General features: G+C 63.9%; 41 protein-coding genes and 1 tRNA gene (2 of these 42 only partly in view). 21 read left to right on the top strand and 21 right to left on the bottom strand.

What is annotated here, in order from left to right; all coding sequences use genetic code 11:
- The 12 genes from mraY to ACZM22_RS03640 all read right to left on the bottom strand — a co-directional run.
- A protein-coding gene (gene mraY / locus ACZM22_RS03695; protein WP_489543162.1) for a phospho-N-acetylmuramoyl-pentapeptide-transferase crosses the window boundary here: on the bottom strand, positions 1-520 show its 5' portion. It extends 479 nt beyond the left edge of the window; only the first 520 of its 999 coding nucleotides appear in the window; its start codon is at positions 518-520; the stop codon falls past the left edge of the window.
- A gap of 48 nt (positions 521-568) precedes the next feature.
- Positions 569-2,020 carry a UDP-N-acetylmuramoyl-L-alanyl-D-glutamate--2,6-diaminopimelate ligase gene (locus ACZM22_RS03690; RefSeq protein WP_489543161.1) on the bottom strand — a complete coding sequence of 484 codons (1,452 nt, stop codon included), beginning with the start codon at positions 2,018-2,020 and terminating at the stop codon, positions 569-571.
- A 106-nt stretch (positions 2,021-2,126) separates the two neighbouring features.
- Entirely contained in the window at positions 2,127-4,388 is a 2,262-nt protein-coding gene (locus tag ACZM22_RS03685; RefSeq protein ID WP_489543160.1) for a penicillin-binding transpeptidase domain-containing protein, read from the bottom strand.
- A gap of 116 nt (positions 4,389-4,504) precedes the next feature.
- Positions 4,505-5,038, bottom strand: coding sequence for a hypothetical protein (locus tag ACZM22_RS03680; protein ID WP_489543159.1), 534 nt, complete (start codon positions 5,036-5,038; stop codon positions 4,505-4,507).
- Between the two features lie 40 nt (positions 5,039-5,078).
- Complete coding sequence (gene rsmH, locus ACZM22_RS03675) at positions 5,079-6,035, bottom strand: 16S rRNA (cytosine(1402)-N(4))-methyltransferase RsmH (RefSeq protein WP_489543158.1); 957 nt, start codon at positions 6,033-6,035, stop codon at positions 5,079-5,081.
- Between the two features lie 3 nt (positions 6,036-6,038).
- On the bottom strand, positions 6,039-6,455 hold the full coding sequence (mraZ, locus tag ACZM22_RS03670; RefSeq protein ID WP_489543157.1) for a division/cell wall cluster transcriptional repressor MraZ: 417 nt from the start codon (positions 6,453-6,455) through the stop codon (positions 6,039-6,041).
- A 360-nt stretch (positions 6,456-6,815) separates the two neighbouring features.
- Positions 6,816-7,358, bottom strand: a complete 543-nt coding sequence (locus tag ACZM22_RS03665) for a hypothetical protein (protein WP_489543156.1) — start codon at positions 7,356-7,358, stop codon at positions 6,816-6,818.
- A 34-nt stretch (positions 7,359-7,392) separates the two neighbouring features.
- Positions 7,393-7,872: a pantetheine-phosphate adenylyltransferase gene (coaD, locus tag ACZM22_RS03660; RefSeq protein WP_483268461.1), complete on the bottom strand. Its 480-nt coding sequence runs from the start codon at positions 7,870-7,872 to the stop codon at positions 7,393-7,395.
- A gap of 3 nt (positions 7,873-7,875) precedes the next feature.
- Entirely contained in the window at positions 7,876-8,427 is a 552-nt protein-coding gene (rsmD, locus tag ACZM22_RS03655; protein WP_489543155.1) for a 16S rRNA (guanine(966)-N(2))-methyltransferase RsmD, read from the bottom strand.
- Positions 8,428-8,431: 4 nt separating this feature from the next.
- Positions 8,432-9,259, bottom strand: a complete 828-nt coding sequence (locus tag ACZM22_RS03650; protein ID WP_489543154.1) for a glycerophosphodiester phosphodiesterase family protein — start codon at positions 9,257-9,259, stop codon at positions 8,432-8,434.
- 1 nt (position 9,260) lies between these two features.
- Complete coding sequence (locus tag ACZM22_RS03645) at positions 9,261-10,820, bottom strand: MFS transporter (RefSeq protein ID WP_489543153.1); 1,560 nt, start codon at positions 10,818-10,820, stop codon at positions 9,261-9,263.
- Complete coding sequence (locus ACZM22_RS03640) at positions 10,817-11,614, bottom strand: HAD-IIA family hydrolase (RefSeq protein WP_489543152.1); 798 nt, start codon at positions 11,612-11,614, stop codon at positions 10,817-10,819. The genes ACZM22_RS03645 and ACZM22_RS03640 overlap by 4 nt, the downstream gene beginning before the upstream one ends.
- Positions 11,615-11,954: 340 nt before the next feature.
- Between ACZM22_RS03640 and spo0A the strand changes: the two genes are divergently transcribed.
- Positions 11,955-12,707 carry a sporulation transcription factor Spo0A gene (gene spo0A, locus ACZM22_RS03635; protein WP_483268467.1) on the top strand — a complete coding sequence of 251 codons (753 nt, stop codon included), beginning with the start codon at positions 11,955-11,957 and terminating at the stop codon, positions 12,705-12,707.
- A gap of 67 nt (positions 12,708-12,774) precedes the next feature.
- Here the strand turns inward: spo0A and ACZM22_RS03630 are convergent, their stop codons facing one another.
- The 6 genes from ACZM22_RS03630 to ACZM22_RS03605 all read right to left on the bottom strand — a co-directional run bounded on the left by ACZM22_RS03630 (position 12,775) and on the right by ACZM22_RS03605 (position 18,162).
- Entirely contained in the window at positions 12,775-15,285 is a 2,511-nt protein-coding gene (locus ACZM22_RS03630) for a heavy metal translocating P-type ATPase (RefSeq protein ID WP_489543151.1), read from the bottom strand.
- A gap of 14 nt (positions 15,286-15,299) precedes the next feature.
- Complete coding sequence (locus tag ACZM22_RS03625) at positions 15,300-15,596, bottom strand: metal-sensing transcriptional repressor (protein ID WP_483268469.1); 297 nt, start codon at positions 15,594-15,596, stop codon at positions 15,300-15,302.
- 61 nt (positions 15,597-15,657) lie between these two features.
- The gene (gene spoVAE / locus ACZM22_RS03620) at positions 15,658-16,014 is read right to left on the bottom strand and encodes a stage V sporulation protein AE (protein WP_489543150.1); all 357 of its coding nucleotides are present in this window, start codon (positions 16,012-16,014) and stop codon (positions 15,658-15,660) included.
- Positions 16,015-17,040 carry a stage V sporulation protein AD gene (locus ACZM22_RS03615; protein WP_489543149.1) on the bottom strand — a complete coding sequence of 342 codons (1,026 nt, stop codon included), beginning with the start codon at positions 17,038-17,040 and terminating at the stop codon, positions 16,015-16,017.
- 103 nt (positions 17,041-17,143) lie between these two features.
- Positions 17,144-17,479 (bottom strand): branched-chain amino acid transporter permease, encoded by a 336-nt coding sequence (locus ACZM22_RS03610; protein WP_484437594.1) that lies wholly within the window; start codon positions 17,477-17,479, stop codon positions 17,144-17,146.
- Positions 17,470-18,162 carry an AzlC family ABC transporter permease gene (locus ACZM22_RS03605; protein WP_489543148.1) on the bottom strand — a complete coding sequence of 231 codons (693 nt, stop codon included), beginning with the start codon at positions 18,160-18,162 and terminating at the stop codon, positions 17,470-17,472. Before ACZM22_RS03605 ends, ACZM22_RS03610 begins: the two co-directional genes overlap by 10 nt.
- Before the next feature lie 132 nt (positions 18,163-18,294).
- On the opposite strand from ACZM22_RS03605, the gene ACZM22_RS03600 reads away from it, so the two are divergent.
- The 3 genes from ACZM22_RS03600 to ACZM22_RS03590 are packed head-to-tail and all read left to right on the top strand — an operon-like array spanning position 18,295 to position 21,390.
- Positions 18,295-18,894, top strand: coding sequence for a hypothetical protein (locus ACZM22_RS03600; RefSeq protein ID WP_489543147.1), 600 nt, complete (start codon positions 18,295-18,297; stop codon positions 18,892-18,894).
- Between the two features lie 4 nt (positions 18,895-18,898).
- On the top strand, positions 18,899-20,224 hold the full coding sequence (locus tag ACZM22_RS03595; RefSeq protein WP_489543146.1) for a Na+/H+ antiporter NhaC family protein: 1,326 nt from the start codon (positions 18,899-18,901) through the stop codon (positions 20,222-20,224).
- Positions 20,221-21,390, top strand: coding sequence for a cation diffusion facilitator family transporter (locus ACZM22_RS03590; RefSeq protein ID WP_489543145.1), 1,170 nt, complete (start codon positions 20,221-20,223; stop codon positions 21,388-21,390). The genes ACZM22_RS03595 and ACZM22_RS03590 overlap by 4 nt, the downstream gene beginning before the upstream one ends.
- Before the next feature lie 33 nt (positions 21,391-21,423).
- Here ACZM22_RS03590 and ACZM22_RS03585 read toward each other — a convergent pair whose 3' ends face one another.
- Positions 21,424-21,762 carry an arsenate reductase family protein gene (locus ACZM22_RS03585; protein ID WP_483268477.1) on the bottom strand — a complete coding sequence of 113 codons (339 nt, stop codon included), beginning with the start codon at positions 21,760-21,762 and terminating at the stop codon, positions 21,424-21,426.
- A 35-nt stretch (positions 21,763-21,797) separates the two neighbouring features.
- Between ACZM22_RS03585 and ACZM22_RS03580 the strand changes: the two genes are divergently transcribed.
- The 17 genes from ACZM22_RS03580 (at position 21,798) to ACZM22_RS03500 (ending at position 56,182) form a co-directional block, all read left to right on the top strand.
- Complete coding sequence (locus ACZM22_RS03580) at positions 21,798-22,511, top strand: NAD-dependent protein deacylase (protein WP_483268478.1); 714 nt, start codon at positions 21,798-21,800, stop codon at positions 22,509-22,511.
- Positions 22,512-22,602: 91 nt separating this feature from the next.
- Positions 22,603-22,689 (top strand) — tRNA-Leu (locus tag ACZM22_RS03575).
- Positions 22,690-23,175: 486 nt separating this feature from the next.
- Positions 23,176-24,060 carry a LysR family transcriptional regulator gene (locus ACZM22_RS03570; RefSeq protein ID WP_489543144.1) on the top strand — a complete coding sequence of 295 codons (885 nt, stop codon included), beginning with the start codon at positions 23,176-23,178 and terminating at the stop codon, positions 24,058-24,060.
- A gap of 768 nt (positions 24,061-24,828) precedes the next feature.
- A complete protein-coding gene (locus ACZM22_RS03565) occupies positions 24,829-29,409 on the top strand; it encodes an outer membrane protein assembly factor BamB family protein (protein WP_489543143.1) in 4,581 nt (1,526 codons plus the stop codon).
- A gap of 24 nt (positions 29,410-29,433) precedes the next feature.
- Positions 29,434-31,554, top strand: coding sequence for a hypothetical protein (locus ACZM22_RS03560; RefSeq protein WP_484424078.1), 2,121 nt, complete (start codon positions 29,434-29,436; stop codon positions 31,552-31,554).
- Positions 31,555-31,716: 162 nt separating this feature from the next.
- Positions 31,717-32,766 carry an InlB B-repeat-containing protein gene (locus ACZM22_RS03555; RefSeq protein WP_484424079.1) on the top strand — a complete coding sequence of 350 codons (1,050 nt, stop codon included), beginning with the start codon at positions 31,717-31,719 and terminating at the stop codon, positions 32,764-32,766.
- A gap of 25 nt (positions 32,767-32,791) precedes the next feature.
- Positions 32,792-39,469, top strand: a complete 6,678-nt coding sequence (locus ACZM22_RS03550; RefSeq protein ID WP_489543142.1) for an autotransporter outer membrane beta-barrel domain-containing protein — start codon at positions 32,792-32,794, stop codon at positions 39,467-39,469.
- Positions 39,470-39,535: 66 nt separating this feature from the next.
- On the top strand, positions 39,536-41,665 hold the full coding sequence (locus ACZM22_RS03545; RefSeq protein ID WP_489543141.1) for a hypothetical protein: 2,130 nt from the start codon (positions 39,536-39,538) through the stop codon (positions 41,663-41,665).
- 14 nt (positions 41,666-41,679) lie between these two features.
- Positions 41,680-42,612, top strand: a complete 933-nt coding sequence (locus ACZM22_RS03540) for an AAA family ATPase (RefSeq protein ID WP_489543140.1) — start codon at positions 41,680-41,682, stop codon at positions 42,610-42,612.
- 3 nt (positions 42,613-42,615) lie between these two features.
- Positions 42,616-43,722, top strand: coding sequence for a DUF58 domain-containing protein (locus ACZM22_RS03535; protein WP_489543139.1), 1,107 nt, complete (start codon positions 42,616-42,618; stop codon positions 43,720-43,722).
- Positions 43,712-45,976: a transglutaminase-like domain-containing protein gene (locus ACZM22_RS03530; protein ID WP_489543138.1), complete on the top strand. Its 2,265-nt coding sequence runs from the start codon at positions 43,712-43,714 to the stop codon at positions 45,974-45,976. Before ACZM22_RS03535 ends, ACZM22_RS03530 begins: the two co-directional genes overlap by 11 nt.
- A 12-nt stretch (positions 45,977-45,988) precedes the next feature.
- Complete coding sequence (locus ACZM22_RS03525; protein ID WP_489543137.1) at positions 45,989-46,960, top strand: prenyltransferase/squalene oxidase repeat-containing protein; 972 nt, start codon at positions 45,989-45,991, stop codon at positions 46,958-46,960.
- A 144-nt stretch (positions 46,961-47,104) separates the two neighbouring features.
- A complete protein-coding gene (locus tag ACZM22_RS03520) occupies positions 47,105-48,376 on the top strand; it encodes an SPFH domain-containing protein (RefSeq protein ID WP_483268436.1) in 1,272 nt (423 codons plus the stop codon).
- A 29-nt stretch (positions 48,377-48,405) separates the two neighbouring features.
- The gene (locus ACZM22_RS03515; protein WP_489543136.1) at positions 48,406-48,948 is read left to right on the top strand and encodes a DUF5684 domain-containing protein; all 543 of its coding nucleotides are present in this window, start codon (positions 48,406-48,408) and stop codon (positions 48,946-48,948) included.
- Between the two features lie 36 nt (positions 48,949-48,984).
- Positions 48,985-50,124 (top strand): hypothetical protein, encoded by a 1,140-nt coding sequence (locus tag ACZM22_RS03510; protein WP_489543135.1) that lies wholly within the window; start codon positions 48,985-48,987, stop codon positions 50,122-50,124.
- A 13-nt stretch (positions 50,125-50,137) separates the two neighbouring features.
- Positions 50,138-50,908 carry a TPM domain-containing protein gene (locus ACZM22_RS03505; RefSeq protein ID WP_489543134.1) on the top strand — a complete coding sequence of 257 codons (771 nt, stop codon included), beginning with the start codon at positions 50,138-50,140 and terminating at the stop codon, positions 50,906-50,908.
- 180 nt (positions 50,909-51,088) lie between these two features.
- Positions 51,089-56,182, top strand: a complete 5,094-nt coding sequence (locus tag ACZM22_RS03500; protein WP_489543133.1) for a leucine-rich repeat protein — start codon at positions 51,089-51,091, stop codon at positions 56,180-56,182.
- 59 nt (positions 56,183-56,241) lie between these two features.
- Here the strand turns inward: ACZM22_RS03500 and ACZM22_RS03495 are convergent, their stop codons facing one another.
- Both ACZM22_RS03495 and ACZM22_RS03490 read right to left on the bottom strand, forming a co-directional pair.
- Complete coding sequence (locus ACZM22_RS03495; RefSeq protein WP_489543132.1) at positions 56,242-56,940, bottom strand: zinc-ribbon domain-containing protein; 699 nt, start codon at positions 56,938-56,940, stop codon at positions 56,242-56,244.
- Positions 56,941-56,961: 21 nt separating this feature from the next.
- Positions 56,962-57,671 carry the 3' end of an alpha/beta hydrolase fold domain-containing protein gene (locus tag ACZM22_RS03490; protein WP_489543131.1) on the bottom strand. The gene runs 1,453 nt beyond the window's last position, so 710 of the gene's 2,163 nt are visible here — the last part of the coding sequence; its start codon lies off the right edge, out of view — the gene reads right to left on this strand; the stop codon is at positions 56,962-56,964.

The raw sequence follows: 57,671 nt of genomic DNA, 5'->3' as shown, positions 1-57,671 counted from the left end.
TGACGGCGTTGACGGTGCCCACGATGACGAAGGCGGCGAAGACAAGGTACACCGACCACGGCAGCACCACATGGGTGTTCCAGAAGGGGATATACAGATTGGGACTCAGCATCCCCTCGTACCGCATGAGGCACAGGAACGCCACCGCCGCCGCCAGCTGCAGCACAAACTTCTGCAGCGCCGTCAGACCGGTGTTGTGGTGGTGCTTCACCTTCTGATAGTCGTCAATGTAGCCGATGAGGCCGAACACCAGCGCAAAGAGATAGACGTACAGGTGGGCGAAGTCGCCGCCCGCCATATGCTTCCAGCCCAGAGCCACGATGGTGATGCCGATACCGATAATGAACATCAGGCCGCCCATGGTGGGGGTGCCCTGCTTGGTCATGTGCCAGGTGGGGCCGATCTCCTTGATGGACTGGCCGGCCTTCAGCCGCACCAGCGCCGGTATCAGCAGCTTGCCGGCGATGACGGTGATGACAAAGCTGACCGCCACCGGCAGCACGATCTCCAGAATTCCCATAATGATTCGCTCCTTCCCGCCGCGAAAGGGCGCGGCGGCTCTTGTGATTTAGCCCTGCTTTTTCAGGTAGTCCGCCACGATGACCCGCTCATCCATGGGGTAGTGGACGTGGTTGATCTCCTGATAGTCCTCGTGACCCTTGCCGGCCAGGATGATGACGTCGCCGCTCTGGGCGTGATCCATGGCGTAGTGGATGGCCTCCACACGGTCGGGGATGGCCACGTAGGGCGTGTCGGTGTCCCGCATGCCCGCCAGAATGTCGTCGATGATGGCCTGCGGCTCCTCGGTGCGGGGGTTGTCGCTGGTGACAATGACGAAGTCTGCCAGCCGCGCGGCGATGCCGCCCATGACGGGGCGCTTCGTCTTATCCCGGTCGCCGCCGCAGCCAAACAGTACCACGGTACGGCCCTTGGCAAAGCCGTTCACCGACTCCAGCACATTCTCCAGCGCATCGGGCTTGTGGGAGTAGTCGTTGAGAATGGTGTAGTCACGGCCGGGGGTGGGGATGATCTCCATGCGGCCCTTGACGCCGTGGTTACGGGCCAGCGCGTCGGCGCACTCCGCCAGCGGGACCCCCAGATTCCAGCAGCAGGCCATGGCATCCAGCGTATTATATACCGTGAACTGGGCAGGGATGCCCACCTGCACGTGGGCCCAGTCGGTGTCGGCCTCAGCGTCGAACTCCACGCTGCCGGCGTGGAGCCGGACGGACTTGGCCTTCAGATCCGCATCGGCGTGAATGGCGTAGGAGAACAGGCGGGGGCACTGGGCGTGGGCCAGAAGGCGCTGATGCCACGGGTCGTCGGCGTTGTAGACGCCCACGTCGCAGCGGTCGAACAGGATGGCCTTGGCGTCGCAGTACGCCTCCATGGTGTGGTGGAAGTCCAGATGGTCCTGACTGAGGTTGGTGAAGATACCCACGGCGAAGCGCACGCCATAGACGCGATCCAGCGTCAGGGCGTGGGAGGAGACCTCCATCACCACATGGGTGCAGCCGGCATCGGACATCCGGCGGAACAGCTTTTGCAGCTCGAAGGACTCCGGCGTGGTGCGCTCCGTGTGGAGGACTTCGCTGCCGATCATGTTCTGAATGGTGCCGATCAGGCCCACTTTGGCACCGGCCTTCTGCTCCAGAATACTCTTGATGAGGTAGGTGGAGGTGGTCTTGCCGCTGGTGCCGGTGACGCCGATCATGGTCATCTCGCGGGAGGGGTGGTCGAACCAGTTGCAGGCGATCACCGCCAGAGCGCGGCGGGAGTCCTCCACAACTACGTAGGGAATGTCACCGTCGGGTGCATGCTGGCAGACAACACAGGCCGCGCCTTTTTCGCGGGCCATGGGGATGAAGCGGTGGCCATCGGTCTCGGCGCCGGCAATAGCCACGAACAGCCCGCCCTCCGCCGTCTGGCGGGAGTCGTAGCAGACGTCGGTGATGTCGGTGTCCATATCGGCGGTGGCGGCCAGAACAGTGAGGCCCTTTAGCAGTTCGTTCAGTTTCATGGGAAAGCTCTCCTTTACGGCAAAGTACAGTACCTTCCATTATAACAGGCAGGAATTGCGCAGAAAAGGGAAATCTGTGCGGTCTGCTGGGAAGTTCGTGCGGAGTTTAATCCGTGACGGAGGTGTCGCCCAGCTGGACAGTGATGACCGTACCGGCCTCCACCTCGGCGCCCGCCTCAATGGACTGGGACAGCACGCGGACGGCGGAGGACTCGCTGCCGGTGGTACCGGAGAAGCGGATGAACAGCCCCGCGCCGGTGGCGGCGGTGTTGGCCTCGGAGGGCGTCTTGCCGATGAGGTGGGGCACCGTACACTTGGCGGTGGACTTATCCGTGCCGGCGTACAGGATGACGGCGGACTTGCCGGGGATGATGGCGCCGCCGGCGGGGGTCTGGTCGGTGACGGTGTCGCCGTCGCCGTTGATCTTATAGCTGAGGCCCCGTTCGCCCAGCCTGGTCTTGGCCTCCTCCACGGACATGCCGATGACATTGGGCACGGTGGTGTCCATGCCCAGCAGCTCCTCGGCGGAGTAGCTGGGCTCCACGCCCAGATAGGGCAGGACCTCGGACATGATGGAGCTGGCGGTGGGGGCCACCATGTTGCCGCCGGACACATAGGTGCCGGTGGAGCGGCTGGGGGTATCCAGCGTCAGGAGCATGATGACCTGGGGATCGTCGGCAGGGGCGAAGCACAGGAAGGACACCACCACGTCGCCGGTCTGGCCCTTATCGGCCGTACCGGTCTTGCCGCCCACGCGGTAGCCTGCCACCTGACCGTTTTTGCCGGTGCCGCTGGCCACCACGTATTCCAGACACTCCCGCACGGTGGCGGAGGTCTCCTCGCTGACCACCTGACGGATGGGGGTGCTGTCGTGCTGGTAGGTGACGCTGCCGTTGGAGTCGGTGATGCGCTCCACCAGATAAGGGGTGCGCAGATAGCCGCCGTTGACGCAGGCGGCCTGAGCCGTGATGAGGGCGATGGGAGTGACGTTGAAGTTCTGGCCGAAAGCGTAGCAGGCCAGATCCAGCTGAGTGAAGCTGGCGGGATCGGCGAAGATGCTGTCCGCCTCACCGCCCAGGTCGATGCCGGTGCCTTCCATGAGGCCGAAGGATCTCATGTACTCGTAGAACGCGGTGTTGCCCAGCTTCAGGCCGTAGGAGATAAAGGCAGGGTTGCAGGAGTTCCCCACGGTCTGGACCAGGGTCTGCAGGCCGTGACCGGCCTTGTTGGAGCAGTGGATGGTCTGTCCGGAGATGGTGACGAAGCCGCTGCAGTTGACGGTGGTGTTCTTGTTGATGACACCCTCCTCCAGCGCGGCGGCCAGCGTCAGGATCTTGAAGGTGGAGCCGGGCTCGTAGGTGTCGTTCAGTGCCTTGTTGCGCCACTGGAGCAGCTGCATCTCCGCCAGCGTGTTCTCGCCGCGGGCGATGCGCTCCTGTAGGGTCTGGTCCTGCACGGCGGAGAAGTCATTCAGGTCATAGTTGGGGTAGGAGGCCATGGCCAGGATGCCGCCGGTGTTGACGTCCATGATGATGCCTGCGGCGCCGTTGGCGGCAGCGAACTTATCGGCCATATTCTCCAGACCCTTTTCCAGATAGTACTGGATGGTGGCGTCCAGCGTCAGCGTCAGGTCGCTGCCGTTCTGGGCGGCGAAGTACTGTTCATAGGCGTACATCATGTCGTTGCCGGCGTTGTCCTTGGCGGATACCACCAGACCGCTCTGACCCTCCAGCTCCTGCTCATAGCGGGCCTCCAGCCCGTACAGGCCGGTGTTGTCGTCGCCCACGAAGCCAATGACATGGGAGGCCAGGGAGCCGTAGGGATAGTAGCGCTTGGCGTCGGCCACCAGGTGGACGCCCACGATCTTGTTCTCGTTGATATAGGCGCGGACGGCGTCGGCAACCTCCTCGTCGGCGCGGAGCTTGATCAGCTCGTACTGGGACTCGGTGTTGTCCATGCGGCGGCGGATGGCGGAGGCGTCGCCGTCCAGTATCTCGGCCAGACCCGCAGCCAGGGAGTCCTTGGTCCAGGTCACGGGATCGTCCTTGTCATTGACGGCGCGGTCGATCTCCAGCGGGGAGAGGATGACGGTCTCGGCGCTGGCGGAGATGGCCATGATGTTGCCGCTGCGGTCGTAGATGGTGCCGCGGGAGGCGGTGACCACCGTGCGGCGGGTCTGCTGGTTCACGGCCTTGCTCTGCAGCTCCTCATGGCGGACGATCTGAAGGTCGAACAGCTGGAAAAACAGCAGCACGAACATGCCGATGCCCATGACGAGCATCAGCACGAAGGAGCGGGTCTGGATGACCCGATTGGCGCGGCGGATATTTTCATCCTTACGGTTGGGGTTTGGTCTGCGTTCTGTCACGTTCTCTGCCTCCGAATGTGGGGCCCCGCGGCTCTGCGCCGGACGGATCCTCGAATGCCAAGCAAGGAGCAAGAAGTCGCCTTCTTACTCCTTACTGCCTCATGATATGGCCGCTGTCAGCGGAAATATTCCAGCACATAGGCCCAGCCATCCTTTGCCTTATCCAGCAGGCCGCCGGCGCTGCCCTCCGCCTTGTAGAGGGTGACGCTGTCGCTGCCGGACAGGTCGATGTACTGGATCTGGCCGCTGGTGGGCTTGGACATGCCGGCGGCTTCGGCGGCCGCCTTGATGGTGGCCAGATCGAAGGTTTTTTCATACTCCGTCAGCAGCGCGATGTGCTGCTCGTCCAGATCGGAGATCTGGCGTTTGATGGAGGACACGCTGCCGGACACATCGGTGAGGGTGACGTAGCCCAGCATCAGCACCACCACCATGGCCAGCAGCACTACCACGCCGCCCGCCACCAGCGGGGAGGGACGTGCGGCGGCGCGGGCCTGGGGCCTGCGGCGGGGCAGGGGCTTTTCCTGTACGGCGGGCTGCTGCTTCGAGGGCAGCTTGCCGGCCTCCTCCAGCTGGCGCTCCCGCACCAGGGCGTCCAGGTCGTAGGCCAGACTGCCGTATACGGCGTTTTTGCGATAAGGCTGGGCCAAGGTGCGGTCACTCCTTTCCGAAAGATGCAGCGGCTCTGCGTTAGAGCTTTTCCGCCACACGCAGCTTGGCACTGCGGGCGCGGGGGTTTTCGGCCAGCTCCGCGTCGCCGGATACGATGGGCTTGCGGCTGACCAGTCGTATCTTCGGCGTTTTGCCGCAGACACAGACGGGGAAATTAGGCGGGCAGGTGCAGCCTGTGGCCAGCTCCTGCATGGTTTTCTTGATGATGCGATCCTCCAGCGAGTGGAAGGAAATGACAGCCAGCCGTCCACCCGCGTTCAGGCGGGATACGGCGGCCTCCAGCATGGGAGGCAGGGCGTCCAGCTCACCGTTGACGGCGATGCGGATGGCCTGAAAGCTGCGCTTGGCGGGGTGCTGCTTCTCCCGCAGGGCGGCGGGGGGCATGGCGGATTTGATGATGTCCACCAGCTGCAGCGTGGTCTCAATGGGAGCCTGCTGGCGGGCCTGCACGATGCGGCGGGCGATGGCGGGGGCGCAGCGCTCCTCGCCGAAGTCGTAGAGGATGCGGCGCAGCTCCTCATAGGGCCAGTCGTTCACCACATCGCGGGCGGTGAGGGGCGCCGTGCGGTCCATGCGCATGTCCAGCGGGGCGTCGTGCATGTAGGAAAAGCCCCGGGCGGCGTCGTCCAGCTGGGGGGAGGAGACGCCCAGATCAAAGAGCATCCCATCGACACCGGAGATATGGAGATCGGCGAGGATATCGCCGACGCGGTCGAAGTTGCTGTGGACCAGCGTGACGCGGTCCAGATAAGGGGCCAAACGCTCCTGCGCGGCGTCGATGGCCGTCTGGTCGCGGTCAATGCCGATGAGGCGTCCACCCTCCGTCAGGCGGCGGACGATCTCCAGCGAGTGGCCGGCGCGGCCCAGCGTGCCGTCCACATAGACGCCGTCAGGCCGGATGGCCAGTGCGTCCAGACATTCCTGAAGCAGGACGGGCTTGTGGCCGTAGTCCTTTTCGATAGCGTGGTCAGCCATAGCTTACAGCCCCATTTCCACCATGGCCTGCTCCAGCGCGCCGGAGGAGAAAGCCTCGTTCTCGATGGCGGCCCAGCGCTCGGCGCTCCAGATCTCGGCGCGGTCGAAGCTGCCCACCACCACGACCTCCTTGGTCAGGCCCGCGTATTCCCGCAGCTTGGCGGGGATCAGGATGCGGCCCTGAGAGTCCGGCTCGCAGTCCGCCGCGTAGGCGAACAGGGCGCGGAGCTTCTTCACCTCGTTGTAGGACAGCTCCTTCAGCCTGGCCATGAAGGCGGCCCAGCTCTCGTCGGAGTAGACGGACAGGCAGTGGTCCTGGCCCACGGTGACGTGGAAGGTCTGGCCCAGCTCCTTGCGGAGAGAGGCGGGAATGAACAGGCGGCCCTTGGCATCGATGTTATGGCTGAACTGACCGGTCATAGAGCCGCCTCCTCTCGTGCAAAATAGGGTGAATGGGGAAAAGCGTGGGATTGTTCCCCACAAATGGGGGCACTTCCCCCACAGTTCACCACTCATGATGCCAGTATACATAATCCGTTATGGAAATGCAAGCAGAAGTTTCCACAGAAAGGGCATGTGAGAGCGGTAATTTCTTCCAGAAAACCCGCTAAAACGGGAGATTTTTGAAACGAACGTTCGAGGATGTGGAGCGCAAAAAACCGGCGGGCACAAAATATAGTGCCTGCCGGTTTCGCGCTCTACAAGATATTATTCTTTTGTCAGAAACGTAGAAATACAGTGAAATAATTTGTCAGATTTCCACAAATGAGGAAGGGGGCGTTACTGGGCGCTCTCCTCCGTCTTGGTAGCTTCCTTTTCCTCAGCGCTGCGGTTCAGCTCCGCACGCTGGGCCTGCATTTGCTCCTGACTGGCGGCGCGGAAGCGCACGCGGGACTCCTGAACCTCGCTGAGGGCCATCTGAATGGCCTCCTCGGTGCGGCGCAGGGCGTCCTCGGTGTAGGTGTTGGCCACGTGGTACAGCTCACGGGTGCGCTCCTCGGCGCGGCGGACGATCTCACTGCTCTTCTGACGAGCCAGCTGGATGGTCTCACTCTCGGAGACGATGACCTTGGCATCCAGCTCCGCCTGACGCAGCATCTTTTCCACTTCTTTCTTGGCGCCGGCCACATACTCGCTGCGGGCGGCGATGAGTTCCCGTGCCTTTTTCAGCTCCAGCGGGAGCTTGGCGCGGATCTCGTCCAGCAGATCCAGCGCCTCGTCGCGGCTGATGACGCATTTGTCGGAGCTGAAGGCGGCACTCTTGGCCCCGTCGATCATGCCGTAGAGCATATCCAGCAGTCGCTGCACGTCCTTTTCTTCCATAGGTCCTTCGTTCCTTTCTCTGTATTGCAGGACGTCAGCCCCGCGTTCTTTCCAATTCCTCGGCGATGGGCGCCGGCAGATACTTCTCCAGAGGCTGGCCGTAGTGGATCATCTCGCGGGCCATGGTGGAGCTGAAATGCTCGTACTCGGCACTGGCGGGCATCAGCAGCGTTTCCAGCTGGGGCAGGATGCCCTGATTGATGCGGGCCATTTGCAGCTCCATGTCCCAGTCGGTGGGGTTACGCACGCCCTTGAGCAGGATGTGGGCGCCCTTTTCCCGGGCGTAGTCCGCCAGCAGGCCGCGCCAGTTCTCCACCTCCACGTTGGGGATGTGGGCTACGCTGCGGCGGATCAGCTCCAGCCGGCGCTCCGGCGTGAACATGGGCAGCTTCTTCTCGCAGTTCACCATGACGCAGACATACAGCTTGTCGAAGCAGGCGGCGCCGCGCTGGATGATGTCCAGATGGCCCAGGGTGATGGGGTCAAAGCTGCCGGGATAGATGGCGATCTTCATGGGTCAGTCCTCATTTCCGCCGCGATGGAACACCGTCAGCTTGATCTTGCCGTACCGGTATTCCCGATACAGGCGATAGGGGAGCGGAAGTGCGGGCAGAACCGTATCTGCGGCACTTTCCGCTACGATTATACCATGCTGACGGCAAATGTCAAACGCTGCGATGTCCGTCAGCGCCTGCTCCAGCAGGCCGGAGGCATAGGGCGGGTCCAGAAAGATCAGGTCGAACTTCTCGCCGCTGCGGAGATAGGGCAGAGCGTCCCCCTGCCGGACCCGGGCGCGGTCCGCCAGCCTGCACAGGGCCAGATTCTCATGAATGAGCCTGACGGCGTCGGGGCGGCGGTCGATAAACACGCACTCCGCCGCGCCGCGGCTCAGAGCCTCGATGCCCAGCTGGCCGGTGCCGGCGAAGAGGTCCAGCACGCGGCGGCCCTCAATGTCGAACTGAATGATGGAGAACAGGCTCTCCTTCACCTTGCCGGTGGTGGGGCGGGTCTCCATACCCTGTAATTCCTTCAAAACTCTGCCTCGGGCAGAGCCGGTGATGACTCTCATGGCGTTACCCCCTGGGATCGAAGCATTCGAAGATGACCAGCGCGCCGTCACGCTCGGCGGCGTCCATGGTCTCCTTGGAGCGGATGGTCCAGCTGAACTCCTGCGCACCGTACAGTCCGCGGCACAGCCGCAGGGACAGGGACTTCCGGTCCTCAAAGCGGTAGGCGATGAAGTCGGGCCGGGTGCGGGCGTTGAGCAGCAGGTTGCTCAGTACCCAGCGCACCACGCCGGGGAGATTTTCCGCATCGCCGTGACGCCGGAAATTCTCGGACAGCTGGCCCCGCACGACGTCGGGGCGGTTGGCCCACAGCCACATGAGGCAGCGGGGGTCGAAGGACTCGATGCAGTAGGTGACGCGGTACTTGTCCAGCAGCCTGCACGCGGCGGCGGCCAGCGCATCGGCGTTGCCCCGCTCAGCCTTCAGCTCCACCACCAGCGGGGCCTTGCCGGCGAAGATGGGCAGCACCTCCTCCAGCAGGGGGATGTGGTGCTCCGTGCCCTCCAGCCTGTAGTTTTTCAGGTCCTCCGCCGTCAGGTCCTCGATCTGCACGTCCACACCGGCGGTGCGCAGCAGGGAGGCGTCGTGGATCACGGCCAGATGGCCGTCCTTCATCAGGTGAACATCCAGCTCCGCGCCGAAGCCGCACTGGACGGCGCGGCGGAAGGCGGGAATGGAATTTTCGGGGATGCGGGGCTTATCGTGGAAGCCGCGGTGGGCGAAGCGCCACTTGCGGAACCGCTCCCAGTCCTTACGGCGGCGGCAGCGCAGGCACAGCGCATACAGCAGACAGACAAGGACCAGCAGGCCCAGCAGAATATATACGATCGTCATATCAATCCGCCTCCAGATCTTCCAGAACTTCGATGCCGGACTTGGGCTCCGGCTTGCTGTCGCCGTGCTTCACCATGAGCATGGTGAAGAAGGCCAGAGTCGTGAACACCGCGGCGTAGGGGAACAGGACGTGCATGCCGAACTGATCCATCAGCAGACCGGACAACATGGGGGTGGCCACCTGCGCCGCCATGGAGGCGGTGTAGTAGAAGCCGGTGTATTTGCCCACATCGCCGCCGGAGGCCAGCTCCACCACCATGGGGAAGGAGTTGACATTGATGGTGGCCCAGCCGATGCCGGCCAGCGCGAACATGGCGTTCATCAGCATGGTGGGGCTGTCGGCATTCAGGAAGGCGGCCACGGTGAAGGCGCCGGTAAGCATCACCACGCCGGCCAGGATGGTCTTTTTGCGGCCCACCTTGCTGGCGATGAAGCCCACGGGCAGATAGGCCACAATGGCGGCGGCCTGGGCGATGATGAGGGTCAGGTTATAGTCCTTGTGCAGGATGTTGCTGGCATAGACGGAGTATTTGCTGGTGACGGCGTTGTAGCCGAAGAACCACAGCACGATGCTCAGCAGGATGAAGATCAGGCTCTTGACCTCGTCGGCAGACAGCTTGCGGCTGGCGGTGGGGTCATCGGCCTCGGACTGCTCCTCCAGCCCTGCGGCCACGGCCTGCTGCTGCATCTCCGCAGACCACTCCTGCTCACGGACGGTGAGCAGGAAGATCACCAGCGCCGCCAGCATCAGCGCTGCGATGACGCCGAAGTAGCCGATGTAGCTCATCAGACTGTTGCGGACGGCGGAGGTGGCGAACACCATGCCCAGCGCCAGCACCAGGATGCCGCCGGCGGAGCCCATGAGGTTGATGACGGCATTGGCCTTGGAGCGCAGGGGCTTCAGCGTTACGTCGGGCATCAGGGCCACGGCGGGGGAGCGGAACGTGGCCATGGCCACCAGAATAATAAGCAGCAGCACCACGAAGAAGATCAGGGTGGCGGGGTGCTCCGCCGTCATCTGCCAGGCGCAGGCCTGCCGGGCGGGCACCACGTAGTTGGTGTAGTCGGGGTTGGTGACCGCGCTGCCACCGTCGGTGATCTGGCTGCGGATGGCGGTGAACTCCTCCTCCGTGAACTTCTGGCCCAGAATGAACTTCTCACCGGAGGGGGTCAGCAGCGTGGCGGCCTTCTCCTCCTCGTAGATGACGGAGAGGGCGGCGGGGTCGTCGATGGCGGACACGTCCTGCAGGTTCTTCAGCTGGGCGTTGTCCACGAAGGACAGGCAGACCAGCGCCACCGCGGCGATGAGGGTGCCGATGACGATGAAGGGCGTCCGGCGGCCGTGGCGGCTGGTACACTTGTCGGAGATGTGGCCGAACAGGGGCAGCAGGAACAGCGCCAGCACGTTGTCCAGCGCCATGATGACGCCGGACCAGGTCTGGCTCATGCCGAATTTGTTGGTCAGGATCAGGGGAATGGTGTTGTCATAGGCCTGCCAGAAGGAGCAGATGAGGAAGAAGGCGAAGCCTACCATGACGGTGCGCTTGTAGTTGAGTTTCATAGCGTTTCCTCCAGTTGGCGGTACAGTGCCGCGATGTCAGAAAAGATCCACGTGGGATGGATGCCGTATTGGGCGATGTCCGCCTCCGTGCCCTCGCCGGACAGGACGAAGATGCTGTCGATGCCGGCGTTGATGCCGCAGGCCACATCGGTGTAGAGCCGGTCGCCGATCATGACGGCCTGCTCCGGCGAAAAGCCGGTGCGGCGCAGGGCCAGCTCTGCCATGGCGGGCTGGGGCTTCCCCAGAAACAGGGGCTTGCGGCCGGTGGCGGTGGTCAGCATGCGGCAGACGCTGCCGCAGTCGGGGACGGAGCCGTACCACGTGGGGCAGACCCAGTCGGGGTTGGTGGCCAGCCACGTGACGCCGCGGTTCAGCAGGATGCAGGCGTCCTCCAGCTTCCGGAACGTCAGTTCCCGATCGAAGCCGCACAGCAGGATGTCCACATCGTCCTCCGGCCGGTCGGTAACGGGGATGCCGGCGGTTTGAAGCTGCCCGTAAAACGCGCGGGTGCCGAACACGTAGCACTTTTCTCCCGCGTGGAAGCGGCGGAGATGGTCGATGGCGGCGTCCACGGAGGTGAGGTAGTCCTCCGGCGCGGTGGGGATGCCCATGCGGGAGAGCTTTTCCATGTAGCCCTCCACGCCGCGGGAGGAGTTGTTGGTCAGGAACAGATAACGGCCGCCGATGCGCCGGACGTGGGACAGGAACTCCGGAACCTTGTCGAAAAGGCGGTCGTCCAGATACAGCGTGCCGTCCATATCCAGCAGGAAAAGCCGCTTGTCCGCCAGCGCCATGCGCGGCACCTCCCTTCGTATGACGGTTCATGCGTACCTTATAGAATATCACAAAGTATGGCCGCTGACAAGCGCGGGGCGCAAAGATGCGCAAATTTTCGCGCAGGGAAAATGGCGGCGCCGGCAGAACGGTGCCGAAAAGCGGCGGATGTCGTTAAAGTTGTATAAATTTTACAAATTTGTCGGAGGAGGTCGTGTAAAAGATTGGGCTTATCGACAGAAAAACCTTGCATACGATGTCTTTTTGTGCTAATTTTTATAGCGGGTCACCGATAAATGTTGTATTAACGTGAAACGGGGGCCTGTACGCGAAAGCGAGGAAAGGAGCAGGGGGAAGAAAATGGAGGCAAAAATAAGCGTATTGCTGGCGGATGCCAGCGGGGACCTGCGGCTATTGCTGCGGGAGACCCTTGAGAGCACGGGAGAATTTCAGGTCGTAGGGGAGACCGGCGACGGCGGCCAGGTACTGGCTCTGGTGGAGGAGACGCATCCGCAGCTCCTTCTGCTGGACGCCATGCTGCCGGTGCTGGACGGCATGGGTGTCCTGCGGCAGCTCCGAGAGAGGGAGGAGCAGCCGCGGACCATTGTGACGTCCGCCTTCTACAACGACCGGATGGTGGCGGAGGCGGTGAGCCTGGGCGCCTACATCTTCCTGCCCAAGCCGGTGAGCGAGAGCTCACTGATGGAACACATGCGGCGGGCCGTGAAGCCGCCGCAGGAGCGGGAGCCGTCACCCCAGCTGGAGGCCATGGTCACGGCCATTATCCACGAGATCGGCGTGCCCGCCCATATCAAGGGCTACCAGTACCTGCGGGAGGCGATCATCATCACCGTGGGGGACATGGAGGTCATCAACGCCGTCACCAAGGTGCTGTACCCCGAGGTGGCCAAGCGGTTCAGTACCACGCCCAGCCGCGTGGAGCGGGCCATCCGCCACGCCATCGAGGTGGCTTGGGACCGGGGCGATCTGGAGACGCTGCAGAAGTACTTCGGGTACACGGTGAACTCCGCCAAGGGAAAGCCCACCAACAGCGAGTTCATCGCCATGATCGCCGACCGCCTTCAGCTGAAGCTGAAGAAGCGGCAGGCATGAGAACGGCAGACAACAAAACAGGGACGGCGCACCGGAGGGGGTGTGCCGTCCCTGTTTCCGCATAGGGTCAATGGATGTCCGTCACCGTGTAGCCGGCGACGGCCACGGCCTTCTTCAGGGCCTCGTCGCTGACATCACCGGTGACAACGGCGCTGCTGCCGGCCAGGTCCACGGCGGCGGTGACGCCGGGCAGGGCGTTCAGGGCCTTTTCCACGTGGGCCGCGCAGTGGGCGCACATCATGCCTTCAATGCTGAGAGTCTTTTTCATCGTTGGTTCCTCCTCGTTATGTTGTGCCGCAGGAGCGGCGGGTTCACTTTGGGTATTGGCAGGGGTCTCGCCGCGCCTGACGGGGGCGGAGCCTTTCCAGCCCCGGAGACGCAGGGCGTTGGACACCACGCACACGGAGCTGAGGCTCATGGCCGCAGCGGCGATCATGGGGTTCAGGGTGATGCCAAGGGCGGGGTACAGCACACCGGCGGCCACGGGGATGCCGATGGAGTTGTAGAAGAACGCCCAGAACAGGTTCTGCCGGATGTTCCGCAGGGTGGCGCGGGACAGGGCCGCCGCGTCCACGATGTCCATCAGGCTGCTGCGCATCAGCACCACGTCCGCCGACTCGATGGCCACGTCAGTGCCGGCACCGATGGCAAGGCCCACGTCTGCCGTTACCAGCGCGGGAGCGTCGTTGACGCCGTCGCCCACCATGGCCACCAGCCGGCCCGCCTTCTGGAGATCCTCGATACAGCGGGCCTTGTCCTGGGGCAGGACCTGAGCGATGACGCGGTCCACGCCCACCTGATGGGCAATGGCCTCGGCGGTGCGCTGGTTGTCGCCGGTGAGGAGCACTACCTCACAGCCGCTGCGGCGCAGGGCGGCGATGGCGGCGGCGCTGTCGGGCTTCACCACGTCGGCCACGGCGATGACGCCCAGCAGCTGCCGGTCCTCGGCGAAGTACAGGGGCGTTTTGCCCGCGGCGGCCAGCATCTCCGCCGCGGCGCGGAGGGCGGCGGTGTCGGCGCCGATAGATTCCATGTAGCGGTCGTTGCCGGCGTAAAGGGTCTTACCGTCCTGCACGGCCTGTACGCCGCCGCCGGCCACGGCGGCGAAATCGGACACGGCGCACAGAGGGATGCTCCGGCGCTCCGCCTCCTGCACGATGGCGTCAGCCAGCGGGTGGCCGGAGGGCTTTTCCAGACTGGCGGCGGCGCACAGCAGCTCCTCCTCGGTGACATTGGCGGCGCACAGCACGTCGGTGACACGGGGCTTGCCCTCGGTGACGGTGCCGGTCTTGTCCAGCACCACGGTGTTGACGCGGCCCATCAGCTCCAGACTGGCGGCGGATTTGATGAGGATGCCCTTTTCGGCGGCCTTGCCGGTGGCCACGGTGATGGCCACCGGGGTGGCCAGACCCAGAGCGCAGGGGCAGGAGATCACCAGCACGGCGATGCCGATGGACAGGCAGAAGCGGACGCCCATGCCGCCCGCAGCGGCCCACAGCAGGGCGGCGGCGACGGCGATGGAGATCACCGCCGGTACAAACACGGCGCTGATCTTGTCGGCCAGACGGCTGATGGGCGCCTTGGTGGAGGCGGCCTGCTCCATGAGCTGAATGATCTGGGACAGGGTGGTGTCCGCGCCCACGCGATCGGCGGTCATCTCCAGATAGCCGCTGGTGAGGACGGTGGCGGACACGGCCTTGCTGCCGGCGGTCTTTTCTACCGGCATGCTCTCACCGGTGAGGGCAGACTCGTCCACGGAGCCGCTGCCCTTGACCACGGTGCCGTCCACGGGGATGCGGCCGCCCTGCCGGACGATCACCGTCTCACCGGCCTTGATCTGGTCGGTGGCCACGGTGACCTCCGTGCCGCTGCGGCGCACCACCGCCACGTCCGGCGCCAGCGCCAGCAGCGCCGTGATGGCTCCGGTGGTCTTGCCCTTGGAGCGCTCCTCCAGATACTTACCCACGGTGACGAGCGTCAGGATCATGCCGGCGGACTCGAAGTACAGATCCGGCATGCCGGTGACCTGTCCCGCAGCCAGCAGGCCCATTTCAATGAGACTGTACACAAGGCCCGCGGCCGCACCCAGCGCCACCAGCGAGTCCATGTTGGGCGCGCCCTTGAACAGGCGGGAGAAGCCCACGGTGAAGTAGGCGCGGTTGAGGATGAGGATGGGCACGCACAGGACCAGCTGCACCAGCGCCGCCGCCAGGGGCTGGCGGTGCATGAAGGCGGGCACCGGCAGGCCCATCATGTGACCCATGCTGAGATAGAACAGGGGCACCAGACACACCACGGACCACAGAAGCCGGCGGCCCATGGCTCTGGCGGACGCCTCCTGCTCTCTGCGGATGTCGCGTTTGGCCTCGTCCGCCGGAGCCGCGCCGTAGCCCGACGCCTCCACTGCGGAAATGATGGCCTGCGGCGTGACCTTGTCCGCATCGTAGGAGCACACCAGTGTGCCCAGCATCAGGTTCACGGCGGCGCTGTCCACACCGTCCAGCGAGTTCGCCGCCTTTTCCACGTGGGCGGCGCAGGCGGCGCAGGTCATGCCGGTCACCACAAATTTTTCGGTCATTACGCTCTCCTCCTTCATTTCATCATCTTCTGCAGCGTGGTCACCAGCTCGTCGATGACTTCGTCATCGCCCTGCCGTATCCCGTCGGCCACGCAGGTACGGATGTGGGTGGCCAGCAGCTCCTTGCTGAAGCTGTTCAGCGCGGCGCTGACGGCGGACACCTGCACCAGAATGTCGGGACAGTAGGCATCGGCTTGCAGCATGTCCCGCAGACCGCGGACCTGTCCTTCAATGCGGCTGAGACGGTTGGTCAGCTGCTTCTGCTCCTGAGGAGAGCGGTGTTTCGTTTTATGGCAGCAGCATTCGTTCATATCGGATACCTCCCGGGGGTATTTTTTAACGGCTGCATTATATACCCCTCGGGGGTATTTGTCAACGCTTTTCTTTGGGCCGGCACAAAATTGCCATCAGGAGGCCGAACACCACGGCTGCGGCGATGCCGCCGGAGGTAGCGGTGAGTCCGCCGGTGATGACGCCCAGCAAGCCCTTTTCCGCCACGGCCCTGGCGACGCCTTTGGCCAGCGAATAGCCGAAGCCGGTGAGGGGCACGGTGGCCCCCGCGCCGCCCCAGTCCACCACGTACTGGTACACGCCCATGGCCTGTAAAAACACGCCGGCCACCACATAGCCCGTCAGGATACGGGCGGGGGTGAGGTTCGTGCGGTCGAGGATGATCTGCCCCACGGCGCACAGCAGGCCGCCGCAGAGGAATGCGTTCAGGTATTCCATTTATACCGCCTCCTTTGTGTGGGAAAGTACCACCGCGTGGCAGATGCCGGGCACGCTCTCACCCTGAAAGGAGCTGGTGGGGCTGAGCAGCGCGCCGGTGGGCGCAAAGACAAGACGCTGCCACCGGCCGGTGCGCAGGCCGTGGAGCAGATAGCCGTTGAGGACGGCGGCGGAGCAGCCGCAGCCGGAGCCGCCGGCGTGCATGTCCTGCTTCACGCGGTCGTACAGCAGGAGGCCGCAGTCGGTGCAGTTGTCCCCCAGCTCTACGCCGTCGCGGCGGAACAGCTCCGTCAGCAGGGCGTGGCCCAGATAGCCCAGATCGCCGGTGACGATGAGATCGTAGTCCCGAGGCGTTGTGGCGGTGTCGCGGAACAGGGCGGTCAAAGTATCGTGGGCGGCGGGGGCCATGGCCGCGCCCATGTTGGCCGCATCCGTGACGCCCAGATCCACGATGCGGCCGCGGGTGGTGTGGGTGATATAGGGTCCCGCGGATTGGGCGCCCACCACGCAGCAGCCCGCAGCGGTGGCCGTCCACTGGGCGGTGGGGGCACGCTGGCTGCCGTAGGGCACGGGGGCGCGGTACTGCCGCTCAGCGGTGCAGAAGTGGGAGGAGGTCTGGGCCGCGGCGATGCGGGCGAAGCCGCCGGCCACCGCCATGGCTGCCAGCGACAGGCTCTCACCCATGGTGGAGCAGGCGCCGTACACCCCGTAGAAGGGGATGTCGAAGTCCCGCAGGGAGAAGGTGGCGCCGATGTTCTGGTTCAGGAGATCGCCGGCAAAGACGCAGTCCACGTCCTGCGGCGTCAGACCGCCCTTTCGCAGGGCGCGGCGCAGGGCCAGGGCCTGCATCTCCGCCTCCCCCTGCTCCCATGTCTTTTTGCCGAAGAAGGAGTCGTCATCCGTGATGTCAATGGAGCCGCCCAGAGGGCCCTGACGCTCCAGCCGTCCGGCTACACTGGCCCAGCTCACCACGCCCGGAGGGTCCGTGAGCCGGCAGGTCTGGCGGCTCAGTCGTTTGATGTCCATAGTGTTCCACCTCGCACATGATTTGCCCTTAGTCTGCGCGGGGATGCGGAAAAATATGAAAAAGGACGCCCCGAGGGACGTCCTTTTCGCTGTACGGTACGGCTTACACGAACACCAGCTGCACCAGCAGCATGTATACGGCGGTGCCCGCTAAAATGGACAGCAGGGTGCTGCGCCTCCACAGGTGGAGACCGGCGGTGACGGTCACGGCGATGGCCTCCGGCAGACCGTGACTGCCGGAGAGGATGTCGGTATTCCGCAGACTGTATACCACCAGCAGGCCCATCATGGCCGGCGGCAGCAGGCGGCCCAGATCCTCCACCACTCTGGGGAGCTTCCGGCTGCCGGAGAACACCAGAAACGGTGTCCAGCGGGTGATCTGGGTGGCCAGCGCCACCATGGCTACGATGATGAGAGACTGGATGAAATTCAGGCGCATAGCTTTTTCCTCCCCAGCAGAAGTGCGATCAGCGTCAGGACCATGGCGGGAATGACCATGCTGTCCGCGCCGAAGACGGCCAGACCGGCCACGGAGCAGGCAAGACCCATGAAGCCGGCGGGGCGGTTCTCCCGATGGACCGCCTGCTCGATGAACAGCACCACGAACAGTGCCGTCAGGGCGAAGTCAATGCCGGTGAGGTCAAAGGTGATGAGCTCGCCGATGAGTCCGCCCAGCATGGAGAATACGATCCAATAGAGCCACGTCAGCAGGCTCATGGCGAAGTAGAACAGGGTGGGCTCCATGTCCTCCGGCGGCTCCACGGTAGAGCTGAGGGAGAAGTTCTCGTCGCTGAGGGTATAGATCAGGAAGTACCGCAGTTTGCCCAGCCCCCGGTATTTGGGCAGCAGGGCCAGCGCGAAGAACAGGTGACGGGCGTTCACCATCAGACTCAGGAAAAAGGCGCTGAGGGGGTCGAAGGCGGTGGTCAGCAGCGTGATGGCCACGTACTGCATGCTGCCGCAGAAGGCGAAGGCGCTGACAAAGCCGGACCACAGGAAATTGTAGCCCTTGGAGGCCATCAGCAGGCCGTAGGCCAGACCCACCGCCAGATAGCCGGTGAGGATGGGTACGGTGTGGGGGAAGGCCGCTTTCAGCGCGGCGGGGAAGGATTTGCGGGGCAAACAGACCACCTCCGGGAAAATGTGTCGGTATTATACCCGAAAACTCTTTTTGGCGCAATACTGGAAAAGCGCATAAAATGTGTGTATAATAGGCCCACTGAGTTTCACGAAAGAAAAGGAGCGTGTGTTTCAATGGAGGAGATGCGCAGCTTTGGCTATATCTGCCCCCACTGCGGCAAGGCGGTGCTGCACCAGCGCAGTGTGTTCGCCCTGTCCGCCGCTGCGGCCCGCATGGAGTGCGAGTGCGGGCAGGAGGCGCTGGAGGCGGAGACGGACGGTGTGAAGTTCCGGCTCTGGGTGCCCTGCGGCGTGTGCGGCGGACACCATCAGGCGGAGTGCAGCGCCGACGCAGTGCTGCACGGGCGGGGCATCGGCCTGGCCTGCCCCGAAAAGCAGGAGATATGCTGCTACATCGGCAGGGAGCAGCAGGTGCGCCGCGCCATGGAGGAGCTGGCCCTGCGGGTGGAGAAGGAGAAGGCCGGCGGTGAGGAGGCCTTCACCGACAACGTCATCATGTACGAGGTGCTGTCGGAGCTGAAGGACATCGCCGCCCGGGACGGCATCTCCTGCACCTGCGGCAGCCACAAATACAACATTGCCGTGCGGCGGGGCGCGGTGGACCTCATCTGCGCCCGGTGCGGCGGGAGGCTGCGGCTCAATGCCGCCACGGACCGCGATCTGGACGACCTGTGCTGCCAGATGAAGCTGACCATCCGCAGCACGGAGCAGTAACGCGGTGGGCAGCATCGTATGCTTCGCCCTGTTTTTAGGGGCGGTGGGCGTCTGTCTGGCGGAGGGGTGGCAGCTGATGTGGGCCATCTGGGCGGGCATCGCGGTGTTCGCCGTGCTGGGTCTTGCGCGGCATGTGCCGGTGCGGGTCATGGCCGCGGGCGCATGGCGGCAGGGACGGAAAATGTGCTCCGTCATCGACATCTACCTGCTGATCGGGGCCATCACGGCCCTGTGGCGCAGCGCGGGCACCATCGGATTTTTCATCTATCACGGCCTGCAGATCATCACGCCCCAGATGTTCCTGCTGGTGGCGTTTCTGCTGACCAGCTTCATCTCCTACGCTCTGGGCACGTCCTTCGGCGTGGTGGGCACCGTGGGGGTCATTCTGATGGCGCTGGCACGCTCCGGCGGCGTGGACGCCGCCGTGACGGCGGGTACCATCATCGCAGGGGCCTATTTCGGCGACCGGTGCTCTCCGGCGTCCTCCAGCGCGGCGCTGGTGGCGGCGGCCACGGGCACGGTGCTGGAGCGGAACCTGCGGCGGATGCACCGCACCGGCTGGCTGCCGTATGTGGTGAGTCTGGCGGTGTACGCGGCGCTGTCCGTGACCCACCCGCTGGCGGCGGTGGACGGGCAGGTGCTGACGACACTGGCGGAGACATACCGGCTGGGCTGGTGGACGGCGCTGCCGGCGGCGGCCATCATCGTGCTGCCGCTTTGCAGGGTGTCCATCCGGAGGTCTATGGCCGTCAGTGTGCTGGCGGCGCTGGCCGTGACCCTGTGGGGTCAGGGAGGGCAGCTGTGGGACGTGCTGCGGGACACGGTGCTGGGCTACCGTCCGGCGGGCGGGGCTTTGCAGCAGGTACTGGCAGGCGGAGGCGTGGTGTCCATGCTGACGGCCACGCTGATGGCCATCAGCGCCGGCATGTACGCGGGGCTGCTGGACAGCGCAGGCGTACTGGACGGCGTGCGGCGCCACGCAGCGGCGCTGGCTCGCAGGGCGGGACGGTTTCCCGCCTGCGCGGCGGTGTGCGCCCTGGCGGGCATGATCTTCTGCAACCAGTCTGCTGGCCCTGTGGTGGCCGACCAGCTGCTGGAGGAGACGTACCGCGCCCGGGGGCAGGGCGGCGAGGAGCTGGCGCTGGACATCGAAAACTCCGGCATCGTGATGGCGCCGCTGATCCCGTGGAACATCTCGGTATCCATTCCGCTGGTGATGCTGGGGGCGGATGCCTCCGCCATCCCCTATGAGGTGCTGCTGTACGCCATTCCCCTGTGCTATCTGCTGACGAAGCGGCGGGTGTTTGCCGCGAAAGGAGAGAGAATATGATCGAACTGCTGGCCCGCTGGTGCATACCGAATCGGGACAATGTAACATCGCCGTCGGTGCGGCGGGCCTACGGCACGCTGTGCGGCATCGTGGGCATCGCCCTGAATATCCTGCTGTTTGCGGGGAAGTTCTTCGCGGGACAGCTGTCCGGCTCCATCGCCGTGACGGCGGACGCCTTCAATAACCTGTCGGACGCGGGCTCCTCGGCAGTGACGCTGCTGGGTTTCCGGCTGGCGGGACGGAAGCCGGACACGGACCACCCCTTCGGCCACGGGCGCATCGAGTACATCTCGGGTCTTGCGGTGGCGGGCCTGATCCTGCTGATGGGCGTGGAGCTGGCCAAGTCCTCCATCGATAAGGTCCTCCATCCGGAGGAGGTGACGTTCTCGCTGCTGGCGCTGGGTATCCTGGCGGCGTCGGTGTGCGTGAAGCTGTATATGTGGCTCTACAACCGGCGCATCGGGAAGAAGATCAAGTCCGCGGCCATGGAGGCCACGGCCATGGACAGCCTGTCCGATACCGCGGCTACGGCGGCGGTGCTGCTGGCCATGCTCATCGGCAGGTGGACGGGACTGGCGGTGGACGGCTATGTGGGCCTTGTGGTGGCGCTGTTCATCCTGGGCTCCGCCTGCAAGGCGGCGAAGGAGACGCTGTCGCCCCTGCTGGGGCAGGCACCCGACCCGGAGCTGGTGCAGGAGATACGGGATATCGTCATGGCCCACAGCACCGTACAGGGTATCCACGATCTGGTGGTCCACGACTACGGCCCGGGGCGGTGTATGATCTCCCTCCACGCGGAGGTGCCGGCTCACGGGGACATTATGGAGATGCACGACGTCATCGACAACATCGAGAAGGAACTGGCGGAGCGGCTGCACTGTCAGGCAGTGATCCACATGGACCCCATCGTCACCGACGACGCATCCGTGGGTGCGCTGCGCCGGCAGATCGCCGAAGTGGTGAAGCAGGTGGACCCCCGTATGACCATCCACGATTTTCGGGTGGTGCGGGGTACTACCCATACCAACCTGATCTTTGACGCGGTATTGCCGTTCTCCTCCGGCAGGACGCCGGAGCAGGCGGCGGAGGAGATCCGGAAGCTGGTGCGGGAGCTGGACAGCACGTATTTCGCCGTGGTGACGGTGGAGCACAGCTATACGGATTGAAAAATCCCGCGCCGGCGGGCGCGGGACGGGACGTTATTCCCAGGTCTGCCAGATCTCGGGGTGATAGCCCACCGTGGCCTGGCGGCCGTTGCGGACGATGGGGGCGGCGAACAGCTCAGGGTAAGCCAGCAGCTTTTCCTCCGCCGCATCGGGCGTGATATAGGCCATGTACTGGTCCTCATAGGCGCGGCAGGTCTTGTCCACCAGCGCATCGAAGCTGCCCACGGCGGTCTTGATGGAGCGGTACTCTCCGGCGGACACACCCTTGCTGGCAAGGTCGATGTACTGGTACTTGATGCGGCGCTCCTTGAACCAGCGCTCCGCTTTTTTGGTGTCGAAGGATTTGGACTTTCCGAAGATCTGAATATTCATAGACGGCTCCTTGTGAGTGAAATGGAGGATATGCCATGGATGAGAACATCCGTAAATTGAAGGAATTGGTGGATGGCTCCGACAACATTGTGTTTTTCGGCGGGGCCGGTGTGTCCACGGAATCGGGTATCCCCGACTTCCGCAGCGTGGACGGGCTGTATCACCAGAAGTTCAGATACCCGCCGGAGACCATGCTGAGTCATACGTTCTTTGAGCGGCACACCGGGGAGTTCTTCGACTTCTACCGCGCCAAGATGCTGGCGCTGGACGCCCAGCCCAACGCGGCCCACCGGAAGCTGGCCCAGTGGGAGCGGGAGGGAAAGCTGAAGGCGGTCATCACCCAGAACATCGACGGCCTGCACCAGAAGGCGGGGAGCCGCGAGGTGCTGGAGCTCCACGGCAGTGTGCTGCGCAACCACTGCACCCGCTGCGGGAAAGCCTACGGCGTGGAGCGTATCGTCAGCAGCACCGGCGTGCCGCGGTGCAGCTGCGGCGGCGTCATCAAGCCCGATGTGGTACTGTACGAGGAGCCGCTGGACGAGGACGTGATGGCCCGTGCCCTCCATTACATCCGGCAGGCGGACGTGCTGCTCATCGGCGGTACGTCGCTGGTGGTGTATCCGGCGGCGGGACTCATCACCTACTACCGCGGGCATAAGCTGGCGGTGGTGAATAAGGGTGGGGCAGGCCCCGCGCAGGCCGCCGTTACGGTGGATGGACCCATCGGACAGGTGCTGGAGCAATTGTAACATAGGAAGCTGCGGGGCGCAAGGCGGGGATTTTTCCGTCTGCCCCTTGACAAACAGGGGCATTTTGTTATAATAGCAAGGTGTTCCGCATGCGAGCGTGCTGGAATCGGCAGACAGGCAAGCTTGAGGTGCTTGTGTCCGTAAGGTCGTGTGGGTTCAAGTCCCATCGCTCGCACCAGAGAATAAGAGACACACGAAAGTGTGTCTCTTATTTTTCTGCGCGGCGATTTTTCTGCGCAGAGTCGGCCGTCTGCGGGCGGCTCTGCGCGCCCGATCTGACCTTTGGTGAGCATATCGAGATGGACGAGCACATCTTCTTCTATATGGGTGAGACACAGGAGCGCTGCGTCTTCTGCTGGCTGGACGCACCGGTAAGCAAGTGAATACGAACAGCGCCGGCCGCGTTACCCACACGCGGCCGGCGCTGCTTTTGAGGTCTCCCTCATGGAAAAGAAAAGTAAAAAGTATGGCCTGGCTGGACCACGGCGCTATGATATCACAGAGAAAAAGATTTGGGAAGCGCATGTTTGTTCTTGAAAACATGAGAAGATGTATAGTACAATGACCGCAGGGCGGCTGCTCTATTGTCCGTCAGATACCGCGTGCCCGCCTGCGGCGGGCAGTCGGTACCGGCGAATAGCAGACCGCAGAAGCGAGGTGCGCGATGAATATTTCCAAATACCAGATATTTCTGAAGGTCGTTTCCTGCGGCAGCTTTTCCAAGGCGGCGGAGGCGCTGAGCTTTACCCAGTCCGGCATCAGCCACGCCATCAACTCGCTGGAAAACGAGCTGGGCGTCATGCTGCTCAGCCGCAACCGCGGCGGCGTGGTGCTGACGGCGGACGGACGGGCAGTGCTGCCCAAAATTGAGAAGCTGTGCGCCGCCCACCATTCTCTCATGCAGACGGTGGAGGGGCTGAAGGACATGGACAGCGGCCTTGTGAAGATCGCCACGTTCTCCAGCGTGTCCGCCCAATGGCTGCCCCGCATCCTCAAGAGCTTCGGCGAGCTTTACCCCAACATCGAGTTTGAAGTGGTCACCGGCGACTTCTACGACCAGATCGAGGGCTGGATCGTCAGCGGCGCGGTGGACTGCGGTTTTCTGCGCCTGCCGCCGGTGAAGCGCTTGCAGACCTACGCCCTGCACCGCGACGAATTGCAGGTCATCGTACCCTGCGACCACCCCTATGCCGACCGCGACCCGTTCCCCATGTCCGCGCTGGCGGAGGAACCCTTCATCCAGCTGGAGGAGGGCGACGACTACGAGATCATGGCGGCGTTTGATGAGATGGGCATCCGCCCCAACGTGAAGTACATCGCCCGGGAGGACAGAACGATCCTTGCCATGGTGTCCGAGGGGCTGGGTATCAGTCTCCTGCCGGAGCTGATGGTGCGCCACAGCCCCACGCCTATCCGCATCTGCCGCGCGCCGCTGCACTTCTATCGCACCATCGGTATCGGCATCAAGGACAAGAAGGCGCTGTCCAACTCCACGCGGCTGTTCGTGGACTATGTGCGGACGTGGGTGGCGGAGAACGGGGAACGGTGACGCGCCCGCAAAGCCCCGAAATCCCGCGATTTTCCGCGGATCTCCGACAGGCGGATATTGACAATGTGAATAAACTGGGATATACTGGCATCCGTCAGGTCTTGGACGTTTTCACAAGCCTTGATGGTCTGAAAAAAACAGCGTTCGGACTTCATGAAAAACTGGATAGATCAAGCTCGGGGACGCCGCGCGGCTGTTTGTTGTAACGACGAGACATCGTCAGACAGCAGCTTAGAAGAAATTTTGGGTCAGAAACCCACCGCGGACGGCACTGTGAGCGCAAGGAGATGACCGAAGCAGCATACGCTGCCGGGGTAACACCGCCATTGGGAGCATCGCTCCTGAGAAGGTAGGTCATGTACGTGGAAACCGTTGGGACACAAGGGCTTCCGTGGCGCGAGGACAGTAGAATTGCACGGCTGAGAGCTTACTTGCAGCGGCGCTTCTTCGTTGTGACATATCAGAGGATGGACTATGCGCCGATGGCTTCCGAAGGGGAGCGGTCGGCGTTTTTGTTTTACCCGATAAGCCGCTGGTGGCTCCGGAACGGAGCGCCGGCGTTTTTTATGCGAAAAGACCGCACATCCCCTGTCAAGCCGAGACGGCCCGCAAAGGCCGCCTGCTTCCCATAAGGATGGAGAGGGTGCCGGCCCTCTCCATCCCGTACCTCTTTCCGGCAGGGCCGAGACGGCCCGCAGCACACCTGTACAGCACGCGCGGCTCCGCGCCGCGGCGTTTGAGAGAGAACACACAAGGAGGAAACAGAACTTGAACACCAAGAGAACGCACCGGCTGCTGCCGCTGGCCATCGCGCTGGTCATGGCGCTGAGCCTGCTGCCCACGAAGGCATGGGGCTACAACGACCTGCAGGGCTCCGGCACCGAGGTCAGCCCCTATCTGATCACCAGCGCCCGGGCGCTGGAATCCCTGGCGAAGCAGGTCAACGACGGCACGCTGAAAACGGAGGGCGTCTACTTCCGGCAGACCGCCGACATCGACCTGTCCGGCTTCAAGAACAACTCGTGGGTGCCCATCGGCAACGCCACCGGCTCCGGCGGCACGGGCCGGACCTTTGACGGTATCTACGACGGCAACGGCTTCCGTATCAAGAACTTCGTGTTCGAGGATACCACCCGCAAGTATTACGGTCTGTTCGGCCTGCTGTCCGAAAGCGCGGTCATTAAGAACCTGACGCTGGACAAGAGCTGCTCCGTCACCGCATGCACCTATGTGGGCGGCCTCGTCAGCCGCGCCGCAGGGTCCACCCTCATCAACTGCACCAGCTACGCCACGGTGTACGCCGCCGGTTCCGCCGGTGAGATCCCGTATCCCCGCGTGGGCGGTCTGGCGGCGGAGGGCCACACCTTCATCAACTGCACCAACTACGGCAGCGTCAAGGCCAACCCCGACTCCAGCGGCTTCAGCAGCCCCGGCGGTTATGGCGCCGGCGGCATCGCGTGCATCGCGCGGGTGATGATCGGCTGCGCCAACTACGGAAGCGTGGTGGCCGGCGGTCAGGCCGGCGGCGTGGTGGGCGAGATCAGCTGCTATGGCAGCACCGAGGAGAAACCCGTGGGCGTCATGGTGGGCTGCGCCAACTACGGCACCGTGGAGGCCCGGGAGTGGGCCGGCGGTCTGGCCGGCGATGCCGAGGGCATCATCGAGGACTGCTACAATCTGGGCACCGTGAAGGTGGAGAGAACGCAGGTGGGCGGTCTGGTGGGCAAGTACAGCACCAGCACCTACTACGCCCTGCAGGTGGGCATTCACAACTGCTACCACGCCGGCTCCGTGCAGTACGGCGCGGAGGAGGCGGAGCCCGTGGCGGGCCATCTGGTGGGCCTTGTGCAGGGCAATGCGGATGAAGCCACCGCCAAGGCATACCTCAGCGGCAACTACTATCAGAAGATCGGCCTGCTGCCGGCAGTGGGCAGCATGGACATCGGCGACAGCGCCGTGGCCATGGAGCTGGCCGATATGCAGAAGCAGGAGTTCCTGGACAAGCTGAACAGCTACACCCATGTGGCGCTGTACGGCGCCGCGTGGCAGTTCAGGTATATCACCGGCCAGGGGCGGATGCCTGTCTATAAGGAGTATCAGGAGCTGCTGGACTACTCCTGCAAGCTCAAGGGCGTGACGGTCAACGGCATGCCCGCCATCGCCGCCGACGGCGGCTACACCTGGGTGCTGCCCTACGGCACCGATCTGACGAATGTCTCGGTGGTCACCAGCATCAGCCCCCGGGCCGCGGTGGAACCGGCGGACGGCACGCTGGACTTCTCCAAGGGCCCCGTGACGTTCACGGTGACGGCCCAGGACGGCGTCCACCGGCAGAGCTATCCCGTGACGGTGACGGCGGCAGCCAGCCCCAACGGCCTCAGCGCCCTGCGGGTGAAGATGAAGTCTACGGGCGACGTGACTCGGGACGATTATCTGCACGGCCTGACGCTGGTGGGGCCGGAGGACTTCCAGCAGGATGTCACCACCCGCGACTACACCGTATACGACTATAACGCCGCACAGCGCGGCGCCTTCGACACGAACAGCTGGAACGGCTACTATTTCTGGGCGGTGCCCGCCGAGACCGGCGCAGCGATGGTGGCTGCCACCCCCACGCGGACCAGCACCATCACGGCCTGTGCGGACATGATGGATAAGTCCGGCCAGTACGTCTACTACGGCGACAGCATGCACCTGGGCGACAACACCATGACCCTCACCGTGACACCGCCCTCCGGCGGCAGCGGCAAGGAGACGGTGTATACCTTCCACGTGAAGGTCCTGCCTTCTCTGGGCAGCGTCAGCTTCAGCGACAGCGGCACGGAGATGGCGGAGAAATTCCACCCCCTGACCTTTGCATACAGCATCAAGGCGCCGGACTATCTGACGGGCCTGACGCCCACCGTCACCACCACCCTGAACGAGGGCGAAACGGTGACGTACAGCCCCGCGCTGGAGGACGGGAAGATCCCGCTGGACAAGCTGACGGACGGCAAGTTCACCATCACCGTGTCCGACGCGGAGGACAGCACCCTCAGCACCACCTATACCTTCACGGTGGAGCAGGTAGCCACATTCACCGCCAGAATCGTCACCAATGTGGCGGATGCCCACATCCGCGTGTATCAGGGTACAGACCTGATGACTCCCAACGCCGGCGGAGCCTACGAACTGCGGGGCGACAGAGACTACCGCTTCGAGGCGGCGGCCAAGGGCTACGTGTCCGTCAGCGATGCGCTGACGGAGGACCTGCTGAGCGACGGCGTGCTGGAGCTGTATCTGGAGGAGGTGCCGACCGGCGATCTTCCCAGATATGACTCCTCGTGGCCCAGCTTCCGCGGCAACGACGAGAATATGGCCATCACCACCGTCAGGACCCCCATCGGGCCCTACGCGGAGGAGGACGATGTGGAGCTGCTGTGGAACAGCACCAGCGGCAGCGGCTTTGACAGCGGCGCCGTGGGCTGCCCCATCTTCGTGGACGGCTATATGTACGCCTACGCGGGCACCAACATCCTGAAGCTGGACCCCGCCACCGGCGAGACGCTGATCTCCAAGCCCATGGAGGACGCCTCCGACTTCGCCATCATCCCGCCCACCTACGGCGACGGCATGATCTTCGTGGGCCTGAAGAACGGGCGGGTGCAGGCGTTCCGCGCCGATACGCTGGAGTCCCTGTGGGTCTACACCGACCCGCTGGGCGGCCAGTCCAACTCCCCCATCACCTACTCCGACGGCTGCGTGTACGTGGGATTCTGGCGGGGCGAGAGCGGCGCGGCCAACTTCGTGTGCCTGACGGCGGACGATGAGAAACCCAACCGCAAGACGGAGCCCAAGATCCCCCTGTGGAGCTGCACCAACGACGGCGGCTTCTACTGGGCGGGGGCCTACGCCAACGACAAATACGTGATGGTCACCACCGATGACGGGTACAGCGGCTATTCTCACAACACCGGCAAGCTGCTGATCTTCGACAAGCGCACCGGCGAGCTGACGGATTCCAAGACGACCTACACCGGCGACCTGCGGTCCAACGTGGCCTACGACAAGGATACCGGCCGCATCTTCTTCACCACCAAGGGCGGCGCGATGTACAGCGAGGTCGTGGGCGCGGACGGCAAGATCGACCGCAGCGCCAGCAAGACGGTGGCGCTGGGCGGTATGAGCACCTCCACCCCCGTGGTCTGCAACGGGCGCGCCTACGTGGGCGTGGCCGGTACGGAGGGGCAGTTCACGCCCTACGGCGGCCACCACATCGCCGTTATCGACCTGACCGACTGGAAGATAGCCTACACCGCCCAGACACAGGGCTATCCCCAGACCAGCGGCCTCATGACCACCGGCTATGACGATGGCGTGTACGTGTACTTCATGGACAACTACACCCCCGGCGTCATGCGCGTCATCCACGACGCCCCGGGCCAGACGGCGCTGGAGGGCGGCGTCACCGAGGAGTTCACCTCCGACAAGGGCGTGTCCGGTACCTATACGGACTGCGCGCCAGTGGTGTTCACGCCCCGGGGCAGTCTGGCGCAGTACTGCATCGGCAGCCCCGTCACCGATGAGTACGGTACGCTTTACTTCAAGAACGACAGCGGCAACCTCATCGCACTGACCAGTGCCGTGCGGGAGCTGAAGGTGGCGGAGAAGCCGGAGATCGCCAGGACCGAGGACGGTCAGTGGGAGGTCACCGGCGGTAAGATCGTGGCGGTGCTGGCCAACGGGCTGGAGCGCGACATCACCGCTCTGGTGGAGTACCGCGACGACGGAAGCGGCGGCGTGGAGGCCGTGTATACCTACGGCACCAGCGTCCAGCCCTATACCAAGTCGGTGCGTACCGTGTCCCTCAACGGGGCTTCGGCGGCGCAGCCCGGCATCGGCAACGGCGCCGAGGAGGGCGTCACCGAGAACGGCGTTACCAGCTTCAAGGCCGGTACGTCCGCCGGTGCGCCGGAGATCCGCGTCACCGCGCCGGCCAACGGCTGGGCCGCGGGTGAGAATATCTTCACCGTGGCATCTGACGGCGACGCCGCCTGCGCGGTGATGGTGAAGAAGGCCGACGGCACGCTGGTGCGCCTGACGGCGTCCACTGCGGACGGCGCCCACAGCTTCACTGCCGACATCGCCGAGGGCGACAGTCTGGTGGTGGGCCTGAAGGGAGACGTCAACGGCGACGGTGAGATCACCAGCAGCGACATCGTGCAGGCACAGGCTGGCTTCCTTGGCAAGCTGACGCTGCAGGATCACCGCCAGCTGTGCGGCGCCGTTTCCGGCGGCGATGCCATCGGCAGCCGTGACATTGTCCAAATTCGAGCAGCCTCCCTGGGAAAGCTGACTCTTAAATGGTAACAAAAATCAGAAAGGAAAGAGAACATGAAGCACATCGCAAAGAGATCCCTGTCCATGCTCCTGGCGCTGGTCATGCTCTGCTCCCTGTGCGTCAACGCACTGGCCGCAGACGAGGTCAAGGTCAACTCCGCGCTGAGCGCCACGGAGCTGGAGAAGAGCGCCTCCGCCCAGACCGTCCGGGTGACGGTGGCCCCCGCGTCCGCCGTGACCGTCTCCAACTATGAGGTGAAGCTGGAGGTGCCCAAGGGCTGGACCATCACCAAAATCGAGAACGACGACCCCAACGCAACCCTGACCGCCGCGGACTACAACCTCGCCAATGGCCAGATGGCTTGGACCAGCGCGGATGCCGAGGATAAAAGCGTGAGTAAGTTCGTCACCTACACGGTGGAGATCCCCGCCAACACCGCCGCCGGCACGTATGAGCTGAAAGTCACCGGCGTGAATGCGTGGAAGAACTACGCTCAGGACGCAGTGCTGACCAAGGGCCAGCACGACAGCACCCTGACCCTGACCGTCAAGGAAAAGACCACTGCCACCGGCTACACCGCCGAGCTGTCCACGTGGTATACCCAGCGCGAGGTGGGCCAGACCCTGACCCTGCCCGTCTACATCACCAGCAGCGAGGCGTCCGTGACCACCTGGAACGCCGCCACCGTCAAGATCAAGTACGATCCCAGGTACGTGTCCTTCTATGAGATGCAGCAGTTTGGCCTGAAGGCCAGCGAGGTCTATGACGACAAGGCCAACGGCGTCGTGACCATCAGCCGCTACGGCGACGATGTGGCCTGCGGCAACGGCAACGGTACGTTCTTCATGGCGGTCTTTGACTGCAACGCCGTGGGTGTCGCCAACTTCCAGCTGACCGAGGCCCGCGTGGACCTGCAGGACAACGCCAACGTGCAGGACGCTCCTCTGGCCACCGCCAAGGGCGACCTGTTTATCCAGATCGGCACCCCCACCTACAAGGTCAGCGGCGCGGAGCATGAGCTGAAGTATGAGCCCACCGCCGAGGCCGGCAAGGACTTCATCATCAACATGCAGGAGGGCTATGTGGTCAAGGGCCTGGACGTCCACTATAAGGTCGGCGGCAAAGACTACGACGCTTCGTGGGACGCGGTTGCGAACACCTTCATCATTCCCGCCCAGCACATCACCGGCGACATCGAGCTGTATGTCTCCTACCACAGCTACAACATCACCAAGACCGGCAGCGGCGCCGATGACGTGACCCTGCCGAATCGGGTGTATTACTACAAGAACGATTACACCTTCACCCTGGATAAGAAGGACGGCTATGCCTACACCGTGAAGGTCGCCGTCGGCGGCCAGGAGATCACCTGCACCGTCAACGAGGCCGGCACGGAGTACACCATCCCCGGCGACAAGATCCTGGGCGACACGGTGGTCACCGTGACCCGCACCAAGGAGGCCTCTCAGATCACCTTCACCGGCAACACCGACGATCTGGTGGGCGAGGTCTCCCGCAGCGCTCCCGTCGGTCAGGACTTCACCTTCACCCTCACGAAGGATGCCGACTATGAGTACACCGTCTCCGCCAAGTACACCGAGTCCGGTGAGACCGTGCCCGTGACCGACAACGGCAACGGCACCTACACCATTGCGGGCAAGTACATCACCGGTGATGACATCTCCATCACCGTCAGCAAGATCTCCCCGCTGGATAAGTTCGACTTCAGCGTCTATGAGTACGTGAAGGTGGACGGCGGCAAGTCCGTGTTCCTGATCCTGGCCAACGTGAAGAGCGGCGAGACTCTGGGCGAGGGCAAGGTCCCCGCCTACGACGGTTCCAACATGTATACCGACATGTCCGGCCGCTATGACCACGCCTACTCCTGGCTGGTGTTCTCCGACAGCACTGCCGCCGCCCTGCAGGCCGATGTGAAGAACCACATCACACTGGTGACCGGCGAGGCCAAGAGCTACAAGTCCAACAACGATGTGAACTACACCGGTACCGCCGACATCAACGACGCCCAGCTGGTATACAATATCTACAACGCCAAGTATGACAGCTTCGACGTGGTGGAGATGAAGATGTTCCTCAGCGCGGATATCAACGGCGACAAGGTCGTGAACGTGCAGGATGCCGGCGCCATCGCAAGAGGCACTGTTCTCTTCTGATAAGTAAACCGCATCACGGGCCGTGCGCTGCACAGGATCTCCCCTGCCCCAAGGGGGCAGGGGAGACAGCCCGTTTTTCGGAGGCATGTTTCTGTGGCTCATATCCCGCGTCGTATGGGAAATGGAAACGGGTTTCTGAACAAAACAGGAGGAGAAAATAAGATGAAGAAAGTATTCTGCGCCCTGCTGGCGGCGCTGACGCTGCTGGCGGCGGCCGTCGTCCCTGCCTACGCGGTGGACAGCAGCAAGTCCTATCTCTTCGAGCTGTCCATCGACGGCAGCGACACCAAGCATGCCGCCGCCGGCGACATTGTGACGGTGCTGCTGACGCTGAAGCGCACCGACAAGGACGAGGGCTACACCATGTACGCCATGCAGGACGAGATCTGCTACGATCCCGCGTTCTTCGAGCTGGTGCAGGGCAGCGCCATGTCGGCGGCGGCCATCGAGACTACGGACATCTCCCTGCGCGGCGGCCTGCGGGCGTTCTATATGAACTTCGTGTCCTTCGGCGGCGGCGAGGACTGGGACGCCAGCACCATGATCGGCACGTTCCAGCTGAAGGTCATCGGGACCTCCGGCTCCTCCGTCATCCGGAACACGGAGAATCTGGTGTCCACCGCCGACGGTATGGACAGCTATGCCGCCGAGGCCCGGGACGTCACCGTGGTGGTGACGGACGACTGCACCGTGAAATTCGAGAGCAACGGCGGCTCCTTCGTGCCGGAGCAGGTGGTCAAGCGGGGCCAGCGCGTGACCCGTCCCGAGGATCCCACCAGGGAGGGCTTCGTGCTGGAGGGCTGGTATACCGATTTCGACATGACCCGGCCCTGGGACTTTGACCGCGACACGGTGACGGCCAGCATGACGCTGTACGCCAGATGGACGGACGGCACGGCCGTCGCGCCGGTGGACGAAAACGGCGGCGGTCAGGTGCCGGTGTGGGTGTGGATCGCGCTGGGCGCGCTGCTGCTCCTGCTGGTGCTGTTCCTGCTGCTGCGCCGCCGGACCGTGAGGTTTGAGACCTTCGGCGGCACCGCCATCGACAGCCGCAAGGTGCGCCGCGGCGAAAAGCTGACGCCTCCCATGCTGCCTGTGAAGGAGGGTGCGGCCTTCGGCGGCTGGTTCGCGGATCAGGCCTGCACCAAGCTCTGGAGCTTCGACAGCGACACGGTGGAAAAGAGCATGACGCTGTACGCCAAGTGGCAGTAACCGCGGAAATAGAATGAGGGTGCAGATGAGAAAACGGATCACAGCCCTGCTGCTGGCCGTTGTCATGACGGCGAGCCTGTTGCCGGTGACGGCGCAGGCGGTCTCACCAGAGGCGGAGGCGCAGGCGGCAGTTATCACCACGGCGGCGGAGTTTGCCGCCATGGCGCCGGACGGGAATTACCGTCTGGAAGCGGACATCACGGTGGACGAGCCCTACGGCAGGACATTCACCGGCAGCTTCGACGGCGCCCACCATATCATCACCATAGATCTTCATGCCTCGGCCGGTGGACCGGTCGGGGCATGGGGCCTATTCGGAGAGCTGGACGGCGCGGCGGTAAAAGACCTCCGTCTGCGGGGCGAACTGACCGCGGCGGAGGACAGCGGTGTCCGAAGCCTGGGCGCACTGGCCGGTACGGTTTCCGGCGACACGGCTATCGGCGGCTGCCGCAGTGAGGCGGCGGTGCAGTCGGAGGTGTCCGGCGGCAGCGTGGGCGGCTTTGTGGGCCGCGTCACCGGCGGTACGCTGACCATGACGGGCTGCGCCGGCGCCGGCGTGGTAAAGGCGCTGGACAGCGCCGCGGCCGGCGGCCTTGTGGGCAGCCTCGACGGCGGCAGCATGACGCTGACGCGGTGCTATCAGTACGGCGACGTGCTGGGCGGCGTGTGCGCTGGCGGCTTAGTGGGCCAACTGGCGGAGCAGGCGGACTGCACCGCGTCGTACGGCTATGCCGCCCTGCGGCCTGCCGCAGAGGACGCGGCAGCACCGGAAAACTGGGGCGAGCTGCGGACTGTCAGCGCGGAGAAGGCCGGCGCACTGTGCGGTGAAGGTACGTTCAGCGCGGAGAGCAAGGCGCTGTTCTGGTCGGGCAAGGCGTTCGGAACGGACGCTGTCCCTGCCGGTGGGCGGTTCGAGGAGACGGATGCCGCCGCGGTGCTGGCGGCTTTGAATGAGGGCGCGGCGGAGGACGATGCCAACGGCTTTCTGCTGACAGCGGAGAATGGCGGCTGGCCCATGCTGCGCTGGGAGCTGACCCAGCCCCAGACGCCGTCTGCCGCAATAGAGCAGGAGAAGGAGACGCTGCGCACCCAGCTGGCCCAGCTATGGAGCCAATACAGCGAGACGGCCTATGAGCCGGAGAGCTGGGCGGCGTTGACCAAGCTCTATCAGGGCGCGCTGGCCGCTGTGGACGCAGCTGTGTCGGCAGAGGAGCTGCCGCTGCTGACGGTGCTGGCCGCGGCCATGGCGGAGGTGCCCGTCAAGGCCCAGACCTACACCACCCTGTCGGAACAGGAACGGCAGGCGGTGATCCAGCGGCTCCAGACAACGTATGAGACATATTTACAGCAGATCGAGGACAAGGCATCCGCCTTTGCCGAGGCCAGCCGCGGCGTGTGGCTGAAGCGCACGGCAGAGGGGCGGGAACAGCTGGACACAGCCCGCCAGACGCTGGCCCGGCAGCTGACCACGGCGCTGACAGCGCTGAAAGACTGCCATACCACGGCGGACGCTCAGACGCTGGAGGATGCCTTCGCGGCCTCCGCCCAACAGACGGCGGAGGGCGTGGATCCCACCGTGGCGGATAATCGCGTGCCGCAGGGGGACAAGTGGGACGGCACGTCCCGTACCCGGCCTGCGGAGGGCAACGGCACGGCGGAGGACCCCTATCGAATTACCACTGCCGCGGAGCTGGCGTGGTTCGCAGACCAGGTCAACGGCGGCCAGCGGACGCTGTGTGCCCGTCTGGCCTCGGACATCGACCTGAACGGCTATGTCTGGACGCCCATCGGCAGCACCGGCGGCAAGAGCTATCAGGGGACGTTTGACGGCGGCAACAGCGTCGTCCACGGCCTGCGGGTGGAGAGCGCCGCCTACGCCGGACTGTTCGGCGTCATCGGCATGTCCGGCACGGTGCAGCGCCTGTGTACGGCGGGCACCATCGCCATCACCGCCGCTCAGGGCAACAAGATCTCCAGCGTGGGTGCGGGCGGCATCGCCGGATACAGTATGGGCATTATCTTTCAGTGCTTCTCCACGGTGTACGTCACCAACGACCGCACCAGTTACAGCGCGGTGGCCGGGGGCATCGTGGGCAAGGCGTCGGCGCAGGCCGTGGTGGACAGCTGCGGCAGCTACGGCGCCGTGGGCGGCCGCAGGAACATCAACTACATCGGCGGTATCGCGGGCGTGGCCCAGAAGGGAGCCGTCATCCGCTACTGCACCAACTACGGCGCCGTCACCGGCAGCCGCGGCGTGGGCGGCATCGTGGGCCTGCTGACGGACTACGCCCAGGTGCGCCTGTGCGAGAATCAGGGCGCTGTGGACGGCGAGAGCCGCGTGGGCGGCGTCGTGGGCTGGGTCTGCGGGGCGGACTACATCTCCGGAAACGTGCTGGACGTGACCATCCGGAACGTGGGAAGCTACGCCGATGTCACCGCCGATGGCTCCCCCGCTCTGGGCTACGGCGCAGGCGGGATCGTGGGATACATCGACACCGCCGATGATACGGGCCTCACCGGCCCCTGCACCCTGTCCTGCGCCTACAACACCGGCACGGTGACGGACAACGGCGGCACCACGTCTCAGGGCGTGGGCGGCATCGTGGGTGAGTGGCACGGCGGCGTTCTCAGCCATGTGCAGAGCGCCTCCGGCAACACGCTGTGGGGCGTGGTGGACATGGCGGTCACCGCCAGCCACGACGCGGCGCGGGTGTCCACGGTGACACCGGCCTATGACATCACCGGCGGTGACCGCTGGGACAAGGTCAGCGCTGCGGTGACGCTGCTGGCGAAGCTCATCCGGCCCGAGGCCGGCGATGAGGGCTACGCCGCCTACGGCAGGGACCAGAGCATCCTCTATAACGGCGTGATCCTGTCCTATCTGGAGCGCATCGAGTCCGCCGCAGACAGCGGCGAGACGGAGACGCTGCTGCGGGAGTGTCAGGAGCAGCTGGACGCCGTCCTCACCGGCACGGATGCCAGCGGCCAACAGCTGCTGGAGGACCTGCGCGCTTACGCCGGAAGCCGCGTGTACGCGGCGGCGGAGCAGGCGGAGGCGGATGCCCTGCTGGCGGCGGCGGAGACGGAGATCGCCGGCGCCGCTACCATCGCGGACATCAGCAATATCCGACTGAAATATCTGGGCGACAACGGCCTGCTGACCAGAATCACCACCTATCAGGCCAAGCGGCAGCAGGACCTCTACAATACCTACGTCTACAACAGGAACTATACGCAGGACGATATGGCCGCGGTGCTGGCCGCCTATGAGAGCTGGCGGGCCAAGTTGGACAGCGCTTCCTCCGTGGAGGAGGTGGACGCCATCTACGCCGACGCCCGCAAGGCGCTGGCGGACCTGACCGCAGGCTTCACGGAGGGTGATACTGCGCCGGACATGGACGCGGCGGCAGCCGCAGCCCTGCAAAAGACACGCGATGAGGCGCGGCAGGCTCTGGATGATCTGGCGCAGCAGCGCATCGCGGCGCTGACGGCGCAGCTGGACGACATCAGCGGTTTCGACGAGACACGGCGGCAGCTGCTGACCCAGGCGCTGGAGCGGGGCGTGACATCCATCCGGGAGGCCGCTGCGGTGGAGCTGGACAGCCTTACCGACTATACCGCCATCCAGCAGGCCCGGAAGGAGGGCCTTGCCGCCATCGAGCAGGCGTACACCGCCGCCGCCGGCAAGCTGAAGAAGCTGCTGGAGTCCTCCCGGGCGGAAAACGGCTGGGACGGCATCACCGCCAGCCGGCCCCACGGCAGCGGCACGGAGGCCGATCCCTACCAGATCGGCACGGCGCAGGAGCTGGCGTGGCTGGCCTATGCGGTGAACAACCAGACGGAGAGCGGCGGATTCAGCGCCGTGCTGACGGCGGACGTGGATCTGGGCTATTGCCAGTGGCCGGTGATCGGCACGCGCAGCAGCGGCAGCCAGCGGCCCTATACCGGCACCTTTGACGGCCGGGGACACACCGTGTCCGGCCTGTACATCACTTCGTTGGGCGGGCGGCAGAAGCTGGGCCTGTTCGGCGTGGCGCAGGACGCGGTGATCCGGAACCTGACGGTGCGGGGCAGCATCGAGCTCACCGGCGTCCGTTCCTACGACGGCGACACGGCGGGCTACCTCATCGGCGGCCTGCTGGGCAGCGGCGAGGGCATCGGCGTCACCATCAGTAACTGCGTGTCGCAGGTGGATGTCTCCGTGTCCTTTGCCAACGACCAGAAGGCGCAGCGCGCCGCCGTGGGCGGTCTGGTGGGCCGCCTCAGCGGCAGCGGCAGCCACACGCTCACCGACTGCCGCAGCGAGGGGCGGGTCTACACTGCCTTCGCGCCCGGCGCCTGCTATCTGGGCGGCTCCGGCGGCGACGGCGGGCAGGCCGGCATCGTGGGCTTTATCAGCGCCGGCGCACGACTGGAGCGCTGCGTCAACGCCGGCGAGGTCTACGCAGGCCGCGCCGCAGGCGTGGGCGGCATCGTGGGAAGCGCGGGCAGCAGCGGCACGGAGGTGACGCTGTCCCAGTGCGCCAATCAGGGCGCGGTGTCCAACGATACTGCGGCGGTGCTGCTGAACAAGGGCGGCACCGGCGGCGTCCTGGGACTTGCCGTGGCGGGGACCGTAACGGTTCGCAGCTGCTACAACACCGGCAGCGTGGCGGGCAGCACCATCGTGGGCGGCATTCTGGGCGGCGAGCGCGGCGAATACTCCGCCAACGCTCAGTACGGCTGCCGGGGCCTGACGCTGGAGAACTGCTACAACGCAGGCGGCCTGCTGGTGGGCACGGCCACCGTTCGGGTGGGCGCGTTGGCGGGCTACCCGCTGGACGGCCGGTACTACACGGGACTGACGGTGCGCAAGGGCGCCTGCCGGTTCGTGATGGGCTGGAAGTGCAGTCAGGGCGACAGCGTGAAGGAAAGCGCGGTGCTGACGGCGGATACGCTGTTTGAGGGACTGGTGGACAGCATCGGCGGCGTCAACAGCGGCTATCCTCTGTTTGACTGGCAGCTTCTGGAGCAGCAGAGCCGCGAAGAGGTGGTCAGCTATCTGAACGACCGCTATGAGCGGGAGATCAAGCCTATCGCCACCGTGGCCCAATGCCAGGAGATCGAAAAGCTGCTGACAGAGACGGCGGAGACCATCCGCACCGCCGAGACCACGGCGGACATCGCCGCGGCCTACGATGCCATGGTGGACCGCATGAACGCGGACGACCTGCTGACGGCGGCAAAGGAAGCCGCGCAGAAGCAGCTGGATAAGCTGTATGGCAGCGCAAAGAAGAATTATAAGGATATTGCAGAACAGCTGAACAAGCTGTATGAAACACAAAAGGCCGCCATCGAGGCCTGTACCAAGTCCGTGGATACGGACGCGGTGCTGGCGCGGTTCCCTGCCGGTGTGGCGGACCTGCTGATCGCGGCGCGGGTGAAGTCCGGCGCGGCTATGCGGGAGCTGGCCGCCGCGCTGCCGGAGGTGCGTCAGGTCTATGACGCCCTCACCGCCGCCCAGAAGCGGCTGGTGGTCAACGGCAGGGCCATCACCGATGCGCAGGTGCTGGTAACGGCCTACGAACAGAATTTGGACCTGCTGCGGCAGTGGGAGAGCGCCGACAAGGCGAAATACACCGCCGTGAAGTCCGGCATCGGCCGTCTGGCGGCGGATATCCGCAGCCGGCTGGGCGATTGCGCCGACGCATCGGGCATGACCGCCGCCCTCAACGGCTACGCCGCAGGGGTGGCCCGGCTGCTGCTGGACAAGCTGGCCTTCACCGAGGGTACGACCACACTGGGCCAGCTGCACAAAGCGTCGGAGGTGCTGACCCAGACATCGGAGGCCGTAAAGGGCCTGACCCGGGAGCAGCTGGCGCTGCTGCCTGCGGAGCAGGTGGCGGGCGTCAGCCGCGCCCAGCTGCTGCTGGCGGTCTACACCAGGGCGTCGGAGCAGCTGGACACCTGGCTGAAGAACGATAAAGCGTCCTACGCCGACGTAGCCCAGCGGCTGGAGCGTCTGGCAGACAGTGTCCGGCAGGAGTTGGAGCGCAGCGTGGATCGGGACAGCGCGGCCAAGGCGCTGGACCACTACTGCGGCGGCAGCGTGGAGGTGCTGATCTCCTCCATCGGCACGGTCAAACCCGTCATGCCCCCCACCGAGGCGGCTGCAGCCAAGACCCGCCTGCAGCGTGCCCGCACGGCCTACAACGCCCTGACGGCATCGCAGAAGGCGCTGGTGCCCAACTACGCATCGCTGCAGGAGGGCGAGACGGCCTACCGCACCTACGAGAGCAATTACGCCGCGGCCAAGGCGGCGGAGAGTCTCATCTCTGCCATCGGCACGGTGACGGCAGACAGCGGCGATGCCATCCGCAAGGCTCAGGAGGCCTACGACGCCCTGACGGCGGAGCAGAAGCAGCTGGTGGACGCCAGGCTGGTGCAGCAGATGGAGACTGCCGCCGCCCAGTACCGGCAGCTGCTGGCCCAGAGCGCGGAGAACGGCGGGGAAACACCCTCCGCCGACGAGACAATGTCCGACGGCGTGAAGCCTGCGGACCGGATGCAGCCCACAGACCAGACCCGGCCGGAGCAGGCGCAGCCCTTTGACTGGAGCCTTGTGTGGCTGGGCGGCGGCATCCTGGCGTCTGCGGCGGCGATCGCGTTGATCCTCCGCTGGCTGGCGGCGGTGCGGCGCACCGAAAAGAAAAACAAAGCGTAAGTCCCGCAGGAGGGGGAGGTCTCGTGCCGCTCCCCTCCTGCGGCGGTTGCAGAAGGAGCGTGAAGCGTGAAAAAGAGACTGGGAGGCGTGATGCAGACCGCCATGGCCATACTGCTGTGTATGGCGGCGGTGCTGTGCGTGACGCGGCTTCAGACCGGCCATGCCCCACGGGAGGATGCCCGGGCGGCATCCCGCATGCTGTACTCACCCGGGGAGGTGCTGTACGACGGCGACCGCGTGACGGCCATGGACAGCGCCAACGACGCGGAGGTCCCTGAGGACGAGACGCCGTCGGATCAGCCGGACGCACCGGAAAGCTCGCAGCCTGACGATACCCCCACGCCGGACGCGCCCCCCGTGGACAGCGACACCGCGTCCTCGGACGGGCGGGACGGCATCGGCGACCTGCTGGACATCGCGGATAACGGCGGCGGCTCCGGCGGACAGACACCGGACCACGCTGCACCGGGGGATGTTACCGTACCGGAGGCGCCGGATGCCGCGCTGTATTTTACCACCAGCATCATCGACGGCGAGACCACGGCGGAGGAGACCTACACCTTTACCATCACCCACCAGCCGCAGCGTGAGCCCATCGGCCTCGCCGTCACCGTCAACGGCAGGGAACTGCGCTATGCCGCACAGACCACCTCCGTGATGGTGCATCTGGCGGCGGGAGCCAATACCATCGTTGTCAGCGCGGACTATCAGGAGGACGGCGGCACCGTCCGCGCCACCCGCAGCTACACCGTCTACTACGCCCAGCCCGGGGAACTTATCATCGTGGCGAAGCGCACCTCGGACGGGCGGCAGCTGGGTGAGCTTGGCACCGTGTCGGAGGGCGCGCTGACCTTCACCGCCTACGCCGAGCGGGACGGCAGTACCTATCCGGTGCAGTCCGTGGAGCTCAACGGCAGGACCCTCGCCGGCAGCGGCGGCAGCTACACCGCCGACCTGAATTCCGGCGAGAACCGCATCCGCGTCAAGGCAAGCTATCAGTCCTCCACCGCCGATGTGACCTATACCATCACCTACAACGCCAATGCGTTCCGGATCGAAACCAGTATTTCCGATACCGTCATTGACGACAATACGGCACAGAGTTCTGCTTCCTTTGAAAAGGTGACAGTGGACAGCCAGCAGTACAAATTCCGGCTTCACCTGATCCAGAGCACCGGTAAGGAGTCCATCGACCGCGTCCGTGTCAGTGACAGCACCGGCACCTTCTCCCTGACCCAGGACAGCGACGACCGGTATACCGTGCAGATGGGCCGTGAGGACCGGAAGCTGTATATCGACTACAAGGATTCCACGGGCCGGAGCAAGACTTATAAGTATCAGCTGCATTTCCAACGCAACGCGGAGGATACTCCGGAGGATCGTCAGCCTACGATCTCGCCCGAAATCGAAATGGACGGCACCATCATCGGCCTGACAGACGGCCTGACACTGAAGAACCCGGATGTCATCCTGCTGGTGGATGGCCACAGCTATACCGGTAAGCAGCTCTATTCCAACAACTACACCGTGTCAGTGAACGGTATGGTGGTGCCTGCGCCGGTGAGCCAGTCCGGAAGTAAGTTCGGCTATTCCACCTATCTCTCCAACGAGGGTGCCAATACTATCACCATCACCGCCACCGATGGCGACGGCTATTCCGCCACCCGCAGCTGGACGGTGTACTACGAGGAGGGCACCGTCACCGTTACCGTCAGCGTGGAGGCCACCACCGTGGGCCTCGGCTATCTGGTGGCGCCCACGGAGGTGACGGTCCCCGGCGGCACGGACGCATGGACCGTGGTGCAGCAGGTGCTGACGGAGAACGGCTACACCGTCAGCGGCAGCGGCAGCTATCTGTCCGCCATCCAGCGCAGCGGCATTTGCAGCGGCTTTTTCATCGATTCCGAACTGATGGAGCTGATTATGGCCGACGGCATGGACGAGAACGGTGCGGGACTGGATCCCCAACCCTTCTCCATGGACAGTCTTGGTGAATTTGACTTCTACCGCTGGTCGGGCTGGATGTATTCCTATAACGGCAGCTATCCGGGCTACGGCCTCAACGTCTGCAAGCCGCAGGACGGCAGCGTCATCCGCGTGCGGTACACGCTGGCCATGGGCAAGGACATCGGCGGCTATTCCAGCGCCAACGGCAGCTACGGCGTTTCCAGCGGCAACTACTATAAAGAATGGTAAGAGGAGAAAAGCAGATGAATACCAGCGTAGAAAAGATCCTGAATGAAGTGAAAAAGGTCATCGCCGGTAAGGACGATGTGCTGGAAAAGATCATGATGACGGTGCTCTCCCGCGGCCATGTGCTGCTGGACGACGTGCCCGGCACCGGCAAGACCACCACGGCGCTGGCCTTCAGCCGCGCCCTGGGTCTCCGGTATGGGCGTATCCAGTTCACGCCGGACGTGCTGCCCTCGGATATCGTAGGTTTCTCCATGTACCATAAGGAGAGCGGCAGCTTTGCCTATCAGCCCGGCGCAGTCATGACCAACCTGCTGCTGGCCGATGAGATCAACCGCACCTCCAGCAAGACCCAGTCGGCGCTGCTGGAGGTGATGGAGGAGCGTCAGGTCACCGTGGACGGCCAGACCCACAAGCTGCCGGACCCCTTCGTGGTCATCGCCACCCAGAACCCGGTAGGCTCTGCCGGTACGCAGCTGCTGCCTCAAGCCCAGCTGGACCGCTTCATGGTGCGGCTGGCGATGGGCTATCCCGATTTTGCAAGTCAGGTGAACATCCTCCGGGACCGCCAGACCGGCGACCCGCTGGAGGCGGTGGCCACCGTGTCCTCCTGCGCGGAGGTGCTGGCTATGCAGAAGGAAGCCCAGTCAGTCCACATGGCGGACGCCCTGCTGGAGTATGTCACCAGCCTGGCGGAGGCCAGCCGCAGCCACCCGCTGACGGTGCTGGGTGTCAGCCCTCGCGGCGCTCTGGCGGTGTGCCGCATCAGCAGGAGCCGCGCCTATATGGCGGGCCGTGACTACGTGCTGCCCGATGATGTGGCCGCCGTCTTTGCCGACGTGTGCGCCCACCGTCTCATCCTGTCGCCCAAGGCCAGGATCGCCGAGACCACCGCCAAAGACGTGCTGGCAGAGGTGGTGCAGCAGGTCCGGCGGCCCGACCACATCTGAGCGATGGCGAAAAATCGGATCGTTTTTATTGTATGGCTGCTGCTGTGGCTGGCAGCGTGGGCACGGGGCGTGGGCAATATGGCCGGCGGCATCCTGCTGGCCTCGGTGCTCTGCGCCGCGGCGGAGATCGCCGCGGCCTGCGCCCTGCGCAAGCGCCTGACGGCCCAGCTGTCCGCCGCTGTCTCCTGCCGCAAGGGGGAGGAACTGCCGGTAACGGTAACGGTGGCAAACAGCGGCCTTCTCAGCTGCCTGCGGGTGCAGGCAGACGTCCAATGCCGGAATCTGCTGACCGGCGAGGTGACGCATGCCGCAGCCTGCCTCCCTGCGGCAGGGCACGCCAAGGCCCAGACGGTATGCACCCTCCGGCCCCGACACTGCGGCAAGCTGGAGCTGACGCTGACGGCCCTGCGGGTCTACGACATGTTCGGTCTTGTGGGGGCGAAGAAGCCGGTGGGGCTGACAGCCCCGTCTCTGGTGCTGCCGGATGTCTGGCCGGTGGAGCTGACGGTGTCGGAGCGCCGGAGTCCCGACATGGACAGCAGCGAATACTCCATGTATCATCCCGGCAATGATCCCAGCGAGACATTCGCCCTGCGGGAATACCTGCCCGGCGACCGGATCAAAAACATTCACTGGAAACTGTCGGAAAAGACGGATCACCTGCTGGTGCGCCAGCTGGGTCTTCCGGTAAACAACGCCATTCTGCTGGTGCTGGACAACACCGCTGATACCGCTCCCTCTCCGGAGGAGCGGGAGGCGCTGGGCGAGGCGGCTGTCTCCGTGTCTGCGGCCTTATGCGAGGCGGGCCTACCCCATCAGGCGGCGTGGCTGGACCGCGAGACCATGGAGCCGCGGCTATGTGCCATCGGCGACACGGAGGAGCTGACGCAGGCCCTGTCCGGCCTGCTGTCGGCGGAGACGGAGCCGGACACCCGGACGGTGACGCGGCGTCTGGCGGAGACGCAGGGACTGGACTACGCCCACGCGGCGGTGCTGTCTCTGCGGTCGGAGCCGGAGGACCTGACCACCGCCTCCGGTACGCCCGTGACCCACGTGGCGGTCTCGACCGCCATGCTGCGAAGTAAGGAGGGGATCTATCTTGCGCTTTAATGGCGCCCGCTTCGGCGGACTTCTGAACGCATCCCTTCTGACGGCGGGGCTCATGACCCTGCTCATCACGCTGCTTTCCCTGCCGGTATCGCCCCTGTGGCCGGTGCTGCTGGGCGTTTTAGCGGCGGCCACCGTGTGTCTGACGGAAGGCACGCGCCTCTCGTGGCTGCCTGACGCAGCATGGATGGCGGGCTGCCTGCTGACGGTGCTGGCACTGCCGGGTACTGTGACCAACGGTCTTGCCCAGCTGCTGGACGCGGCGGTGCAGACGTGGCAGCAGCTCCATGCCCGCAATTACACCAGCTTTCTGGCGCAGGAGGATGGCAGCGTAGGCCTGACGGCGGTACTGTGCCTGCTGGGCGTGGTCTGCGGCCTGTGGTGCATGGCCTGCGTGCGCCGCCCCAGCGCCCTGCGCTTCTGGCCCATGGCGCTGGTACTGGCTGCGGCGGCGGTGCTGTTTGCGCCCCTGACCGCCGTATGGTGGCTGCTGCTGGCGGCTTTGACGCTGCTTTTGCTCTACGCCGTGCGCTTCGGCGGACGGCACGCGTCCTCCGCCCCGCTGCGGGCGTGGCTGCGTCCTGCGGCGCTGCTGCTGGCCTGCGTCACGGCGCTGGGCTGCTGGAACGGCGACGCCGCCCACCCTGCCGCCGTGGATACCGCCGCCCGCTGGACAGCGGCACGGGCGGATATCCTGCGCTACGGCAGCAACGCCGCCGCAGGTCTGCCGGAGGGCGATATGACCGGCGTCGGCCCCCGCCGCACCACGGAGGACGCCATGCTGGAGGTCACCATGACCCAGCCCACGTCCTACTACCTCCGGGGCTTCGTGGGCGAGACGTATGCCAACAGCCGCTGGACCGCGCTGGACAGCAAGACTCTCAGTGAGGACGCGGATACCTTTTACTGGCTGCATCAGGACGGGTTTTACGCCCAGAGCCAGCTGACCACAGCGGCGCAGGCCGGTGTGCCGGACGCGCTGCGCTATGACAACGCCGTGACGGTGCAGAACGTGGGCGCGTCGGGAAAGTATCTCTATGCACCCTATGAGCTGCTGGCGGACAGCGATGTGCTGGACGCAGCCCAGATCGGCGACCGTACCCTGCTGGCCAGTGGCCTGCGGGGGCAGCGGACGTACAGCTTCCACGCCAGCGACAATATCATCACCCAGTACCAGCGGCTTGCTGCGGCACTGCTGGAGGAGACGGAGCAGACCAATGCCTTTCTGAATACAGAGGCGGCCTATAACCGCTTCGTCTACGACCACTATACGGACATCCCCGATGATATCCGCGGCTTTCTGGAGGAGAAGCTGGGCGGCTATCAGAAAGACGAGGGGCAGGTACACTTCGATTACCGGCGGGCCAAGCAGAACATCCTGTTCTATCTGACCACCTACATCACCTATGAGGAGAATGTTCTTCCCATTACCGGCGGCGATTTCGCCCTGACGTTTCTGGACGGCACCCAGACCGGTTACGATGTCCACTACGCCACGGCCGCGGCCCTGATGTTCCGTTACTACGGCATCCCCGCCCGCTATGTGGAGGGCTATCTGGTGACCAAGGATGACGCGGCCCAGATGAAATCCGGCCAGACGCTGGATGTGGGCGGGAACCGTGCTCACGCATGGGTGGAGTACTATCAGGATGGCCTTGGCTGGCTGCCCTTTGAGGTCACGCCTCCCTATTTCTCCGCCATGGAAAAGGCGGAGCAGTACCAGAGCATCTCCGGTCTGGTGGGTCAGGCCCCGCTGGAGGACACACCGGAGCAGCCGGACGACACCGACGCACGGGACCCCGTGACGGAGGCACTGCGGGAGCTCTGGCTGAAGCATGGCATGACCGTACTGCTGGTGCTGCTGGTATCACTGGCCGTGGTACTGGCGGCGGTGCTGCTGGGCCGTATCCTGCGGGAGCGGCGGCGGACACGGCAGCGGAAAGCGTCGTTTTTCGGTGCGGACGCGGCGGCCGCCATCGACGCCATCTTCCGCTATACGATGGATGTGCTCCGTGCCCGGGGCATGGCGGCGCGGAACTGCCCGCCGGAGGACTATGTGGCCTATATGGATCAGGACCTGCGGGAGGACTACCTGCAGGCGGCCCGACTGTGGCAGGAGGCCCGCTTCCGGGGCCGGCCCATGACGGAGGAGCAGCGCCGTCGGGTACTGCGCCTGAAGGACGAGATCTGGCGGCGTACCTGGCACAACGCGGGGCTAAGGCAGCGCCTGCGCCTGAAATACGTGGAATTCCTGTAAGGAGGGGATCGGATGAAACAGAGTATAGCGGCCCTGCTGCTGGCAGTGCTGGTGCTGCTGCCCGCCTGCGGCGCGCAGCCTGTGCCGGAGGCCCCGTGGCAGACGGCCTGCCGCGAGACGGGGGCCTATCTCCAGACGCAGGGCGCCCCCACGGCGGGCTCCATCGGCGGTGAGTGGGCGGTGATCGGCCTGAGCCGCGCGGGGCTGCTCAGCGACACGGCGGCCCGGAGCTACGAGCGGAGCGTGGAGGATTACGTGCAGCAGGCGGGCTCCGTGCGGCTGCACCACGCAAAATCCACCGAGAATTCCCGCACCATCCTAGGCCTGACGGCCGCAGGCTGCGATGCCGCCAACGTGGCGGGCGTGGACCTGACGGCGGGGCTGAGCGATATGACCTTCGTCCGTGCCCAGGGTCTCAACGGCCCCATCTGGGCGCTGATCGCTCTGGACTGCGGGGCTTACGATATCCCGCAGTGCGCCGACGGCGAGGAGCAGACCACCCGCGAAGGCCTGGTGGCGGAGATCCTGTCCGCCCAGTGCGCCGATGGCGGCTGGACTCTGATGGGCGACGTTTCCGACGTGGACATGACCGCCATGGCTTTGACGGCTCTGGCATCTTATCAGGAGGAGACAGACGTCAAGGCGGCAGTTGACGCGGCGCTGACCTATCTGTCCGATGCCCAGCAGGCCGATGGCGGCTTCATGAGCTGGGGCGAGAGCAACAGCGAGTCCTGTGCGCAGGTGATCGTGGCCCTGACGGCGTTGGGCATCGACCCCGCATCGGATGAGCGCTTCCTGAAGGACGGCGCGTCCCCGTTGGACGGCCTGTGTGCCTTTGCCTGCACCGGCGGCGGTTTTCGCCACAGCGCCCGGCAGACGAAGCCGGATGGCATGGCCACGGAGCAGGGCTTCTACGCCCTGACGGCCTACGACCGCTTCCAGCAGGGCAAGACGCGGCTCTTTGACATGACGGACATCGCATGATGCGGCACACCGCCGGTCCCCGCAGGGGCCGGCGTGTTTTTTATGTGCCGTGATTGCATAAGCACACGCTTTATGGTATGCTAAAAGTATCCGATGGGGCGAAACAGGGGAGCGCCCCCAAATTGCAGAAAAAGGAGAAAGACTATGGGACTTATCAGAGCGGCGATGGGCGCGGCCGGCGGTACGCTGGCTGACCAGTGGAAGGAATATTTTTATTGTGACGCCATTCCCGAGAACGTGCTGGCGGTAAAGGGACAGAAAAAGACCACCCGACGCTCCAGCAACCGTCACGGCGATGACAACGTCATCACCGACGGCTCCGTCATCGCGGTGGCGGACGGCCAGTGCATGCTCATCGTGGACCAGGGCAAGATCGTGGACATGTGCGCCGAGACCGGCGAGTATACCTACGACATGTCCTCGGAGCCGTCCCTGTTCTGCGGCAGTCTGGGCCAGGGCCTGAAGAACATGTTCGGTACCATGGCCAACCGCTTTACCTTCGGCGGCGAGGCCCCCAAGGATCAGCGCATCTACTACTTCAACACCAAGGAGCTTATCGGCAACAAGTACGGCACGCCCAGCCCCGTGCCCTTCCGCGTGGTGGACCAGCGGGCCGGCATCGACATCGACGTGGGCATCCGCTGCTTCGGCGAGTACAGCTACCGCGTCTCCAACCCCATGCTGTTCTACACCAACGTCTGCGGCAACGTCAGCGAGGACTACACCCGCGACCGGCTGGACAGCCAGCTCAAGACCGAGCTGCTGACGGCCCTCCAGCCCGCCTTTGCCAAGATCGGCGAGACCGGCATCCGTTACTCCCAGCTGCCCGGCCACACCATGGAGCTGGCCGACGCCCTCAACGAGGTGCTGAGCAAGAAGTGGCGCGACCTGCGGGGCATCGAGATCGTGTCCTTCGGCGTGTCCAGTGTCACCGCCGATGAAGAAGACGAGAAGATGCTCAAGGAACTGCAGCGCAACGCGGCCTTCATGGACCCCACCCGCGCGGCGGCCCATCTCGTTGGTTCTCAGGGCGACGCCATGAAGATGGCGGCGGCCAACAAGGGCGGCGCGGCCATGGCGTTCATGGGCATGAACATGGCGGGTCAGGCCGGCGGCATGAATGCCCAGGACCTGTACGCCATGGGTCAGCAGCAGACCGCCCAGCCGGCGGCGTCCCAGCCCGCAGGCTGGACCTGCTCCTGCGGCCATACCGGCAACACCGGCAAGTTCTGCGGCGAGTGCGGCGCACCCAAGCCCGCACCGGCGGGGGAATGGAAGTGCTCCTGCGGCGCGGTGAACACCGGCAAATTCTGCGGCGAATGCGGCAAGCCCAGACCTGCCGACGAGTGGACCTGCTCCTGCGGCAGCGTCAACAAGGGCAAGTTCTGCGCCAACTGCGGCAATCCCCGTCCCTGACACCGTGTGACATGTGAAAGGAGAAGACCATGCAGTTCATCGATTACTATTATTATGAGTACCAGATGGCCCCCAGCCCCTTCGCCAGCTTCCTCTCCCTGCTGCTGGGCGCGGCGGGCATCGTGGCCTGCTGGCTGCTGTTCAAGAAGGCGGGTAAGCCCGGCTGGGCCTCCATCGTACCCTTCTACAACGTCTATACCCTCTTCGAGATCACCTGGGGCAGCGGCTGGCGCTTTTTGATGCTGCTGATCCCCATCTACAACATCGTCCTGGGCATCCAGACCTGCATCAAGCTGGCCAAGGCCTTCGGCAAGAGCGGCGGCTTCGCGGTGGGCCTGATCTTCCTGCCCTCCGTGTTCACCATGATCCTGGGCTTCGACAGCTCCGTCTACCTGGGCGTCCCCGGGAAGGGCGGCTATCAGCAGTCTGCACCCAATCAGGATTACGCCCCTCGTCAGGACTATGCGCCCCGGCAGGACACCGGCTTCCGGCCCACGTTCTGCCCCAGCTGCGGCGCCAAGCTGGAAAATGACGGCAGCAAGTTCTGCCAGAACTGCGGACGGCCCCTGTAAGGCCGCCCCGGCCAGACTATGAGAGGGAGGAAAATTATGGCATCCCAAGTGACCAACTATAAATGCCCTGCCTGCACCGGCCCGCTGCACTTTGTGGGCGCGTCCGGCAAGCTGGAGTGCGACTACTGCGGCGCGCAGTACGAGGTGGCGGACATTGAAAAGCTGTACGCCGATAAGGAAGCCGCCGCAGCAGCGGCGTCCGAAAAGGCGGAGGCCAAAGCTGAGGCAAACCGCCAGAAGATGGCGGACATGGAGTCCCAGGGCTGGGATACCTCCGGCCTGAGCAGCGACTGGGGCGCGGAGGCCGACGGCATGAAGGCCTATAACTGCCCCTCCTGCGGCGCGGAGCTGATCTGCGACGCCTCTACCGCCGCCACGTCCTGCCCCTACTGCGGCAATCCCACCGTGGTACCGGGCCAGTTCAGCGGCGCGCTGAAGCCGGACTTCGTCCTGCCCTTCAAGCTCAGCAAGGAGGACGCCGTGGCCGCCCTGAAGAACCACTACAAGGGCAAGCCCCTGCTGCCCAAGGCGTTTACCAGCGGCAACCACATCGAGAAGATCCAGGGCGTCTATGTGCCGTTCTGGATGTTTGACGGCCAGGCCGAGGGCACCGTGGACTACGAGGGCCTCATCCACCACGAGTACGAGACCTCCGACTATGAGGTGACGGAGACGGAGCACTACGACGTTCACCGAGGCGGCTCCATCTCCTTTGAAAAGGTACCGGTGGACGCGTCCAGCAAGATGCCCGATGACCACATGGACTCCATCGAGCCGTATGACTACACCGATCTGAAGCCCTTCTCCACCGCGTACCTGCCCGGCTTCCTGGCCGACAAGTACGATGTCAGCGTGGAGGACAGCCATGACCGGGCCGACGGACGCTGCGCCGCCTCGCTGGAGAGCGCCCTGCGCCGCACGGCGGAGCAGTACGACAGCTGCATCCCCCTGCGGCAGGACATCCGGCTGCGGCGCGGCAAGGTGCATTACGCCCTGCTGCCTGTCTGGATGCTCCACACCAAGTGGAAGGGACAGGATTTCCTGTTCGCCATGAACGGCCAGACCGGCAGGCTGGTGGGTGACCTGCCCACGGATATGGGACGTTTCTGGACGATCTTCGCCGCCGTGGCGGCGCCGGTGGCGGCCATTACCGCCGCCATCATGATGCTGGTATAAGGGAGGCGGCGCAATGAAAAAGAGAATTTCTACGTTCCTGCTGGCCCTGCTGGCAGCACTGACGCTGACCGTCCCCGCATGGGCGGAGACCCAGCCCGGCGACGCCCTGATCTACGACACGGAGAGCCTGCTCACCGACGGCGAGCGCCAGCAGCTGGAATCTCTGGCCGACCAGATCACCTGGCAGTACGACTGCGCGGTGTACGTGGTCACCATCTACGACTACGAGCAGTACGCCGACGGCGTCTACGAGGCCGCCTGCACCATCTACAACGACTACGACTTCGGCATCGGCGAGGACCGCGACGGCGTGCTGCTGCTCCTGAGCATGTACGACCGCAGCTACAGCCTGTATGTCCGCGACGGCTACGCCCAGAGCATGATCGGCAGCTATGCCCAGCAGCAGCTGGAGGACAGCTTCCTGGACTATCTGGGCGATGACGACTGGTACGGCGGCTTTCATACCTATCTGACCACCTGCGCCGACATGATGCAGCAGGCGTCAGAGGGCCACGCGGTGCGCAAGCCTCTGGGCAAGGTGATTTTCCCGGCGCTGCTGGTGGGCTGCGGCGTGGCGCTGGCGGTGTGCCTGGTGCTGAAGGGCAAGATGAAGTCCGTCCGCCGCGGCGCGGAGGCGGATGTCTACGTCACCGCCGAGGGGCTGGATCTGACGGAGCGCTCGGACATTTACACCCACACCACCGAGACCCGCCGCAAAAAGGAGAAGAACGACTCCCAAAGCGAGTCCGGCGGAGGCGGCTCCGGCCGCAGCGGCCACTTCTGATAAAAAAGAGGACTGTCCATCGGACAGTCCTCTTTTTTGCGCTTTTTTGCAAAAAACAGGGGAAAAAGACCGATACTATGCAGCCAGCTTATTGAAATCACACAAAAACAGGTGTATCGTTACGTTGTAACGACCCACCGGCACATACCGGCGGAGATCATAAAGAAAAGGGGAGTTTCTGTGAAAAAACGTATCCTATCCATCCTGTTGGCGGCTCTCATGCTGCTCAGCGCCGTTCCGCTGGGCATAGTGGACACCGCTTGGGCGATCAGCAGCAGAGATACTGTTGTGGACAGCGGTACCTGTGGGGGTACACTAAACAACAGCCAACTGATGAAATGGACGCTGACCTCGGATGGTACCCTGACCATCAGCGGCGAGGGAAATATGTTTGGCGCGCCGTGGAGTCAGTACAAGAGCAAGATCAAAAAGGTGGTCATCGGCGAGGGAGTCAAATCCATTTCTGACAACGCGTTTCATTATTACGAAAATCTGCGCAGCGTATCACTGCCATCCACGCTGACTTCTATCGGAGAGGCGGCATTCTGGGCCTGCAGCAGTCTGCAAAGTATTACACTGCCTAATAACCTGACCAATATTGGTCTCAACGCATTCCGCGCCTGCCATAGCTTGACGCAGGTACTGATACCTGCCAGCGTGACGAGCATCGACGGCAGTGCGTTTGAGTGCTGTACAGGTTTGACGGATGTGGTATTCGAGGGAAACAGCCTGGAATTTGGCAGCGGCGCTACATTTTATGACTGTACCTCCCTGAAAAATGTGTTTTTCAATGGTACGAGGGCGGATTGGACGGCATCGCGGGGCAGCAGCGGCAGTGTATTGCCTGCAGCTGCACAGATATACTATAAAAACGACCTGATTTCCAGCGGAACTTGTGGGGACAATTCCTCAGGAAACAATACGCAGTGGAAGTTGACAAAGGCCGGTACATTGATCATTACCGTGGGCACAGGGTACACCGAGGGAGGGATTGCAGATTTTGCTTATGGGAAAGCGCCTTGGTATCAGGATATCTATGACAGTGGTATCCGCTGCCTGATCATCGGCAGCGGTATTAAAACCATCGGCAGCTATGCGTTTGCTGACTGCACCGATCTGGCGGAGATCATTGTGCCGGACGGTGTAATTTCTATTGGAAACGGTGCGTTTCTGCAAAACTCCGGCGCCAAAAGAGTGGTGCTGCCGCCTTCGACAGTATATATTGGTCATGGTGCGCTCCGGGACTGCTCGGCACTGACCTCGGTAAGCCTTCCGGACAGCATGAGCAATAGACTTTTTCTCGATATGTTTGAGGGCTGTACCAATCTGAAATCCGTAGATATCCCTGACGGGATTACCGATATCTATGAAGGTGATCTCGCGTCCTGCCCGAATTGGACGGACATCTATTATGATAACTGGGGGCGAGTATGGAATCGCGTTGTCAGCAATGTCCGTGATTCCATTCCGGATCGCATGAATGTCCATTTCAAGGACAACATCTACGACAGCGGCAGCTGCGGCGAGAACGTCACATGGACGCTGACGGCGGACGGTACCCTGACCATCAGCGGCACGGGAGCGATGACCGATTATACCTACGATTCCAGGTCACCGTGGTACAGCTGCAGGACGTACATCAAGCGCGTCGTCATGCAGCAGGGCGTGACCAGCATCGGCGACCTTGCGTTCTGGGACTGCAGCGGCCTGACGTCCGTGACAATTCCGGATGGTGTGACCAGCATCGGCGGCGATGCATTCAGAGGTTGTGCCGCACTGACATCTGTGACGATCCCGGGCAGCGTGACCAACGTTGGACAATCTGCATTCTGGGCCTGCAGCAGCCTGACGGATATCTACTATGGCGGGTATGGCACGGACTGGCAGAAGCTGAACGTGAGCATTCCGACGAGTGCCACGGTGCATTTCAAGGACAACATCTATGGCAAGGGCGATTGTGGTATCAATGTGACGTGGGAACTGACCGGTGACGGTACCCTGATCATCAGCGGCACCGGGCGAATCAGCAACTACAGCTACGACAACAACGCGCCGTGGTACAGCTGCCGGGCGTACATCAAGCGCGTCGTCATACAGCAGGGCGTCCGTGCCATCGGCGACTATGCGTTCGCTTACTGTGTTAGTCTGACATCCGTGGCGATTCCGGACAGCGTGACCAGCATCGGCGGCGGTGCATTCAGTGGTTGTGCCGCACTGACATCTGTGACGATCCCGGAGGGCGTGACCAGCATCGGCGACGGAGCATTCAGCGGCTGCACCTCGCTGACCTCTGTGGCGATCCCGAGTAGTGTGACGGAAATCGACGGCTCTGCGTTCAGCGGCTGTACGGAATTGACATCCATAACGATCCCCAGCAGCGTGACCAGCATCGGATGGAGTGCCTTTGAAAACTGTACTGCGCTGACGTTCATGACGATACCGGAGAGTGTGACCTATATCAGTGGAGAAGTGTTTTCCAACTGCGTCCGACTGGCCAGAGTAACCATTCCTAAGAGCGTGACAGAAATCAGCAGCAAGGCGTTCTACTACTGCGACAGCCTGACGGACGTGTACTACGCCGGCACGGCGGCGGACTGGGCGAAGATCAGCATCTCTGAGGGCAACGAGGATCTGCTGGCAGCAGCGCTGCACTGCAAGCCTACGCCTCTGACGGCCCCCAGCGTCACCGGCGGCAACGACAGTCAGGGCCGTCCTACCCTGAAATGGAACGCTGTCACCGGCGCGGCCAAATACGAGGTGTACCGTTCCTACAGCCAGAATGGAAACTACAGTAAGTACAGTACCCAGACGTCTACCGGCTACACCAACAGCTCCTATCTGACCAGCGGCAGTACGTATTACTACAAGGTCCGCGCTTTGGACGCCAACGGCACGGCAGGCCCTTGGAGCGACGTGGTTGCTGTGACCTGCCGACTGGGCCTGACAGCCCCCAGCGTCACCGGCGGCAACGACAGTCAGGGCCGTCCCACGCTGAAGTGGGACAAGGTCGCGGGTGCGGCTAAGTACGAGGTGTACCGCGCCCGCAGCCGCAGTGGTGAGTACATCAAGTATTCTACCGTCACCGGCACCAGCTACACCAACATCAGCTACATCGAAAACGGCAATACCTACTATTACAAGGTGCGCGCTCTGGATGCCAACGGCACGGCGGGTGCGTGGAGCAGCGTGGTCAGCGTCACCTACAAGCAGACTCTGTCCGCCCCCACCGTCACCGGCGGCAACGATGCGCAGGGCCGTCCTACCCTGAAATGGAACGCCGTCACCGGCGCGGCCAAGTACGAGGTGTACCGCGCCCGCAGCCGCAGTGGCGAGTACATCAAGTATTCTACCGTCACCGGCACCAGCTACACCAACACCAGCTACATCGAAAACGGCAACACCTATTACTACAAGGTCCGCGCTCTGGATGCCAACGGCACGGCGGGCGCATGGAGCAGCATTGTGTCCGTGACCTACCGCGCCGCCTCGACAGGTACGCTGTCCGCCCCCACCGTCACCGGCGGCAACGACAGTCAGGGCCGTCCGACCCTGAAATGGAACGCCGTGTCCGGTGCGGCCAAGTACGAGGTGTACCGCGCCCGCAGCAAGGACGGTGACTACATCAAGTATTCTACCATCACCGGCACCAGCTACACCAACATCAGCTACATCGAAAACGGCAATACCTACTACTACAAGGTCCGCGCTCTGGATGCCAACGGCACGGCGGGTGCGTGGAGCAGCATCGTGTCCGTGACCTATAAGCAGACTCTGCCCGCGCCTACCGTCACCGGCGGCAACGATGCGCAGGGACGCCCGACCCTGAAATGGAACGCCGTGTCCGGCGCGGCCAAGTACGAGGTGTACCGCGCCCGCAGCCGCAGTGGCGAGTACATCAAGTATTCTACCGTCACCGGCACGTCCTATACCAACACATCTTACATCGAGGACGGCAATACCTACTACTACAAGGTCCGCGCCCTGAAATCCGACGGCACAGCAGGCGCGTGGAGCAGCGTGGTCAGCGTCACCTACAAGCAGACCCTGTCCGCCCCCACCGTCACCGGCGGCAACGATGCGCAGGGCCGCCCAACCCTGAAATGGAACGCTGTCACCGGCGCGGCCAAGTACGAGGTGTACCGCGCCCGCAGCAAGGACGGTGACTACATCAAGTACAGCACCGTCACCGGCACCAGCTACACCAACATCAGCTACATCGAAAACGGCAATACCTATTACTACAAGGTGCGCGCTCTGGATGCCAACGGCACGGCGGGTGCGTGGAGCAGCATCGTGTCCGTGACCTATAAGCAGACTCTGCCCGCCCCCAGCGTCACCGGCGGCAACGACAGCCAGGGCCGTCCGACCCTGAAATGGAACGCCGTCACCGGTGCGGCCAAGTACGAGGTGTACCGTGCCCGCAGCAAGAACGGTGACTACATCAAGTACAGCACCGTCACCGGTACGTCCTACACCAACATCAGCTACATCGAAAACGGCAATACCTATTACTACAAGGTGCGCGCTCTGGATGCCAACGGCACGGCGGGCGCATGGAGCAGCATCGTGTCCGTGACCTACCGAAAGCCTGCCGCCGCTACGGTGGCCAGCGGCAAGTGCGGCGACAGCGCCAAGTGGACGCTGGACGCCGCCGGCACCCTGACCATCAGCGGCTCCGGCCGGATGTACGACTATGAGTGGCCTGCCGACAGGGGTGGGACTACGCCGCCCTGGCTTGCCAACAAGTACAGGGACAGCATTCGCGCCCTCCGCGTGGAGCAGGGGATCACCTATATCGGACGCTGCGCCTTTGACAGCTGCAGCAATCTGTCTGATGTGACACTGCCCACCAGCCTGCGGATCATCGGACAGTGCGCGTTTAACGACTGCACCGCCCTGCGGAGCATCCAACTGCCGGAGGGGCTGACCACCATCATGGAGGATGCCTTCAACGCAGCGGGGCTGGTGTCCATCACCTTCCCCTCCACCCTCGGGGAGCTGAGAGACGGCGCATTCATGAACTGTGAGAAGCTCCAGAGTCTGCGGCTGCCGGAGGGGCTGACCACCATTGGGAATTGGGCGTTCTACTGCAATCCCAACATCAGCAGTATTTATATCCCTGCGTCTGTTACAACGATCGGGGAGGAGGCATTTATCTACTACAACAATCTGGCCACCGTGCGCTACGGCGGCAGCCAGAGCCAGTGGAGTGCGGTGTCTGTGGCCGCCAATGCATTTCCTGATGGCGTTCGTTACGTGTACAACGTCAATTGACTGCCACACACAAAAACAGGACCGTTCACATGGAACGGTCCTGTTTTTTCATATTTTCTTTACAGGAAAAACTTTCGGTGCAGGCTGCGGCGCAGGGGCTTGCACCCCGCGATGACCAGCAGCATGGCGCCCAGCACGGTACACACCGCCAGCGGGTAGAACGACCACAGAAACGTGTCGTGCAGCCGGAACGTCACATTCAGCAGCCACTCCACCAGCACGGCGTAGCCGCCGGACAGGATGAGCCCGCCGCCGCAGATATACAGTGCGCCCGCCGGCACGTACCGCAGCAGCGCCACCACCGCCGTCACCAGTACCATGGCTGTTCCTGTCACCGGCAGGGCGAAGCTCATGAACCAGTGGCCGTGGGTGGCGCAGTTGATATACAGCAGGTACACGCCGATGACTACGAAGTCCACCGGCACGAAGATCACAGGGTTGGGCCGCTTGAACCACAGGGGCAGCACCACGGTGGTATACAGCAGCACCAGCCCGCCCACTACATAGCCGGACCATACGATGCCGCCGCTGAGCCGCCAGTCGCACAGCACGGAGATCACCGCCGGCAGCAGAAACAGTACCGTCAGCACGAACAGCACGCCCGCGCGGCTCACGTCCTCTACGCGGGGGCTGACATCCGGCGGATACGGGCTCTCGGCCTGCCCGCAGGGCAGATCGGGGTGGAACACACGGGTCCCGCACAGAGGACACACCTTTTCGCTGTCGGCCAGCTCCACGCCGCATTTGATACAATACATTGTTTTCGCTCCTTTCCCGTGTCAGCGCTGGTTGCTCTCCACCTTCACGTGGAGCCCCAGCTGCCGCAGCACACGGTAGAAATACATCTCCAGCTCCGGCTCGCGGATGCTGCGGATGCAGTTGATATACATGGTGCCGTTCCACGTCACCACACCGCAGTTGTGGGGCGCGGCGGCCTGCACACCGATGATGAAGTCCATCCGCCGGACGTAGGGGGCCATGGCCTCCGGCAGCTGCACGTTGCCCAGATTGGACAGACACAGGCAGGATTTGCACTCGCCCACGGCGTCAAACACCGCCTTCATGGCGATGTTCTTGATAAACAGCGGCATCACCCGCAGTACGGGGGACTTCTCACTGGCCACATTGGCGGCGAACTTGGCCCGCATGGTGCGTCGGTTGTTCTCCAGCCCCATCCGGTGGTGTACCTCGCCGCACAGCTCCTCGAAGCTGCACTCGCCCATGCGGGGGTCCAGCTCGGGTGTGATGTAGGACGCAAAGTTCCGCAGCGTCCGGCTGGGGAACAGACTCCGCAGGTTCACCGGCACCAGTACCTTCACCGGCTTGCGCCGCCGGGGGTCCCGCACCTTCTCCGCCTGCAGGTTCAGAATGGCCTGCATCATGGCGGCGCACAGCAGCTCCGTCACAGAGATGCCCCGCGCCCTGGCGCAGGCGCACACCGCATCGGCGGACAGCATCATGGTAATGAGGTTTTTGTAGCCATCCCGCT

The organism is Vescimonas sp. (genome assembly GCF_057856985.1).
The sequence above is the reverse complement of the archived record's forward strand: the minus strand, read 5'-3'. Positions and strand labels throughout refer to the sequence as shown.

What these genes read in the sequence shown, in the direction of transcription:
- ACZM22_RS03690 (WP_489543161.1), bottom strand. Translation starts at nt 2,020, where the DNA reads ATGAAACTGAACGAACTGCTAAAGGGCCTCACTGTTCTGGCCGCCACC.
- rsmH (WP_489543158.1), bottom strand. Translation starts at nt 6,035, where the DNA reads ATGGCTGACCACGCTATCGAAAAGGACTACGGCCACAAGCCCGTCCTG.
- mraZ (WP_489543157.1), bottom strand. Translation starts at nt 6,455, where the DNA reads ATGACCGGTCAGTTCAGCCATAACATCGATGCCAAGGGCCGCCTGTTC.
- ACZM22_RS03665 (WP_489543156.1), bottom strand. Translation starts at nt 7,358, where the DNA reads ATGGAAGAAAAGGACGTGCAGCGACTGCTGGATATGCTCTACGGCATG.
- coaD (WP_483268461.1), bottom strand. Translation starts at nt 7,872, where the DNA reads ATGAAGATCGCCATCTATCCCGGCAGCTTTGACCCCATCACCCTGGGC.
- rsmD (WP_489543155.1), bottom strand. Translation starts at nt 8,427, where the DNA reads ATGAGAGTCATCACCGGCTCTGCCCGAGGCAGAGTTTTGAAGGAATTA.
- ACZM22_RS03650 (WP_489543154.1), bottom strand. Translation starts at nt 9,259, where the DNA reads ATGACGATCGTATATATTCTGCTGGGCCTGCTGGTCCTTGTCTGTCTG.
- ACZM22_RS03645 (WP_489543153.1), bottom strand. Translation starts at nt 10,820, where the DNA reads ATGAAACTCAACTACAAGCGCACCGTCATGGTAGGCTTCGCCTTCTTC.
- ACZM22_RS03640 (WP_489543152.1), bottom strand. Translation starts at nt 11,614, where the DNA reads ATGGCGCTGGCGGACAAGCGGCTTTTCCTGCTGGATATGGACGGCACG.
- spo0A (WP_483268467.1), top strand. Translation starts at nt 11,955, where the DNA reads ATGGAGGCAAAAATAAGCGTATTGCTGGCGGATGCCAGCGGGGACCTG.
- ACZM22_RS03630 (WP_489543151.1), bottom strand. Translation starts at nt 15,285, where the DNA reads ATGACCGAAAAATTTGTGGTGACCGGCATGACCTGCGCCGCCTGCGCC.
- ACZM22_RS03625 (WP_483268469.1), bottom strand. Translation starts at nt 15,596, where the DNA reads ATGAACGAATGCTGCTGCCATAAAACGAAACACCGCTCTCCTCAGGAG.
- spoVAE (WP_489543150.1), bottom strand. Translation starts at nt 16,014, where the DNA reads ATGGAATACCTGAACGCATTCCTCTGCGGCGGCCTGCTGTGCGCCGTG.
- ACZM22_RS03615 (WP_489543149.1), bottom strand. Translation starts at nt 17,040, where the DNA reads ATGGACATCAAACGACTGAGCCGCCAGACCTGCCGGCTCACGGACCCT.
- ACZM22_RS03610 (WP_484437594.1), bottom strand. Translation starts at nt 17,479, where the DNA reads ATGCGCCTGAATTTCATCCAGTCTCTCATCATCGTAGCCATGGTGGCG.
- ACZM22_RS03600 (WP_489543147.1), top strand. Translation starts at nt 18,295, where the DNA reads ATGGAGGAGATGCGCAGCTTTGGCTATATCTGCCCCCACTGCGGCAAG.
- ACZM22_RS03590 (WP_489543145.1), top strand. Translation starts at nt 20,221, where the DNA reads ATGATCGAACTGCTGGCCCGCTGGTGCATACCGAATCGGGACAATGTA.
- ACZM22_RS03585 (WP_483268477.1), bottom strand. Translation starts at nt 21,762, where the DNA reads ATGAATATTCAGATCTTCGGAAAGTCCAAATCCTTCGACACCAAAAAA.
- ACZM22_RS03580 (WP_483268478.1), top strand. Translation starts at nt 21,798, where the DNA reads ATGGATGAGAACATCCGTAAATTGAAGGAATTGGTGGATGGCTCCGAC.
- ACZM22_RS03570 (WP_489543144.1), top strand. Translation starts at nt 23,176, where the DNA reads ATGAATATTTCCAAATACCAGATATTTCTGAAGGTCGTTTCCTGCGGC.
- ACZM22_RS03560 (WP_484424078.1), top strand. Translation starts at nt 29,434, where the DNA reads ATGAAGCACATCGCAAAGAGATCCCTGTCCATGCTCCTGGCGCTGGTC.
- ACZM22_RS03555 (WP_484424079.1), top strand. Translation starts at nt 31,717, where the DNA reads ATGAAGAAAGTATTCTGCGCCCTGCTGGCGGCGCTGACGCTGCTGGCG.
- ACZM22_RS03550 (WP_489543142.1), top strand. Translation starts at nt 32,792, where the DNA reads ATGAGAAAACGGATCACAGCCCTGCTGCTGGCCGTTGTCATGACGGCG.
- ACZM22_RS03540 (WP_489543140.1), top strand. Translation starts at nt 41,680, where the DNA reads ATGAATACCAGCGTAGAAAAGATCCTGAATGAAGTGAAAAAGGTCATC.
- ACZM22_RS03535 (WP_489543139.1), top strand. Translation starts at nt 42,616, where the DNA reads ATGGCGAAAAATCGGATCGTTTTTATTGTATGGCTGCTGCTGTGGCTG.
- ACZM22_RS03525 (WP_489543137.1), top strand. Translation starts at nt 45,989, where the DNA reads ATGAAACAGAGTATAGCGGCCCTGCTGCTGGCAGTGCTGGTGCTGCTG.
- ACZM22_RS03520 (WP_483268436.1), top strand. Translation starts at nt 47,105, where the DNA reads ATGGGACTTATCAGAGCGGCGATGGGCGCGGCCGGCGGTACGCTGGCT.
- ACZM22_RS03515 (WP_489543136.1), top strand. Translation starts at nt 48,406, where the DNA reads ATGCAGTTCATCGATTACTATTATTATGAGTACCAGATGGCCCCCAGC.
- ACZM22_RS03510 (WP_489543135.1), top strand. Translation starts at nt 48,985, where the DNA reads ATGGCATCCCAAGTGACCAACTATAAATGCCCTGCCTGCACCGGCCCG.
- ACZM22_RS03505 (WP_489543134.1), top strand. Translation starts at nt 50,138, where the DNA reads ATGAAAAAGAGAATTTCTACGTTCCTGCTGGCCCTGCTGGCAGCACTG.
- ACZM22_RS03495 (WP_489543132.1), bottom strand. Translation starts at nt 56,940, where the DNA reads ATGTATTGTATCAAATGCGGCGTGGAGCTGGCCGACAGCGAAAAGGTG.